The organism is Flavobacterium hydrocarbonoxydans (assembly GCF_009789235.1).
GTDB lineage: Bacteria > Bacteroidota > Bacteroidia > Flavobacteriales > Flavobacteriaceae > Flavobacterium > Flavobacterium hydrocarbonoxydans.
In genome coordinates this window covers 1-57,671 of record NZ_WSTB01000009.1, presented here as the reverse complement: position 1 = coordinate 57,671, position 57,671 = coordinate 1, and the positions used below count along the sequence as shown (strand labels likewise).

Annotated in this window: 48 protein-coding genes (1 of these 48 running past the window's edge); 18 read left to right on the top strand and 30 right to left on the bottom strand. The window is 33.5% G+C overall.

Going from position 1 to position 57,671, the window contains the following annotated elements; genetic code table 11:
* On the top strand, positions 1 to 299 hold the 3' portion of the coding sequence (locus tag GON26_RS15575; protein ID WP_230407950.1) for a hypothetical protein. It extends 160 nt beyond the left edge of the window; the window shows 299 of its 459 coding nt (coding positions 161-459); its start codon lies off the left edge, out of view; it ends in the stop codon at positions 297 to 299.
* Positions 300 to 340: 41 nt separating this feature from the next.
* Here GON26_RS15575 and GON26_RS15570 read toward each other — a convergent pair whose 3' ends face one another.
* Positions 341 to 1,261, bottom strand: coding sequence for a GYDIA family GHMP kinase (locus GON26_RS15570; protein WP_160375702.1), 921 nt, complete (start codon positions 1,259 to 1,261; stop codon positions 341 to 343).
* Positions 1,262 to 1,448: 187 nt separating this feature from the next.
* A complete protein-coding gene (locus tag GON26_RS15565) occupies positions 1,449 to 2,750 on the bottom strand; it encodes a hydroxymethylglutaryl-CoA reductase, degradative (RefSeq protein WP_160375701.1) in 1,302 nt (433 codons plus the stop codon).
* Positions 2,751 to 2,932: 182 nt separating this feature from the next.
* Between GON26_RS15565 and GON26_RS15560 the strand changes: the two genes are divergently transcribed.
* The 5 genes from GON26_RS15560 to GON26_RS15540 all read left to right on the top strand — a co-directional run bounded on the left by GON26_RS15560 (position 2,933) and on the right by GON26_RS15540 (position 9,589).
* On the top strand, positions 2,933 to 5,104 hold the full coding sequence (locus tag GON26_RS15560; RefSeq protein ID WP_160375700.1) for a S9 family peptidase: 2,172 nt from the start codon (positions 2,933 to 2,935) through the stop codon (positions 5,102 to 5,104).
* 38 nt (positions 5,105 to 5,142) lie between these two features.
* Entirely contained in the window at positions 5,143 to 6,819 is a 1,677-nt protein-coding gene (locus tag GON26_RS15555; protein WP_160375699.1) for a peptide MFS transporter, read from the top strand.
* An 86-nt stretch (positions 6,820 to 6,905) separates the two neighbouring features.
* The gene (locus GON26_RS15550; protein ID WP_160375698.1) at positions 6,906 to 8,390 is read left to right on the top strand and encodes a peptide MFS transporter; all 1,485 of its coding nucleotides are present in this window, start codon (positions 6,906 to 6,908) and stop codon (positions 8,388 to 8,390) included.
* Between the two features lie 52 nt (positions 8,391 to 8,442).
* Entirely contained in the window at positions 8,443 to 8,910 is a 468-nt protein-coding gene (locus GON26_RS15545) for a thioredoxin family protein (protein ID WP_160375697.1), read from the top strand.
* Positions 8,911 to 9,133: 223 nt separating this feature from the next.
* A complete protein-coding gene (locus GON26_RS15540) occupies positions 9,134 to 9,589 on the top strand; it encodes a thioredoxin domain-containing protein (RefSeq protein WP_160375696.1) in 456 nt (151 codons plus the stop codon).
* A 20-nt stretch (positions 9,590 to 9,609) separates the two neighbouring features.
* On the opposite strand, the gene GON26_RS15535 is transcribed toward GON26_RS15540, so the two are convergent.
* The 5 genes from GON26_RS15535 to surE all read right to left on the bottom strand — a co-directional run bounded on the left by GON26_RS15535 (position 9,610) and on the right by surE (position 14,422).
* Positions 9,610 to 11,643 (bottom strand): ComEC/Rec2 family competence protein, encoded by a 2,034-nt coding sequence (locus GON26_RS15535; RefSeq protein ID WP_160375695.1) that lies wholly within the window; start codon positions 11,641 to 11,643, stop codon positions 9,610 to 9,612.
* 51 nt (positions 11,644 to 11,694) lie between these two features.
* The gene (locus GON26_RS15530; RefSeq protein ID WP_160375694.1) at positions 11,695 to 12,180 is read right to left on the bottom strand and encodes a C40 family peptidase; all 486 of its coding nucleotides are present in this window, start codon (positions 12,178 to 12,180) and stop codon (positions 11,695 to 11,697) included.
* Between the two features lie 12 nt (positions 12,181 to 12,192).
* Complete coding sequence (lpxB, locus tag GON26_RS15525; RefSeq protein ID WP_160375693.1) at positions 12,193 to 13,311, bottom strand: lipid-A-disaccharide synthase; 1,119 nt, start codon at positions 13,309 to 13,311, stop codon at positions 12,193 to 12,195.
* 66 nt (positions 13,312 to 13,377) lie between these two features.
* Positions 13,378 to 13,650, bottom strand: coding sequence for a hypothetical protein (locus GON26_RS15520; RefSeq protein WP_160375692.1), 273 nt, complete (start codon positions 13,648 to 13,650; stop codon positions 13,378 to 13,380).
* Positions 13,643 to 14,422 carry a 5'/3'-nucleotidase SurE gene (gene surE, locus GON26_RS15515; protein WP_160375691.1) on the bottom strand — a complete coding sequence of 260 codons (780 nt, stop codon included), beginning with the start codon at positions 14,420 to 14,422 and terminating at the stop codon, positions 13,643 to 13,645. The genes GON26_RS15520 and surE overlap by 8 nt, the downstream gene beginning before the upstream one ends.
* Before the next feature lie 211 nt (positions 14,423 to 14,633).
* Here surE and GON26_RS15510 point away from each other — a divergent pair, with 211 nt between their 5' ends.
* Together GON26_RS15510 and GON26_RS15505 are read left to right on the top strand one after the other, a co-directional pair.
* On the top strand, positions 14,634 to 16,817 hold the full coding sequence (locus tag GON26_RS15510; RefSeq protein WP_160375837.1) for a carboxy terminal-processing peptidase: 2,184 nt from the start codon (positions 14,634 to 14,636) through the stop codon (positions 16,815 to 16,817).
* Between the two features lie 90 nt (positions 16,818 to 16,907).
* Positions 16,908 to 17,687 carry a DNA/RNA non-specific endonuclease gene (locus GON26_RS15505; RefSeq protein WP_160375690.1) on the top strand — a complete coding sequence of 260 codons (780 nt, stop codon included), beginning with the start codon at positions 16,908 to 16,910 and terminating at the stop codon, positions 17,685 to 17,687.
* On the opposite strand, the gene rpe is transcribed toward GON26_RS15505, so the two are convergent.
* The 9 genes from rpe to GON26_RS15460 all read right to left on the bottom strand — a co-directional run bounded on the left by rpe (position 17,664) and on the right by GON26_RS15460 (position 29,599).
* Positions 17,664 to 18,326, bottom strand: coding sequence for a ribulose-phosphate 3-epimerase (rpe, locus tag GON26_RS15500; RefSeq protein WP_160375689.1), 663 nt, complete (start codon positions 18,324 to 18,326; stop codon positions 17,664 to 17,666). The genes GON26_RS15505 and rpe overlap by 24 nt on opposite strands.
* A 343-nt stretch (positions 18,327 to 18,669) precedes the next feature.
* Positions 18,670 to 19,533, bottom strand: coding sequence for a sigma-70 family RNA polymerase sigma factor (locus GON26_RS15495; protein WP_007804760.1), 864 nt, complete (start codon positions 19,531 to 19,533; stop codon positions 18,670 to 18,672).
* Between the two features lie 139 nt (positions 19,534 to 19,672).
* The gene (locus GON26_RS15490) at positions 19,673 to 21,415 is read right to left on the bottom strand and encodes a hypothetical protein (RefSeq protein WP_160375688.1); all 1,743 of its coding nucleotides are present in this window, start codon (positions 21,413 to 21,415) and stop codon (positions 19,673 to 19,675) included.
* A complete protein-coding gene (locus GON26_RS15485; protein ID WP_230407949.1) occupies positions 21,403 to 22,542 on the bottom strand; it encodes a DUF4249 domain-containing protein in 1,140 nt (379 codons plus the stop codon). The genes GON26_RS15490 and GON26_RS15485 overlap by 13 nt, the downstream gene beginning before the upstream one ends.
* A 74-nt stretch (positions 22,543 to 22,616) precedes the next feature.
* A complete protein-coding gene (locus GON26_RS15480) occupies positions 22,617 to 25,406 on the bottom strand; it encodes a TonB-dependent receptor (RefSeq protein ID WP_160375686.1) in 2,790 nt (929 codons plus the stop codon).
* 5 nt (positions 25,407 to 25,411) lie between these two features.
* Positions 25,412 to 26,161 (bottom strand): hypothetical protein, encoded by a 750-nt coding sequence (locus tag GON26_RS15475; protein WP_160375685.1) that lies wholly within the window; start codon positions 26,159 to 26,161, stop codon positions 25,412 to 25,414.
* Positions 26,162 to 26,342: 181 nt separating this feature from the next.
* A complete protein-coding gene (locus tag GON26_RS15470) occupies positions 26,343 to 28,478 on the bottom strand; it encodes a polyribonucleotide nucleotidyltransferase (RefSeq protein WP_160375684.1) in 2,136 nt (711 codons plus the stop codon).
* 221 nt (positions 28,479 to 28,699) lie between these two features.
* A complete protein-coding gene (gene rpsO, locus GON26_RS15465; protein ID WP_007804772.1) occupies positions 28,700 to 28,966 on the bottom strand; it encodes a 30S ribosomal protein S15 in 267 nt (88 codons plus the stop codon).
* 177 nt (positions 28,967 to 29,143) lie between these two features.
* Positions 29,144 to 29,599 (bottom strand): GAF domain-containing protein, encoded by a 456-nt coding sequence (locus GON26_RS15460; protein WP_160375683.1) that lies wholly within the window; start codon positions 29,597 to 29,599, stop codon positions 29,144 to 29,146.
* A 70-nt stretch (positions 29,600 to 29,669) separates the two neighbouring features.
* Here GON26_RS15460 and xrtF point away from each other — a divergent pair, with 70 nt between their 5' ends.
* The 6 genes from xrtF to GON26_RS15430 all read left to right on the top strand — a co-directional run bounded on the left by xrtF (position 29,670) and on the right by GON26_RS15430 (position 34,405).
* Positions 29,670 to 30,206, top strand: coding sequence for an exosortase family protein XrtF (xrtF, locus tag GON26_RS15455; protein WP_160375682.1), 537 nt, complete (start codon positions 29,670 to 29,672; stop codon positions 30,204 to 30,206).
* The gene (locus GON26_RS15450) at positions 30,196 to 30,642 is read left to right on the top strand and encodes an exosortase F system-associated membrane protein (protein ID WP_160375681.1); all 447 of its coding nucleotides are present in this window, start codon (positions 30,196 to 30,198) and stop codon (positions 30,640 to 30,642) included. The genes xrtF and GON26_RS15450 overlap by 11 nt, the downstream gene beginning before the upstream one ends.
* Positions 30,643 to 30,687: 45 nt before the next feature.
* The gene (locus GON26_RS15445; RefSeq protein WP_160375680.1) at positions 30,688 to 31,086 is read left to right on the top strand and encodes an HYC_CC_PP family protein; all 399 of its coding nucleotides are present in this window, start codon (positions 30,688 to 30,690) and stop codon (positions 31,084 to 31,086) included.
* Positions 31,087 to 31,156: 70 nt separating this feature from the next.
* On the top strand, positions 31,157 to 33,163 hold the full coding sequence (locus GON26_RS15440; RefSeq protein ID WP_160375679.1) for a TonB-dependent receptor plug domain-containing protein: 2,007 nt from the start codon (positions 31,157 to 31,159) through the stop codon (positions 33,161 to 33,163).
* Between the two features lie 79 nt (positions 33,164 to 33,242).
* Complete coding sequence (locus tag GON26_RS15435) at positions 33,243 to 33,584, top strand: heavy-metal-associated domain-containing protein (RefSeq protein WP_160375678.1); 342 nt, start codon at positions 33,243 to 33,245, stop codon at positions 33,582 to 33,584.
* A gap of 140 nt (positions 33,585 to 33,724) precedes the next feature.
* On the top strand, positions 33,725 to 34,405 hold the full coding sequence (locus GON26_RS15430; RefSeq protein ID WP_160375677.1) for a DedA family protein: 681 nt from the start codon (positions 33,725 to 33,727) through the stop codon (positions 34,403 to 34,405).
* Positions 34,406 to 34,763: 358 nt separating this feature from the next.
* On the opposite strand, the gene rodA is transcribed toward GON26_RS15430, so the two are convergent.
* From rodA to purH, 6 genes are all read right to left on the bottom strand, one after another.
* Positions 34,764 to 35,999 carry a rod shape-determining protein RodA gene (gene rodA / locus GON26_RS15425; protein WP_160375676.1) on the bottom strand — a complete coding sequence of 412 codons (1,236 nt, stop codon included), beginning with the start codon at positions 35,997 to 35,999 and terminating at the stop codon, positions 34,764 to 34,766.
* Between the two features lie 15 nt (positions 36,000 to 36,014).
* The gene (mrdA, locus tag GON26_RS15420; RefSeq protein WP_160375675.1) at positions 36,015 to 37,982 is read right to left on the bottom strand and encodes a penicillin-binding protein 2; all 1,968 of its coding nucleotides are present in this window, start codon (positions 37,980 to 37,982) and stop codon (positions 36,015 to 36,017) included.
* Entirely contained in the window at positions 37,979 to 38,485 is a 507-nt protein-coding gene (locus tag GON26_RS15415; protein WP_160375674.1) for a rod shape-determining protein MreD, read from the bottom strand. The genes mrdA and GON26_RS15415 overlap by 4 nt, the downstream gene beginning before the upstream one ends.
* Positions 38,478 to 39,305: a rod shape-determining protein MreC gene (mreC, locus tag GON26_RS15410; RefSeq protein ID WP_160375673.1), complete on the bottom strand. Its 828-nt coding sequence runs from the start codon at positions 39,303 to 39,305 to the stop codon at positions 38,478 to 38,480. The genes GON26_RS15415 and mreC overlap by 8 nt, the downstream gene beginning before the upstream one ends.
* A 111-nt stretch (positions 39,306 to 39,416) precedes the next feature.
* Positions 39,417 to 40,445: a rod shape-determining protein gene (locus tag GON26_RS15405; protein WP_007804822.1), complete on the bottom strand. Its 1,029-nt coding sequence runs from the start codon at positions 40,443 to 40,445 to the stop codon at positions 39,417 to 39,419.
* A gap of 55 nt (positions 40,446 to 40,500) precedes the next feature.
* On the bottom strand, positions 40,501 to 42,027 hold the full coding sequence (purH, locus tag GON26_RS15400; RefSeq protein WP_160375672.1) for a bifunctional phosphoribosylaminoimidazolecarboxamide formyltransferase/IMP cyclohydrolase: 1,527 nt from the start codon (positions 42,025 to 42,027) through the stop codon (positions 40,501 to 40,503).
* A gap of 165 nt (positions 42,028 to 42,192) precedes the next feature.
* Between purH and GON26_RS15395 the strand changes: the two genes are divergently transcribed.
* Positions 42,193 to 43,440 (top strand): ABC transporter permease, encoded by a 1,248-nt coding sequence (locus tag GON26_RS15395; RefSeq protein WP_160375671.1) that lies wholly within the window; start codon positions 42,193 to 42,195, stop codon positions 43,438 to 43,440.
* A gap of 302 nt (positions 43,441 to 43,742) precedes the next feature.
* Here the strand turns inward: GON26_RS15395 and GON26_RS15390 are convergent, their stop codons facing one another.
* The 4 genes from GON26_RS15390 to tamL all read right to left on the bottom strand — a co-directional run bounded on the left by GON26_RS15390 (position 43,743) and on the right by tamL (position 49,202).
* Positions 43,743 to 44,366: a hypothetical protein gene (locus tag GON26_RS15390; protein WP_160375670.1), complete on the bottom strand. Its 624-nt coding sequence runs from the start codon at positions 44,364 to 44,366 to the stop codon at positions 43,743 to 43,745.
* 217 nt (positions 44,367 to 44,583) lie between these two features.
* Positions 44,584 to 45,438 carry an acetyl-CoA carboxylase, carboxyltransferase subunit beta gene (gene accD / locus GON26_RS15385; RefSeq protein ID WP_160375669.1) on the bottom strand — a complete coding sequence of 285 codons (855 nt, stop codon included), beginning with the start codon at positions 45,436 to 45,438 and terminating at the stop codon, positions 44,584 to 44,586.
* A gap of 83 nt (positions 45,439 to 45,521) precedes the next feature.
* Positions 45,522 to 46,589, bottom strand: coding sequence for a class II fructose-bisphosphate aldolase (fbaA, locus tag GON26_RS15380; RefSeq protein ID WP_160375668.1), 1,068 nt, complete (start codon positions 46,587 to 46,589; stop codon positions 45,522 to 45,524).
* A gap of 57 nt (positions 46,590 to 46,646) precedes the next feature.
* Entirely contained in the window at positions 46,647 to 49,202 is a 2,556-nt protein-coding gene (gene tamL / locus GON26_RS15375; RefSeq protein ID WP_160375667.1) for a translocation and assembly module lipoprotein TamL, read from the bottom strand.
* Positions 49,203 to 49,239: 37 nt separating this feature from the next.
* On the opposite strand from tamL, the gene GON26_RS15370 reads away from it, so the two are divergent.
* Positions 49,240 to 49,968: an RNA methyltransferase gene (locus tag GON26_RS15370; RefSeq protein ID WP_160375666.1), complete on the top strand. Its 729-nt coding sequence runs from the start codon at positions 49,240 to 49,242 to the stop codon at positions 49,966 to 49,968.
* 9 nt (positions 49,969 to 49,977) lie between these two features.
* On the opposite strand, the gene porT is transcribed toward GON26_RS15370, so the two are convergent.
* The 4 genes from porT to GON26_RS15350 form a co-directional block, all read right to left on the bottom strand.
* Positions 49,978 to 50,694 (bottom strand): type IX secretion/gliding motility protein PorT/SprT, encoded by a 717-nt coding sequence (gene porT, locus GON26_RS15365; RefSeq protein ID WP_160375665.1) that lies wholly within the window; start codon positions 50,692 to 50,694, stop codon positions 49,978 to 49,980.
* Position 50,695: 1 nt separating this feature from the next.
* Positions 50,696 to 51,427: a bifunctional demethylmenaquinone methyltransferase/2-methoxy-6-polyprenyl-1,4-benzoquinol methylase UbiE gene (gene ubiE, locus GON26_RS15360; RefSeq protein WP_160375664.1), complete on the bottom strand. Its 732-nt coding sequence runs from the start codon at positions 51,425 to 51,427 to the stop codon at positions 50,696 to 50,698.
* Between the two features lie 571 nt (positions 51,428 to 51,998).
* Positions 51,999 to 52,481: a dihydrofolate reductase gene (locus GON26_RS15355; protein WP_160375663.1), complete on the bottom strand. Its 483-nt coding sequence runs from the start codon at positions 52,479 to 52,481 to the stop codon at positions 51,999 to 52,001.
* Positions 52,482 to 52,493: 12 nt separating this feature from the next.
* Positions 52,494 to 52,838: a 2TM domain-containing protein gene (locus tag GON26_RS15350; RefSeq protein ID WP_160375662.1), complete on the bottom strand. Its 345-nt coding sequence runs from the start codon at positions 52,836 to 52,838 to the stop codon at positions 52,494 to 52,496.
* 241 nt (positions 52,839 to 53,079) lie between these two features.
* On the opposite strand from GON26_RS15350, the gene GON26_RS15345 reads away from it, so the two are divergent.
* Both GON26_RS15345 and GON26_RS15340 read left to right on the top strand, forming a co-directional pair.
* Entirely contained in the window at positions 53,080 to 53,376 is a 297-nt protein-coding gene (locus GON26_RS15345) for an isoamylase early set domain-containing protein (protein ID WP_160375661.1), read from the top strand.
* A 704-nt stretch (positions 53,377 to 54,080) separates the two neighbouring features.
* Positions 54,081 to 57,671 (top strand): hypothetical protein (locus GON26_RS15340; protein ID WP_160375660.1); only part of this gene is annotated, 3,591 nt, incomplete at its 3' end.

Below are 57,671 nucleotides of genomic sequence, written 5' to 3'. Positions count from 1 at the left end.
ACGAAGAACAGCATTTTAAGGTAACCATATTGAGTAATGATTATGTGATTAGACTTACTAATACCCGTGATTCTGTTGCTGAAAAATACGATAAGATTTTTGTTGAGCACGTTTTGAAAGCGGTAAAGGAAGAAAAGCACCGCAGAATGGAGCTGGTATATGATTCTATAACAAACAGTATAGAAAAAATGGCTGAACGTTTGCATAATACTCTAATCGAATCGAATGAACAAGAGAGTCAAAAGGTTCGTCATCTGGAAACAAAACATGTAAAGAATAATAAAAAAGTGAGCTTTTAGTTCACTTTTTTTATTTTTAGGCTGGCTTGTATTCGAGGATATTATTGCTGCAAGATCATTTCATCGTAAGAAAGAATGGTTTCGTATCCTTTTGCTTCGAAATAAGCTGTTGGATTTTCTTTAGAAACTGCCATAACAAAATCGCCGCCCCAGGCGCCAAGACTTTTTATGACTCCATTGAATTCTGGGAAAATCATTTCTTTAATAGTTTGAATTTCCAGAATGTTGCTAAGATGAATTTCATGTTTTTCTAACGCTATAGCAAATTCTTTTAGAGATTTAGCATTTAGAATTTCCGCTGTGATTTTATTATTGACGGTTATACTTTTAGCTAATTGAGTGTTTTTGTTATTGTAATACGCATTTATGGCTGCTTTACTGCTTTGTTTTTTATTGAGATATACAAAGTAAAGGTTTTTTGTAAAATCAGGATTGAAGCTGATTTGCTCTACTACAGGGAAATTATTTTCTAAGTTATAAATAATAGGAGTATCGTTTTGTGCACAGGCAATATCATAACCGCTTCCGCCAAAACTATTTTTAAGCAAAGTGAAAGCATCAATTTGTGCCCATTGTGCAATATTATTTAATAATGTCGAAGAAGTTCCTAATCCCCAGTTTTTAGGAAAAGTAAGTTCGGTTGTGATTTTGTATCCTTCAGAATTATCAATAAAATTAGGGTTCAAAAGATAGGCTTCGTGTAGAATATTGATCAAAGTTGTTTTTACAGTTTCGTTTTTAGCTTCTGGATTATTGATTACTTCAGAAAATAAAATAGTGTCTTCGAACCAGATTTTTCCATCTACATTAAAACTTTTCCATTGAATTTCCTGATCAGAGCCGTTTTCAACTATTAAATTTTGACCAAATTTTGTAGGTAATGCAAAAGCTCTCGCGCCATCAAGTACTAAATATTCGCCTGTAATAAGGAGTTTTCCGTTACTGTAAAATGTTCTCTTCATATTTTATTTTTTAGCCCCGATAGCAGTGGAAATCCTTTTGCTTTTTTCTTTAAAAAGCAAAAGATTGTAACGGATAGCGGGAATAGCTCCTTATTTTTTAAATTCCAATATTTTTAAATTCCAAATTCCAATTGTTGGGATTTGGAATTTTATTTAAAAGCTATATTAGCTATATTATTTTGGAATTTTATTTTTTTCTTAAATTTTCAATAAAATCAACAACAGCACTATGCGAAACAGCGTTTTTCTTGAAATGTGCTTTTATTTGATGACGTTCTTCGTCGTTAGCTTCAAATTGGTTGATGATGTTATTCAGGTGCATTTTCATGTGTCCTTCCTGAATTCCGGTGGTGGTTAGCGAGCGTAAAGCAGCAAAATTTTGCGCCAAACCAGCAACGGCAACGATCTCCATTAATTCTTTCGCAGAAGGTTTTTGAAGAATTTCCAACGATAATTTTACTAAAGGATGTAGTGAAGTCAATCCGCCCACGGTTCCTAAAGCCAGTGGAATTTCGAGCCAGAAAGTAAAAATTCCGTTTTCGATTTTGGCGTGTGATAAACTGGAATATTGTCCGTTGCGGGAAGCGTAGGCGTGAACTCCGGCTTCAACCGCTCTAAAATCATTTCCTGTTGCCAAAATTACGGCATCGACACCATTCATAATACCTTTGTTGTGTGTTACAGCACGAAATGGCTCCACTTCAGCAATTTGAACAGCCTGTACAAAACGTTCTGCAAATTCTTGAGGATTCGGGATGTGTTTTTCGGTTAAATCTTCAATTGGGCACGAAACTTCAGCTCTTACGATACAATTCGGAACATAATTCGATAAGATACTCATGACAACTTCTACTTCTAAATCAGTATTTTGAGCTTCTTCTTTTAAAGTTGTGGCAAATTGCTCCAGGCAAGAGTTGATAAAATTAGCGCCCATACTGTCTTTGGTTTCGAAAGTAGCATGCAGCTGAAAATAATTATCCAATAAATCGCGTTTGTCACGAAGTTCGATATTTAGAATTCCTCCGCCACGTTGCTGCATATTTTTGGTAATGCTTTGTGTGTCTGAAAAGAATTTTGGTTTTATTTGATTAAAGAAAGCTTCTAATTTTTGTGCATCGCCTTTGAAGGTAAAATGTACCTGGCCAATTTTTTCGGTATTGATTACAGTTGCTTTAAAACCGCCACGGGTTGCCCAATACTTAGCTGATTTTGATGCAGCAGCCACTACAGAGCTTTCTTCGATTGCCATTGGTATGGTTTTGTAGTTCCCGTTTATTAAAAAATTGGGAGCTACACCAAGTGGAATATACAAATTGGTGATGGTGTTTTCGATGAATTCATCATGCAATTGTTGAAGCTTTTCGTCTGAATTCCAGTAATTTCTTATAATGTTTAGTGCTTCTTCAGGGTTTGAAAAGTACTCATTGGCAATCCAGTTTATTTTTTCTTTTTTGGATAATTTAGAAAATCCGGCAACAGCGTTGTTCATTCTCAGTATTTTAAATAATAATGTGGTGGCAAAGATACCATTTTAAGAGTTTTGTTTGCAAACTATATAAAAATTGAAGACTACGCAATCGTTATTTTTTTTAACATTTAACACTTAAAATGTGTATTATGTTTATTTTTTTTAGTAAAATTGGGCTCTTTTTTATATTTAAAATAATTCTAATGAATACAAGTAAAATTACTGTAATACTTTTATTTTTAGTTGCTACTGTTTTTGGGCAACAAAAAATTACTGTTGAAAATATTTATGGCGGAACATTTCGTGCAAAAGGAATGGATGCGCTTCAATCGTTAAAAAACACCAACCAATATACGGTGTTAAACGTTGATCAGGCAACTAGAAGTATGCAAATTGACCTTTATGATTTTGCAACACTTAAAAAAACTGCAAATTTAGTTGATTCTAAAAATCATAGCGAATTAGCAAACGGAATCGATAGTTACACTTTTGATGCTTCGGAAAAGCAAATTTTAATAGCTTGTAACTCCAATAAAATTTTCCGTCATTCGTTTACAGCAGATTATTTTTTATACGATATCGCTTCCAAAAAAATAACCAAGCTTTTTGATTTTCAGGTTCAGGAACCAACTTTTTCTCCTGATGGAACAAAAATCGCTTATGCTAAAGAAAATAATCTTTATGTGTACGATGTAGCTTCAAAGAAATCTACAGCAGTTACGACAGACGGAAAGAAAAATGCGGTCATCAACGGAATCACGGATTGGGTTTATGAAGAAGAGTTTGCTTTTGTTCGTGCGTTCGACTGGAGTAAAGACAGTAAAAAACTAGCTTACATTCGTTTTGACGAAAGCCAGGTTCCGGAATTTTCGATGTCAATCTTCAAAAAAGATTTATATCCAACAATCGAAACCTTCAAATATCCTAAAGCAGGAGAAAAAAACTCAGTAGTTTCTTTACATATATATGATGCGGCTGCAAATGCTACAAAAAAAGTAGGTTTAGATAATTATAATGATTTCTATATTGCAAGACTACAATGGACAAACGACAGCAATGTTTTGTCGGCTCAGGTTTTAAACCGCCATCAGGATAATCTTGATTTGTTGTTTATTGACGGGACAACTGCTGCTGCAAAAGTAGTTTTGAACGAAAAAGACAAAGCATACGTTGATGTTACTGATAACTTAACATTCTTAAAAGATAATAGTTTTATCTGGACTAGCGAAAAAGACGGTTTCAATCATATTTATGTGTATGACAAAACTGGAAAACTAAAAAATCAGGTTACAAAAGGAAACTGGGAAGTAACTTCTTACTACGGTTTTGATGAAAAATCTAAAACTATTTTCTTTCAGTCAACAGAAAATGGTTCTATCAACAGAGCGATCTATAGTATTGCTTTAGACGGAAAAAATAAAACAAGTTTGTCTAAAAATACAGGAACAAATGCGGCAACTTTCAGCCCTAATTTCCAATACTTCATTAACACTTATTCTAGCGCTACTCAGCCAACAACTTATACTTTAAACGAAGCAAAGTCTGGAAAAGAAGTAAAAGTTATCGAAAACAATCAGGCTTTAGCTGAAAAATTAAAAGCTTATAATTTACCTTCAAAAGAATTTTTTGTTTTAAAAACGGCTAAAGGAAATGAATTGAATGCCTGGATTTTAAAACCAAAAGATTTTGATCCTTCTAAAAAATATCCTGTTTTTATGTATCAGTATTCAGGGCCGGGATCACAGCAAGTAGCTAATCAGTGGATTAGTGCTAATGATTATTGGTTTCTTTCGCTTACACAACAAGGTTACATTGTAGCTTGTGTTGATGGTAGAGGAACAGGTTTTAAAGGTGCTGATTTCAAAAAAGTAACTCAAAAAGAATTAGGAAAATACGAAGTTGAAGATCAGATTGATGCTGCAAAAGTAATTGGTCAATATCCGTATGTTGATGCTTCAAGAATTGGAATCTTCGGTTGGAGTTATGGTGGTTTTATGGCTTCAAACTGTATTTTTCAGGGGAACGATGTTTTCAAAATGGCGATTGCGGTTGCTCCGGTAACGAACTGGCGTTTTTATGACAGTGTTTATACTGAAAGATATATGCAGACTCCACAGGAAAATGCTAGCGGATACGATCAAAACTCTCCAATAAATCACGTTGAAAAACTAAAAGGAAAGTTTTTATTGATTCACGGCTCGGCTGATGACAACGTACATGTGCAAAACTCTATGCAGATGATGGAAGCTTTAATTCAGGCTAATAAACAATTTGATTCTCAGATATATCCAGATAAAGATCACGGAATTTACGGCGGTAAAACGAGAATTCAGCTTTATAATAAAATGACTAACTTTATCAAAGAAAATCTATAAAACAACTTTAAATTAACCTTAATTAAATAACATATAATATGGAAGAAACTCAGGTAAAAACGGCGCATCCAAAAGGATTGTGGGTATTGTTTGGAACGGAGATGTGGGAGCGATTCAATTTTTATGGAATGCGAGCTTTGTTGACTTTATTTCTTGTGAATTCATTATTGATGAAAGAAGAAGAAGCTTCATTGATTTACGGAGGTTTTTTGGGTCTTTGTTATTTGACTCCAATGTTAGGAGGTTTTGTAGCCGATCGTTTTTTAGGTAACAGAAACTGTATCCTGCTGGGAGGATTATTAATGGCTATTGGGCAATTATTATTGTTTACCAGTGGAAGTATTTTTGAAGGAAATCAGGATTTAGCCAGAATTATTATGTATTGCGGTTTGGGAGTTATTGTTTTTGGTAATGGATTCTTCAAGCCAAATATTTCTAGTATGGTAGGAAGTTTGTATCCGAAACAAGAAAAAACAAAACTAGATTCTGCTTTTACTATTTTTTACATGGGTATTAATATCGGAGCTTTTCTGGGGCAGTCTATTTGTCCGCTTTTAGGAGATGTTAAGGATGCTACTGGTTTTAGAGATGTACATGCTTTTAAATGGGGATTTTTAGCAGCGTCTATCGCAATGCTTTTAGGAACAATTCTTTTTTACTTCTTGAAAAATAAATATGTGGTTACGCCAGAAGGAAGACCATTAGGAGGTTTGCCGTCTAAAAACGTAGCCGAAGATTTTGAAGAAGGTGAAGCACAAAAAGCAAACTTTTCTCAAAAAGCTTTAATTGGGGCTGGAATTGCGTTTTTAGGATTAGGAGCTATTATTCACTTTGTTTTCGGTCAAAACTTAATTTATACTTTAATCTATGCAAGTGGTTTGGCTTTAGCCGGATTAATCATTTCTGATTCTTCTTTGACAAAAGTAGAAAGAGATAGAATTATTGTGATTTATATTGTTTCGTTCTTTATTATTTTCTTCTGGGCGGCTTTTGAGCAAGCAGGTTCATCGTTGACTTTTATTGCCGATAACCAAACGGATAGAAATTTCTTTGGTTTCCTGATGCCAGCTTCGATGGTTCAGATTTTCAACGGAATGTTTGTGGTAATTTTAGCGGTTCCTTTTAGTATTCTTTGGGATACGTTAAGAGCAAAAGGAAAAGAACCAATTTCGCCAGTAAAATTAGCAGTAGGGTTGGTTGTGATTTCTATAAGTTTCTTCATGATTGCAACGCAGGTTTCTTACATTGGAACTTCAGGATTGTTGTTAGTAAAATGGCTTATTTTATTATATTTCTTAAATACTTGTGCTGAATTGTGTTTGTCGCCAATTGGTTTATCATTGGTAGGAAAATTATCTCCAAAACGTTTTGCTTCTTTATTATACGGTGTATTCTTTTTATCAAATGCTTCAGGTTACGCTTTAGGTGGAACTCTAGGTTCTATCTTGCCTGCAACGGGGGATAAATTTGTAAAAGCAAAAGAATTAGGTATCGACTTACAAGCTGTTTTAGATAAAACGATCACACCATCTGCAGCACAATTAGAGCTGTTGGCCAAAAATCAAATTACGGATCATTATCCGGTTTTCGCAGGATTCACAATTCACAATCTATACGAATTCTTTATGGTTTTTGTGGTGCTAACGGGTCTTGCGGCAGTTGTGTTGTTTGCATTAACTCCATTCTTGAAAAAAATGATGCACGGTGTTAGATAATTATTAAAATAAAAATTACTTAAAACATCATCTTTTGGATTTAGCTAAAAGATGATGTTTTTTATTTATACTTAAACAAGTTTATAATGGAACATACTATAAGTTTAGAACAAATACAAAATTTCAAAGGCAAGTACCCAAAGCAATTGTGGCATTTGTTTTTTGTTGAAATGTGGGAACGTTTTTGCTTCTACGGAATGCGCGGTGTGCTTACTTTTTTTATGGTAGATCAGCTTTTTTTAAAAGATGAACAGGCCAATCTGCAATATGGAGCCATTCAGGCTTTTGTATATGCCTTTACTTTTATCGGAGGGATTTTTGCCGATAAGGTTCTGGGTTTCAGGAAATCTTTGTTCTTTGGTGGAATCGTTATGATTCTCGGGAATCTTCTGATTGCTTTTTCGCCACAGGAAATGTTTTATTACGGAATCGCTTTTTCAATCATCGGAACAGGTTTTTTTAAGCCAAATGTTTCTTCGATGGTGGGAGAATTATACCATGAAAGCGACGGACGCCGCGATGCAGGTTACGGAATGTTTTATGCCGGAATCAATGTTGGTGGGCTTTTAGGAGGTGCTTTGTGTATTTATTTAGGTAAATATTATTCCTGGCAGCTTTGTTTTCTATCAGCTGCGGTGGTAATGTTTTTGGGTTTAATTACCTTTTTATATACTAAAAAACATTTGGGTCCAATTGGTGATTCTCCATTATTGAATTTAGATACCAAAAAGAGAACTATCAGGGAAATTGCGGTGTATGTAATCTCGTTATTGAGTATTCCGTTTATTTTTATAATGGTAAAAAACACGGATTATACCGATTATTTCATGTACACAATTGGAATAATTGCAGTATTGTATTTTACTTACGAATTGATAAAATTGGGTGATACAGGTTTGCAGAAGAAGCTTTTTGCAGCATTTCTTTTTGTCTTTTTCTATCTTTTATTCAATGCTATTTATGAACAGAGTGGCGGTTCGTTATCGCTTTTTGCAAAAGATAACCTGAGTAATCAATTATTGTCTTTTACAATTGATCCTAATATCGTTAACAATAGTTCGAATACCTTTTTCGTAGTGGTTTTCAGTCCGCTTGTTGGGTTATTGTGGCTTTGGCTGGCAAAACGAAAATTAGAGCCTAATACCCTGATTAAATTCGGAATAGGATTTTTGTTCTTAGGAGCTTCATTTTATGTTTTTTATCTAACGAAATTCTTTGCTAACTCTGAAGGAATTGCTTCTTTGAATGTTTTTACCTTTGCTTACTTGGTAACAACGCTTGGAGAACTTTGTCTGGGACCAATCGGAATGTCTATTATTACCAAATTATCTCCAAAAAGATTATTCGGAATGATGATGGGATTGTGGTTTCTGGCTAGTGCTTTCGGGCAGTTATTTGCAGGTAAGTTAGGAGCTGAAATTTCAAGATCTAATACTGGAGATAGCCTGCTTTCGAAGCTGCAGTCTTATACAGAAGGATATTATCAACTGGCAATATATTCGCTTGTTGCGGGAGTAATTTTGATTGCTATTTCTCCTATTATTAAAAAATTAATGCAAGAAGTAAAATAGACGACATATTTGAATTATGTTTTTGTTTAAATTTGTTAAAAAATTAAAGACCATGAAAAAAACATTTTTGATTTTGCTATTATTAGTTGGTGCTTTTACAGCGCAGTCTCAGGAACTAAAATGGTACACCGATGTAAAAGAGGCAATCACTATAAGTAATAAAGAAAAAAAACCATTACTGATGTTTTTTACCGGAAGCGACTGGTGTGGCTGGTGTATTCGTTTACAAAATGAAGTTTTAAAAACTCCGGAATTTACAAAATGGGCAGCTGATAATGTGGTTTTGGTAGAATTAGATTATCCAAGAAGGGTAGCTCAGACTCCGGAAATTAAAAATCAAAATGCTGAATTGCAGCAGGCTTTTGGAATTCAGGGTTTTCCGACTATCTTCTTTACAAGTGCTGAAACTGTTGAAGGAAGGGTAAATTTTAAAGGCTTAGGTCAGACAGGATATGTGGCCGGAGGGCCAAATGCCTGGCTTGCAGTGGCTAATGGTATTGTGAAGCAAAGCAAAATATAAAAGAGTATAAAATATAAATTGAGGTCTCCTTATGCGAAAGTATAAGGAGATTTTTTTTGGTTCATTAGTAAGAAAATTTTTCAGGTGTATTTTGTGTAATTATTATTTTATCAGTTTTTTATGTTTAAAAAAACACATAATATATTTTTTATATTAAATAAAGTTGCACAATTAAAATATAATGTTAATTTAGTCGTGCTAATCTAACCAAAACCAATTTAATATGACTAAAAAATTACTTATCCTACTGTTTTTTTTAGGCTCTTTTTTCATGCATTCACAAAACTTAGTTTGGAGAACAAATATGACGGATGCTATTGCTATAAGCAATGAGCTAAGAAAGCCTATGTTGATTTTTTTCACTGCCTCAGGTGTACCGGAAAATTTACAAAACGAAGTATTTAAAACACCCGACTTTGCTGTCTGGTCAAGAGATAATGTCGTTTTGGTTAAACTTGATCTTTCTGACATTAATGCTTCAGAGAGTGATAAAGAACAAAATGTAAGGCTTAAGAACGCTTTTGGTGTAGAAGAATTGCCAGAAGTTTGTTTTGCCAGCGCTTCTATCAGAAAAAACAAAACCACATTTAGCGCGCTAGGAAAACTAGGCTATAAATCCGGAGGAGCTAAGTCCTGGATAGCACAATCAAATTCAATTTTGCACCCAAGCGAAGAATAAGTTTTTAAAACAATCACAGTTTAGTTACATTTATAATATCCCTTTTCACTTGTTGCGTGAAAAGGGATATTCTTTTTCAGGCAGGTCGTTTTCCAATATTTTAGACAGGAATAATTATTAGAAGCATCCGCAATAATTATTTTGGGATGAAGATTTTGTAATGCCCGTTCTAAATTTATTTTTGGAGATTGTGTAAGAAGCAAAATATCAGGCTCAATTTGTTTTGGATAAATACCTGAACTATCCATGATATATATTTTTTTGCCATTGAAGAATAATAAGTTTTTAAGCTTTTTTATTGAATTTACGGTTGCTGAGTTGGCTGTCAGGTAAGGATTTATGGTATAGTTTTGTAAGCGTTCGTCTAGTTTTTCATTTGTAATAAAGATAACTTTGTGTCCCGTTCTTTCAGCGAGTATTGTTTTCTTTTTTTGGTTAAAAACAATAAATTCATGTTTTTGGTTGATTTCTTTTTGATTAAAAATAAAAGCAATTTGCAGGAGTATGATCGACACAAAAAAGGCTGTTAGTTTGTTGTAATCTGGTTTTTTGAGCGAAATAATGGTTGAAATAATCAGGAGGTAAAAAGCAATTAAATAATAAAAATGAAAGCTAATGTTTCGAATTACAAAGGATTCAAAAGAGGCTACAAAATGAATGGTTTGGTTTAAAAAATAAATACTTTTTTCGAAAAGCCAAATTAAAAATGCTGGATTAGCATCAAAAACAGCCAATAGCACTACTACAATTCCTGTAAACATTATAAAGGATAAGAGCGGCAGAATGATAATATTGGTTACAAAAAATAAACCTGGAAACTGATGAAAATAATAGAGGCAAAGAGGCAAAGTCCCTATTTGAGCTGCAAAAGACACTGTTAGAGCATTCCATAGATTGGTTAAGACCCAATTTTTAGGAGTCCAGATTTTTTTTAATAAAGGCTGTAGCCAAAGAATAAAAAATAAGGCTAAATAACTTAGCTGAAAACCAACATCGAATAAAAAATACGGTTCAAAAAGCAGAATAAGAAACATGGAAACAAATAACGTATGAAAACTATTTTTGCTTCTAAGAAGATGATTTCCGATGGCAAGAAAGGAAAACATTACAACTGATCGTAAAACGGATGGTGATAAACCGGACAGAATTGCAAAAGTGATTAGAGAACTTAGAATGGTAATTAATTTTAGTAAAGACCCCTTTCTATTATTCGGAACAGGCTTTAAAACAAACATAATAAATGCCATTATAAAACCCACATGCAGCCCGGAAACAGAGAGAATATGGGTTGCTCCTGAATATTGATAATCTCTAATTATTTCATTTGAAATTTCTTGTCTTTGACCTAAAATCAACGCCAGGGCAACATTCATTTCAGTTGGACTAAAATGTTTTTTTTCAAGATTCTGAATAATTCTATTATGTAAAAGCGCAGTGTAATACCAAATATCTTTCTGGATAGTTTTGTTAATTTCTATTTCAGCTTTTTCAGCGTAGATTTGGGCGTAAATTTGCTTGTCTGTCAGGTATTTGCCATAGTCAAACTGGTTTGGATTTTTCGGAGAATTGTGAGGAATCAATATGGTTTTTAAACGAATGGTATTTCCTATAATTACCTTTTTTTGAGTGCTGTCTTTTTGAATGTTCAATATGATTTTCCCGGAATAAACGTTGTTATTGACTTTTTTTACTAACGCCGTATAACGTTCGTTGTACTCATTGCTTTTAAGTTTTTCGCGTAAAGTAAGCGTTATAAATTGTGGCTTCTGAAAAGCTGTTTTACAATGAATATAATTTGATTCCTGCATAGAATCTGTGTGAAAAAGCAAGGTGGTTGCCCCAATAAAAAATGCAGTTGAGTATGTAGAAATGCAGAAATAAAGGTTGATGTGTTTATTTTTTTTAATAGAAAAATATAAAAAAGCCAAAGCAAATATCGAAACAAGTAGCGCAGTTGTTGCAACAGGAATGGACGGTTTTAGATAATAAGAACCTATAACGCCTAAGACGAAAAAAAGGTTGATTTTGATCAAAGGGAAATCTAATACTTTCATGAATTTAAAAGTATTAAAAAAATTGTAAGAAATAATTTATTTTATTGAAAATTATTCCAGAATTCGATTAATTTGTACAAAAGAGTTTTGATAATATTTTTCTTTGGTCGAAGAAATAATAACCCCTTTTGAAGTAGAGGAATGTACAAATTTTATTTCATCAGATTTGACTTCGGTAATAAGGCCAACATGATTGATTTGCTTACTTTTATTGGTTTTAAAAAAAATTAAATCTCCTTTTTGGGCATCATCATAAGCAATAATTTTTCCAATTTTTGATTGCTCAAAAGAACTTCGGGGTAGTTGTATGTTTTCAGATTCGAAAGTAGTGAATACCAGTCCGGAACAATCGTACCCGCTTTTGGTGGTTCCTCCGGCTTTGTACCGAATGCCAATTTTATCTGTTGCGGTTTCAATTAAATTATTTACAATGTATTTGTTTTCGCGTTTTGATTCTTTTTTGCTTACTACAGAAGAACTTGATTTACAGGATGTAAATGCAATAATAATTAGCAGACAAAAGAGTGTTTTTTTCAAAACGATACAGGTTTAATTTGTTTTTAAATCGGCTACAATAAGCTTGGCTGTTTTTTTACTGGCACCAGAACCACCCAGTTTTTGCTCTAAAATATCATAATTCTGCAAAAGTGTTTCACGATAGGTTGGTTCCAGTAATTTTTGCAATTCTTCTTTGATACGTTTGGTATTGCAATCATCCTGAATCAATTCGGTAACGACTTCCTGATCCATTATCAAATTTACCAGCGAAATATATTTTAATGTTATAATGCGTTTCGCAATTTGGTAAGAAGCCCAGCTTCCTTTGTAGCAAACGACTTCGGGAACTTTAAAAAGGGCTGTTTCCAGTGTTGCTGTTCCGGAAGTGACCAATGCCGCTTTTGCTGAACGAAGCAAATCATACGTTTTATTCGAAATAAATTGGATGTTTTTATTAGTTATAAACTGTTGATAAAACTCGAAATCCTGACTTGGCGCACCGGCAATTACAAATTGATATTCCTTAAAATCATCTACAACACTTAGCATTACACTTAACATTTTAGTGATTTCTTGTTTGCGGCTTCCCGGTAAAACAGCAATTATAGGTTTGTCGCTCAGTTGATTTTCTTTTCTAAAAATGGCTTCATCAAACGCAGGTTGATTTTGAATCGCATCAATCAAAGGATGCCCCACAAAGTCAACAGGGTAGTGGTGTTTGTCTTCGTAAAAACTTTTTTCAAAAGGCAAAATCACAAACATTTTATCAATATCCTGTTTGATGGCTGTGATTCTGTTTTCTTTCCAGGCCCAGATTTGTGGCGAAATGTAATAATGTGTTTTATAATGCAACTCTTTGGCCCATTTGGCAATACGCATATTAAAACCTGGATAATCTATAAAAATTAATACATCAGGATTGAAGGCGGTGATGTCTTTTTTGCAAAATGTAATATTATTGAGAATGGTTTTTAGATTAAAAATCACTTCAACAAATCCCATAAAAGCCAATTCACGATAGTGTTTTACTAAAGTGCCTCCGGTTTTTTGCATCAAATCTCCTCCCCAAAAACGAATTTCGGCATCAGGATCTTCCTTGTAAAGTTCCTTCATTAAATTAGATCCGTGTAAATCACCAGATGCTTCGCCAGCTATGATATAATATTTCATATTGATTTTTTTGATGGTATCTCTCAATTGTTGACTTCGATTGAAAAGATAAGGCAAAGATAAGATTTAAATAAATAAAGTTGAAATAGCTAAAATTATCACGGCCAAAATAACCCCGCGTGCCATAAATTCCTTATTTCTGTTTAATAAAATTGTAAAAACCACAAGATCCAGAATTGTGCCCAGCGTGATTACCTTTCCTAAATAACCGTTGGCTTTTATGGTTTTTATTCCGGTAAAAAAATCAAAATCGGTAAAAAAGGTTATAAATAGATAACTTCCTAAAAATGAAGTCAAAATCCCAATAATAAAACCAATAAGAATGTCTTTTTTATTCATTTAAATTCCAGGTGTTAAGTTGTTGTATGGTATGATGTGCTGTTAAGTCATACTGAACGGGAACGACTGATATATAGCCATTTTCCAAAGCCCACTCGTCGGTATCTTCGCCTTTATCCTGATTAACAAAATCACCTGTAAGCCAGTAATAATCTCTTCCGGACGGAGTTTGTCTTTTATCAAATTTTTGTGAATAATAAGCTTTCGCCTGACGACAAATTTTGATTCCTTTAATGTCTTTTTCTTTTAGTTTTGGAAAATTAACGTTTAAAATAACACCTTCCGGGAGTTTGTTTTCTAATGTTTCTAAAGCAATTTTTTTTACAAAAGATTTAATAGGTTCAAAATCAGCATTCCAGTCGAAATCTAATAAAGAAAATCCGATAGCAGGAATTCCTTCGATTCCGGCTTCGACAGCTGCACTCATAGTACCGGAATAAATCACGTTTATAGAAGAGTTTGATCCGTGGTTAATGCCTGAAACGCATAAGTCTGGTTTTCTTTTTAAGATTTCATTTACGGCCAGTTTTACACAATCAACGGGAGTTCCGGAACAGGTATATTCAATAATGGTATCGTTTTCTTTAGAAATTTTATCCAGATACAAGGTATTATTAATGGTTATGGCGTGCCCCATCGCACTTTGAGGTTTGTCAGGAGCCACTACTATAATATCGCCAATTGTTGCCATAACACTTATTAAAGCTCTTATTCCCGGTGCTGTAATACCGTCGTCATTGGTAACTAAAATCAGTGGTTTTTTATTTTTCATAGGAGATAATAAAGGTTTTTTTGTAAAAAATAAATTAAAAAGAACAAATGTAGTGACAGATTTTATTAGAATAGTAACAATTAAAACAAAATTTGTAAACTTAGCATTCGAAGATTTTTATGCGTCAAACATTTTCATATCTTTAACAAAAAATTATGGCAAACTTGTCTTTGATGGCACAGTTTTTACCGTAACTTACACACAAAAATTGATGAATGCTATTATTGAATTTATGAAAAGAAATTATAAAATACTCATAGCCGTATTATGCTTATCAGTCACCCTTTTTGCATTTAAACTAAATGCAGACCGAACTGTTGATCCGGACCCGAATAAAGATAAAATGCTTTTAGAATTGCTGGCTTTTGTTATTGAAAAAGGACATTACAGCCCGGCAGATGTAAACGATGAATTTTCAAAAGGTGTTTTTAAAGATTATATTGAAGCATTAGATCCTTCAAAACGATTCTTTCTTCAGTCGGATATTGATGAGTTTAAACAGTACGAATTGATGCTTGACGATCAGTTCGTAAATAAAGATTTAACGTTCTTTAATCTTACGTATGCAAGGTTAATGAAGCGTATGGAAGAAAGCAAAAAACGCTATAAAGTTATTTTGGCTCAACCATTCAACTATGATGTTGATGAAACTTTTAATGCTGATTATGAGCATATCCCGTATGCAAAAACACCAGCTGAACAGAACGAAAAGTGGAGAAAACAAATTAAATTATCGACACTTTCATCACTTGTTACCAAACAAAAAGTAGAAGAAGATAAAAAGAAAGCAGATCCTGCCTACACTATGAAATCTTTTGAAACGCTTGAAAAAGAAACACGTGAAAGCTCTCTGAAATCATTAGATGATAATTTTGGAATTGTTAAGGATTTGAATAAAAGTGATTGGTTTTCTGTTTATGTAAACTCAATTATGTCAAGATTTGATCCGCATACAAGTTATTTTGCACCGGAAGAAAAAGATCGTTTTGATGTGAATATCAGCGGAAAACTAGAAGGTATTGGAGCACGATTGGTGAAGAAAAATGATTTTACACAAATTGACGAATTGATTTCAGGAGGGCCAGCCTGGAAAGGAAAGCAGCTGGAAGCTGGAGATTTGATTTTGAAAGTAGGTCAGGGAAATACAGAGCCGGTTGATGTTGTAGGAATGCGATTGGATGATGTTGTTAAAAAAATCAAAGGGCATAAAGGAACCGAGGTTAAACTGACGGTTAAAAAAGTTGATGGAAGTATCAAAGTTATTTCGATTATCAGAGACGTTGTTGAAATCGAAGAAACCTATGCTAAATCAAGTATTGTAGAGAAAAACGGATTGAAATACGGGGTGATTTATTTGCCTAAATTTTATATCGATTTTGAAAACAAAGATTCCAGAGATGCCGGAAAAGATATTGCCCTTGAAGTTGAAAGACTGAAAAAAGAAGGGATCAACGGAATTATTCTGGATGTAAGAGATGATGGTGGAGGTTCTTTGTCAACTGTAGTTGATATTGCAGGGTTATTTATCGAAGAAGGTCCAATCGTGCAAATTAAATCTGCAGGAAAAAAGAAAGAAGTTTTATACGATAAAGATAAAAAAATCGAGTGGGACGGACCATTAGTAATTATGGTGAACAGTTTCTCAGCTTCGGCTTCAGAGATTTTGGCGGCCGCTATTCAGGATTATAAACGAGGAATTATTATTGGTAGTAAACAAACGTATGGTAAAGGAACGGTGCAAAATGTAATCGACCTTAATCAATTTGTTCGAAATACCGAATTTGGAGATTTAGGAGCTTTAAAAACGACTACTCAAAAGTTTTACAGAATTAACGGAGGATCAACTCAGTTAGAAGGAGTTCGTAGCGATATCGTGATGCCGGATCGTTATGCTTACTTAAAAATGGGTGAGCGTGATATTGATAATGCTATGCCGTGGGATAAAATTGATCAGGCGGATTACAGTACATGGAATAGTAATACTAAATTCAATCAGGCGATTGCCAATAGTAAAATGAGAATTGCACAAAATCAACAATTTAAATTAATTGAAGAGAATGCAAGATGGATTGATGTAAAAAGCAAAGAAAACACCTATAGCTTGAATATTAAAAGCTTTAAAGCTACTCAGACTGAAGTTGAGAACGAAGGAAAAAAATACAAACCAATTACAGATTACAAAAATAATTTGGTTTTTAAATCATTGCCTTATGAACAAACAGAAATGGTAAACGATCCTGTTCTAAAAGAAAAAAGAGAAATGTGGCATGAAGCTTTATCTAAAGATATTTATGTTGAAGAAGCTTTAAATGTTTTAGATGATTTGCAGGCTAAAGAATTAGTGAGAAAGCCTATTTCAACAAAAATGAAAAAAGACAAGTTGGCTAAATCATAGTTTTCAAAAAAACATATTTGGTATTTAATACAAAAACGCTCCATAATTTTTATATTTATGGAGCGTTTTAATTTTAGGTAAATTGAGGTTATGAAGTATAAATGGATTTTATTGTTGGTAGGTTTAAGCTTAATTTCCTGTAAAAAAGAGGAGAGTAGCAAAGCAGAAATTTCAGAAACAAAGAGCACTTTTTTTGTTGAGAAAAATGACGTTCTGGTTTCGTATTCTGGAAATTACTTGCCAACTTCCACCACAAGTCAAATTGTAAAACATGATTATTACACGCTTTCCTATAACGAAAAATTTGAACAGGCAGAATGGGTTGCTTATGAATTAAAAACTGCATATTTAAAAAACAACGATTTTAAAAGACCTTATTTTATTGAAGACCCAAAAGTAACTACGGGCTCTGCTGATTGGCGTAATTACAAAAAATCAGGTTATGATAAAGGGCATCTTTGTCCTGCCGGAGACATGGAGTTTAGTAAAAAGGCTTATGATGATACTTTTTATACTTCTAATATTTCGCCTCAGGAACATCGGTTTAATAGCGGTATCTGGAATAGAATTGAAGGGAAAGTGCGTTATTGGGCAGGAAAATACAATGGTGTTTATGTTGTAACGGGTGGAGTTCTGAAAGATTCGGATAAAAAAATAGGAACAGAAGAAGTTGCTGTTCCTAAATATTTTTATAAAATTGTTTTGTCTAAATCAGGAAAGGAGCACAAAGCAATTGCTTTTTTAGTCCCTCACAAAGAAAGTGATAAATCAATTTACGATTACGTAGTACCTATTGAAACTATCGAAAAAATGACCGGTATCGATTTTTTTCCTATTTTGAAAAACTTAAAAAGCAGTAAGGATTTTTAAATCTGAAATAGTTTGACTTGGGTTTTCTGCTTTGAAAACAAAGCTTCCTGCAACCAATACATCTGCGCCTGCTTCTACTAGTTGTTTTGCGTTTTTATTGGTAACGCCACCATCAATTTCTATAAGTGTTGAAGCATTTTTACGAGTGATTAATGCTTTTAGTTTTTTTACTTTACCATAAGTGTTTTCGATAAACGACTGACCTCCAAAACCAGGATTGACACTCATAATACAAACCAGGTCAATATCATTGATTACATCTTCTAGTAAATCAATATTCGTGTGTGGATTAATGGCAACTCCTGCTTTCATTCCTTCAGCTTTTATGGCCTGTAAAGTTCTGTGCAAATGATTACATGCTTCATAGTGTACAGTTAAATTATTTGCTCCTAAATCTGCAAAGGTTTTAATGTAGCGATCCGGATCAATAATCATCAAATGAACATCGATTGTTTTGTTGGCATGTTTTGAAATAGCTTCTAAAACGGGCATTCCAAAAGAAATATTTGGAACAAAAACACCGTCCATAATATCGATATGAAACCAATCGGCCTGACTGTTATTAATCATTTCGATGTCGCGTTGTAAATTCGCAAAATCAGCTGCAAGTACAGAAGGAGCTATAAGTGTATTCTTCATTGTGTAGTTAGTGTGTTGTTTTTACAAAGGTAATTTTTAGTTAGTTTAAAATGAAATTTTATTTTCTAACCATTAAGAGATTAAGAAAATAAAGCTCAAAGTATGATTTTTTTTGTTTTTTTATAAGCTGAATTATTCTTTCTTAATTTAACTTAATATCTTAATGGTTTAAAACAAATAAAAAACTCCGGTAATCAGCCGGAGTTTCAATCATCAATCAAAAAACGAACAGTCAATCAAACTGTTGTTTGCTATAAAATCCAATATTATAGAAAATTATATAAAATTCCAAATTCCAACAATTAAATTGGAATTTGGGTTCTAAGATATTGGAATTTGGGTTTTACCCAAGATATGTTTTTAAGATTTTACTTCTAGAAGTATGTTTTAATCTGCGGATTGCTTTTTCTTTAATCTGACGTACACGCTCACGAGTCAGGTCGAAAGTTTCTCCTATTTCTTCAAGAGTCATTGGGTGCTGATCACCAAGCCCAAAATACAAACGAACAACATCTGCCTCTCTTGGAGTTAATGTTTCTAAAGAACGCTCTATTTCAGTACGTAAAGATTCGTGAATTAATTCTCTGTCAGGATTTGGAGACTCACCAGAACGTAATACGTCATAAAGGTTAGAATCTTCTCCTTCTACAAGAGGTGCATCCATTGATAAGTGACGACCAGAGTTTTTCATAGACTCTTTTACATCATTTACGGTCATGTCAAGTTCTTTTGCAATTTCCTCAGCAGATGGCGGACGCTCGTTAGATTGCTCTAATAATGCGTACATCTTGTTGATTTTATTGATAGAACCAATTTTGTTTAATGGTAAACGAACGATACGTGATTGCTCTGCCAAAGCCTGAAGAATCGATTGACGAATCCACCAAACTGCATAAGAGATAAATTTGAAACCACGAGTTTCATCAAAACGTTGAGCCGCTTTAATCAATCCTAAGTTTCCTTCGTTAATTAAATCAGGAAGTGTTAATCCTTGATTTTGATATTGTTTTGCCACAGATACTACGAAACGCAGGTTGGCTTTTGTTAATTTTTCTAAAGCTCTTTGATCACCGGCTTTTATTCTTTGTGCTAACTCTACCTCTTCATCAGCGGTAATCAGGTCAACTTTTCCAATTTCTTGAAGGTATTTGTCTAGCGATGCAGTTTCACGATTCGTTACCTGCTTGGTGATTTTAAGTTGTCTCATGTTGTTGTCTCCTCATTTTTTAAAGTGTACAAATGGTTATACGTAATGAGTCTGGAAAAAGTTACAAAAGTTTTGAAAAAAAATAAAAATTCCCGTTTCACAATAAAATGAAACGGGAATTTTTATAGGAATAAAGATTTTAATTTGCTGATGAATCTTTTACTTCGAAAGTTTCTTTTAATGAAATTGGAGTACCATTTTTTGCAAAACCTTCCAGTTTTATTTCAAATGTACCTGAAACATCGGAGGTATAAAAAGTATTGTTACTATCGTTATTTAGTTTAACATCCGGATTCCAGAATAACTGATTTCTAAAATCTGGAATACTTTCATAATCAATTGGATTGGTATAGTCGATTCTATTGTATATTTTTTTAGGCTGTGGTCTTAAAATTGTCGTTTTTATGATTGAACTGCCATTTTGTGTACTTTTAAAATCTTTATCAAATGTGGTAAAACTTACTAATCCGTTAAATGATTTTGGGCCCAAAGTGTATCGGCCTACAATGATTTCTATCTTGTAAATATTTTTCATGCTGTAGTTAAACAGTTCATTTTGGTTTTCTAAATATAAACCATCAACTAATACCAAAGCGGGCTCAGGTAATTGAGGAAAAACATTTGGATCAGTTACATGTAAGTAATATTTACCGTTATTTTGTTTGGAATAGGCTTCTGTAGCTACCTCAGTTATGGTTTCTCTTAACGTTTTAAATCTAGTAAAATCATCTAAAATGTATTCTTTTGCAACTGGATAATAAAAAGATTCCAAAGTAGCAGGCTTAGTAATGTTGTCTGCTTTTTTGTGGTAGTAAGCATTTTCAATCTGACTTGAAACAGATCGGTCTAAAATATTTTCTTTAATAGAAAAAGGTAAATTATAATTTGGGTTGAAGGATAATTTCGAATAATCTATTTCAGATAAATTGTTTAAGGTAAGAGTGTAATTGTTAGATTGATTTTCAATTATCTGAACGGTAATTTCTGAATTATAATACGCTTTGTCAATATTGAAAATGAAATTTCCACCAGCATCTGTTTTTACAACTTTGAAAGCAAATGATTTTCCAGGTAATGAAAAAGCAATCAATAAATTATCGACTTTGTCAGTATTGTTTTTTGCTGTTACTTTTCCGGATATAATTTCACCACGAAGTTCCGGAAGCTGTGTTTTCTGACTTTGTAAATCAAGAATAGTATTATATGATTTTGAAGTAAAATCAGTTGCCGAAATTTGATTTTTAACAGTTAATCCATCTACTTTTCTAACGGATAAGGAATAATTACCATCTTCAAAAATTTTATCTAAAGCTTCAATTTTTAAATCGACAAACTCACGATTTGTGAATGCCTTTTTGTTAAGCTTAAGGCTTAAATTTCCTGATGAAATATTATTTAACGTGCTGTTTGTGCTATTATTTACAGATTGAAAATTGATATTAGTATTTGAACTTCCGGCAGAAGCTAATTCGTTGGCTTTGTAAGGATTGATTATAGTAATGTCTATTTCAAAAAAACCAGACTCAGTATTGTTTAACATCCAGTTCGTAAAACCAACTAGTTTGTAATTTCCTGTTTTTAAGGTTGTAGGTATAAAATAATCCCCTTGCCCTTTACTGTTTTCAAGGAATATTTTGTTTTTGAAAACTGATTTTCTATCACTGTCCACGAGTTCTACGTAAGCGACTTTGCTAATATGGCTTGGTGTTTTGTCAGACGATTTTAGGCAATAAATTTTATACAATAAAGTTTCTCCGGATACAATCGTTGTTGTATTGGTGTGAATGAATACCGTTTCGTCCAAAGCAACGGTTTGTTGTGCACTGATTATTTGTATATTGATAAATACAAATACTATTATAAAGTGTTTTAGTCTATCCAAAATGAAGGTTTTATGTTAGATGAAAATGATGTACAGTCTCCGCATTCTACAGGTACAGTGTAATAGTAAGAACTTTCTATATTATAAGAATAGGTTACGGTATTTGCACTTATATTGTCAATTAATGCTTTACCACGACACGGAATAGGCATACTAAATCCAAAACAATATTTATATTCTTCGTCAGTACAATCTGTATAATATGGAGGAATAGGTTCACCAGGAAATAGGTCTTTATAATTAAAAAATATTCGTTTTGATGAAAATGATGATACCTCGAAAAAGCCTATTGCTTTTTCACTGGAATTAGAAATGCATTTTATATTTCCATCTAAAAAACCAGGCTGTTTAGGTGATAATACACTAGCAGAGCTTGATATTTCTTTCATAGTCTTGCGAAATGTATAGGATTCCAGGTTTTGAACATATTGTTTTACTAAAATACTATAACGATGAGTAATGATATAGTTTTGATCACTAATAAAACGTACCTGATAATTTACTCGGTCTTCTTGCAGGTTTGTAGTATTTGTTAATAGGATCTCATTAGAAGTTTTTGTGGCATAACATATTCTGGTATCAGTTGAATTTGGCTCTAGAGCAACTGATTGTGGTCCGGTTACGACAAGTTTTTCTCCACGCCATTTAGGAGCAATAATTTTATAAGTTTCGTCGTATTCATATCGGTAATATTTTGAAGTGTTAGTAGGGTCATAGCTATTCACTTTAATTTGCACACCTCTTCCTTCTTTACTGTCAGTTACAACAGTTGGTACTATACTTTCTATTTCGTTTGGGGTTGTTAAAGTCTGCTCATTAGACTGATATACTTTACCATCTTTTGTTTTTATTTCTAATGAGTAAATTTTGTTTGGTTCGGCTCTAAACGCTGATTCAGCAATATAAATTCCGTCTTTTTCTTCAAAAGAAAATATTTCACCTGCATTTGATTTTACAACTACACTCGCTCCGATTTCTATCGCTATTCCGTCATCTTCTAATCTTGCTGTTTTAGAAAGTTTAATTTCGTGTTTTTTCAGTTCGTTTGTTATGGTGGCTTCAACTACAAGGGCTTCTTCATAGGTATTGGATTGTAATACATATGTTTCGGTACAACTATTAAGCATAAATACCAATAGTAGCAGAAGGGTTATTTTATTTAGGATTAATGTTTTCATGATTTTTGAATCCATTTAAGGTATTAAAATTTAAAATTGTAAGTAATACTAGGAACAGGAATAGAAAAGATAGAGGTTTTTTGGCCTTTAATTTTTCCGCTTTGATCGGTTACAAAGAATATTGAATAAGGGTTGTTTCGGCCTAAAACATTATAAACAGAAATGTTCCAGAAACTGTGCGCTAATTTTTTTATTTTATGATTTCCTTCAATATTGATTCCGATGTCTAAACGAACATAATCCGGAATTCGGTACTTGTTGCGATCGCTGTAAAGTGTATATTCGGCTCCACCATAATTGTATGTTCCAATAGGGAAGGTGATAGGTCTTCCTGTCTGATACAAAAAGTTAGTTGACAAGCTGTAACGTTTTGTAAATTTATAATTTAAAACGGCACTTAAATCATGAGGCTTGTCAAAATTTGAAGCGAAATATTTTCCCTCGTTTACTTTTTCTTCGCTAAACTCTCCGTTTAATTTTATAAGCGAGCGTGAATAGGTATAGCCAATCCAGCCGTTTAATTTTCCAATTTGTTTTTTTAATAACAATTCGATTCCGTAAGCTTTTCCTTCACCTTGCAAAAGTTCGGTTTCAACATTTTCGTTTAATAATAATTGAGCACCCACTTTGTAGTCAAGGATATTTTTAGACTTTTTATAATACCCCTCCAGACTAATTTCATATTCATCATCGTTTAAGTTTTTATAAAGTCCTAAAGAAATTTGCTGAGCACTTTGAGGTCTTACATTAGTGTCGGAAAGTTTCCAGGTATCTGTAGGCGATTGGGTAACATTATTAGATAAAAGATGTATGTATTGTCTTGTCATGTCATAGCCCGCTTTTATCGAGAAATCTTCGGCAAAAAAGTAACGGGCTGCAAGACGGGGTTCGATTCCTCCGTATGTTTTTACAACTTCATTATTTTTATACTGTTTGGTATCGATAATGGTTGCATCGTTTAGCGGAAGACCGTCTTCATAAATATTGACATTGGCTTCGCCTAATGAAGCAAAATAAGAGTATCGCAAACCTAAGTCAATCAGTAATTTATCGCTTAATTTGTAGCTGTCTGAAAGGTATAAAGCAGATTCTAAGGCTTTTTCCTTTGCGATATCGGTAGCTACTAAAGTGGCTTCTGGATTCGTGGGGTGTTGATAGCCTGGAGAGATGTTGTATAATTTGCTGGCTATTCCGTAAGAAATAGTATGTTTTTTATTAAGCAAATAATTCATTTTTAATTGTAATTGTGATTCATCTATTTTGTATCCAAAATCAAAAGAATTGATGTCATCCGAATCATAATCAATATTAAATTTGTATTCGCTGTTAGTAAAAATCAAAGCACCTTTATTTTTTTCATTGAAAGTATGATCCCATTTTACAGATGCAAGTCGATTACTGTACTTGTATAAGGAGTCAGAGCTAATACTAAAACGGTCATGGCTATAATATAAAGTTGCCTCTAAATTGTTATTTTTATTAATGGCATTGTTGTATTTCAGGATCCCATCATAAAATCCTGCTTCACTATTTTTTAGATTTTCATCATCTAATGATTTTAAAATCCAGTCAGAGTAGGTGGCTCTTGCTCCAAAAAGAACACTGGATTTACCTTTTTGAATCGGAAGTCCAAAACTTAAATTTGATGTTACAGGGCCTACAGCGCCTTCTCCTGAAAATTTTTCAGGATTACCGTTTTTGGTTGTAATGTCAAACACAGATGATAATCTTCCTCCAAAATCTGCCGGAATACTTCCTTTATAAATATCGGCTTTTTTTGCTGTATATGGATTGATTGCAGAGAAAAAGCCTAAAAAGTGTTGCGGATTATAAAGAACAGCATTGTCTAAAAGTATCAGGTTTTGATCTTCCTTACCGCCTCTGACATTAAATCCTGCAGATCCTTCACCGGTTGTTTTTATTCCCGGAAAAGTTGTTGCCACTTTTAGGATATCTCTTTCACCAAGTATTAAAGGAATGTTTTTGATACCTTCAATATCAATAGAAACCAATCCTGAAATAACCGTTTCGGTAGTTCTTTGACCTTTCTTTTTAATTACGACTTCGTCTAGTTGATTTGATTTTTCGTTGATATTTACGTCAAAACTTCCATCATCATAAACCATTAAAGTTTTGGTAACGTCTTTATGACTTAATGATTTTATTTCAATCACATTTATTCCTCTCGGAAGCTGTAGTGTGTAAAGCCCGTCTGGATCCGTTGAAGTGCTGATATTTTTGTTTTTTACTTTAATAAAAATATTTGCTTCAGGTTTTCCTGTTTCCTCATTTTTGATGTACCCGGAAACCGTATAATTTTTCTTAACAGCCTCCTTGTTTTCTTTTCCAATAAAGATTACAGAAGCTTTTTTGGTTACGCTGTAGCTGTTTAAAGAGTCGTATTGCTGATAAAAAACGGGATTTTCTGATGAATTTTGCGACCCATTATTTTGAGTCTCAGGTGGTGCGTCTGCAAAATAATTTGCTGGCAAATCAGTATGTATGGTACTGTTAAGGGTTAAAACCACTTTTTTATTAAGAATGATAAAATTCAAATCCGTTTTGTTTAAAACTTTATCCAATAATTCATCAAGTGTTATGTTGCTGTAATTTCCTGATATTAAATTTTTATGGGCATTAATCCAGGTTGGATCAAAATAAAATTTATGAGAAGATTTAGTTTCAATATCTTTAATAACACTCAGTAAGGTAGCATTTTTAAATTCAATAGATATTTTTTCTTTTGAATCCTGGGCAAATGTAAAATGACTTGAAAGTAATAATAGGATTAGGGCTAGTATAATTTTTTTCATTAATCTTATTTGGTTTGATTTGAAAGAGAGTTGCTAATGTATGTCATTAAATTTTTGGTAAATTGGTCAAAATCAGCTTTTTTAATTACTTTGTTCATTACATAAAACTCATTGATTTGTTTTTTTTGCTCAGGGAATATTTTTATGACATCTGATTTATTACTAATGGGATATAGCTTTTTTTGATAGTCTATATAATAACTATTGTGTTCTTTATACTGATAAAATATACCGTCCTCCTTAATTTTCTTTTGAATATTTTTTTGATGTTTGATATATAAGAACAGATTGTCTTTGTATTCATTGATTTCATAATAACCCGTAGAAAATTCAGGTAATGTGTACTGTTCTTTTTCTATTTTAATAAAATTTTTATTGTAAATAGAGAAGGATGTAACTTTTCTTTTAGTTAGATTAATCCCTATTACTTCTGAAGCTCCTTCGGGATTTAAGATTATTTCATCTCTGTAGATATCATATTTAAGATTGGTGTTATGATAGATTTGTCCATCATATACAACACTACCTTTGGAAAATTCATCCTCAACAAGATACATATTAGTGTTGCTGTCTATCGTTTTATAAGGATTGATATGGGGAACACCGTTGTTGATGTCTAGGTTTTCTTTACCTACACTATTGTCATACCAGTTATAAATTGTTTTTTCTTGGGAAGTTTGTGCTTCGGAAGTGTAAATGTTTACATAAAATCCAAATAAGAAAAGAATTATGTATTTTTTTTGATAATTTTTCAAAGGAATCGTGGTTTTGATGGTTTTTTGTCTTGGTGATTCAAAAGTATTAAAAAAAAGTTACAAATATCACTCGAAATTGTTAAAGTGTGGGATAAATTTGAAGGTTTAAAACGAAAAACCCCAATTCTCCTTAAAGAATTGGGGTTTTCTATGAATAAACCTTTAGTAAACTAAGATCTGATTACTCTTTTTTCTCCTCACGTGGAGGTCTTTGCAAAAGTGCTTTTCTTGACACTTTTTCTTTTTTAGTTTTTGGGTCAACTCCTAAGTATTTCACTTCAAAAACATCTCCCATATTTACAACATCAGTCACGTTTTCAGTACGTTCCCAGGCTAATTCAGATACGTGTAATAAAACTTCGTTTCCAGGTGCAGCAGTATATTCTACTACAGCTCCAAAATCTAACATTTTGATTACTTTCACTTCGTAAGCTTCACCCATTTGAGGTTTGAAAGTGATCGATTTAATTTTAGCCAATACTGCCTCAATTCCAGCAGGATCAGTTCCAAGAATTTCAATAACTCCTTCTTCGTTTACTTCGTTGATAACGATTGTTGTTCCGGTAGCTTTTTGTAATTCCTGAATTACTTTTCCACCAGGTCCAATCAATGCTCCAATAAAGTTTCCAGGAATAGTTCTGGTGATGATTTTTGGAGAATGTGCTTTAACATCTGCTCTTGGAGCAGCAATAGTTTCAGTTAATTTTCCTAAAATGTGTAAACGTCCTTCACGAGCTTGCCCTAAAGCCTGCTCCATAATGTCATAACGTAAACCATCAATTTTGATATCCATTTGACAAGCAGTAATTCCGTCAGCAGTTCCTGTTACTTTAAAGTCCATATCTCCTAAGTGATCTTCGTCACCTAAAATATCAGACAATACAGCAAATTTCTCACCGTCAGTAATCAATCCCATAGCAATACCAGAAACTGGTTTTACCATTTGAACTCCAGCATCCATCAAAGCCATTGTTCCGGCACACACTGTTGCCATAGAAGAAGAACCATTAGATTCTAAAACTTCAGAAACAATACGAATTGTATAAGGACAATCTGCAGGAATCATGTTTTTTAAAGCTCTTTGAGCCAAGTTTCCGTGACCAACTTCTCTTCTTGAAGTTCCTCTTAGAGGTTTTGCTTCACCAGTTGAGAAAGGAGGGAAGTTATAATGTAAATAGAATTTCTCTTCACCTTGTTCTGATGGAGAATCTATTTGGTTTGCTTCTCTTGAAGTTCCCAGAGTTACAGTTGCCAAAGCCTGAGTTTCTCCACGTGTAAACAATGAAGATCCGTGAACTCTTGGTAAATAATCAATTTCACACCAGATTGGTCTGATGTCTGTAGTTTTTCTACCATCCAAACGAACACCTAATTCTAACACTACGTTACGAACAGCTTCTTTGTTTGTTTTGTAAAAATATTTAGAAACCAAATCTCCGTCAGCAGCTAATTCTTCTTCAGTAAATAAAGCTTTTACTTCTTCTTTTACTTCAGCAAATGCAGCAGTTCTTTCGTGTTTAGCCGATCCAACTTTTGCAATAGCATAAATTTTATCGTAAGCTGCAGCTTTTACTTTTTTGTAAATTTCTTCGTTTTCTTTCTCACCTTCGTAAGTACGGATTTCTTTTTTACCAAAAGCAGCTTGTAAACGCAATTGCGCCTGAATTTGTACTTTAATAGCTTCGTGAGCAAATTTGATAGCTTCTACCATTTCTGCTTCCGAGATTTCTTTCATCTCACCTTCAACCATCGCTACAGAATCCATAGAAGCTCCAATCATCATGTCGATGTCTGATTTTTCTAATTCGGTTCTGCTTGGGTTGATTACAAATTTTCCGTCGATACGTGCAACACGTACTTCAGAAATTAAGTTGTAAAAAGGAATATCTGAAACAGCCAATGCTGCAGAGGCAGCTAAACCAGCTAATGCATCAGGCATAACTTCTTCGTCATGAGACATTAACTGAATCATAACTTGTGTTTCAGCATGGTAATCGTCTGGGAAAAGCGGACGTAAAACACGGTCAACTAATCTCATAGTTAATACTTCGCTATCGCTAGGACGAGCTTCTCTCTTGAAGAAACCTCCAGGGAAACGACCTGCTGCTGCAAATTTTTCGCGGTAATCTACCGTTAATGGTAAAAAATCCACCGCTGGGTTAGCGCTACGTGCAGATACTGCTGTTGCCAATATCATCGTGTCGCCCATTCTTACTACTACAGAACCATCAGCTTGTTTAGCTAAACGTCCTGTCTCGATTGTGATGCTTCTGCCATCACCTAAATCGATACTTTCTACAAATAATTGTGGAATCATAAATTTTTTCCTTATTGGTTATACAATGGGTTTTAGTTGTGTTGTAGTTGTTGTGTGTGTAGTTGTTGTTTCTAAAACCCAATGAAAAACCAAACTTTTTTTAATGTAAATATCAATTTCAAAAATCAATATTAATGCGTTTGTAAAATTAAAAATCCAAAACCAGATTTTAAAATTTAAAATAAAAAAAGAGGCACTCTCGCACCTCTTTCCTATATTGATTATTTTCTGATATTCAATACTTTGATAATCTCACGATATCTGTTGATCTCTTTCTTTTTCAAGTAATCCAACAAAGCTCTTCTTTTACCTACTAAAAGTACAAGTGAACGCTCAGTGTTGTAATCGTGACGATTTTTTTTCAAGTGTTCAGTTAAGTGTGAAATTCTGTAAGTGAACAATGCAATCTGACCTTCTGCGCTTCCAGTGTTTGTAGCACCACCGTGTTGTGCGAAAATCTCTTCTTTCTTTTCTTTAGTTAAATACATTCCAATATTTATTTAATGATTTTTATGTATGTCGTACATCTTTTGTAAGACGGGTGCAAAATTAGATTAAAAAAACAAAAAAATCAAGCAAAAATAAAAGAATCTGAAAAAATGACTATAGAAAATAAGTTTTTTGCTTTTCTATACCATTTAAGTGCGATGTTCAAAAGTTTTCTGTTAGAACAATTTCGCAACCTCTTGATTTACAAACTCCAAAAATCGTTCGTCAGCTTCTGTAAAAGGGTCAATCACATGGCTGTCAATGTCAATTTGACCAATGTTTACTCCGTTTACGAATAATGGCACTACGATTTCAGATTTTACAGTAAAACTGCAGGCGATATAATTGTCCTGAGCAGCTACATCCGGCACTACAAAATTGGCATTGCTTTCTGCTACTTGTCCGCAAATTCCTTTACCAAACGGAATTACAGTATGGTCGGTTTCTGCACCTACATAAGGTCCTAAATGAAGGGTTTTGTTTTCATGATTGGCAAAATAAAAACCAACCCAGTTGTAATATTCTATATTTGCATTTAATAATTGGCAGATTGCCAGTAACTTCTCGTCTCTGGTATTGCCTGAGTCGGCCACAATAGCACTTATTTTTGGTTCTAATTCCTGAAATGTCATGATTCTGAATTTTTATACAAAAGTATCTAAAGCTCTTGTGAAAAATATATAAATTTGAAAAAAAATTCTGTTGAAAAAATATTTCTCACAATTTAAGCCTTTCTTTGTTTTTATAAGCACCTTTTTCGTTGCTTATATACTGTTGATGCTTATTTATAAATTTTATCTAAATCAATTTCAATCAACGGAATTAGATGGAATGACACAAATTGTAGGCAGACATGTCGAATATTTGATGCAGTTATGCGGTTCAGATATAAAAATTCAAAAAAATCTAGGAGGTTCTTTTCTGGAAGTATGGTACAAACAATCATTTTTTATTAGAATTGTTGAAGGTTGTAATGCGGTAAGCGTCATGATTTTATTTGTTTCTTTCATAGTTTCCTTTTCGGGAAAACTCAAAACGACTATTCTTTTTTTGTTATTTGGAATTGTCTTTATTCATGTTTTAAATGTTATCAGGATTGCATTATTAACCGTTTTATTGTTTCGTTTTCATAAATACGAACAAATACTGCATGGTGTATTTTTTCCACTGGTTATTTATGGAACCGTTTTTATTTTGTGGGTAGTGTGGGTCAATAAATTCTCAAAGTATGCTAAATAAATTAGTCGAAAACAAATTCAAAATCTTAGCTGCGATTGGGATCATTTTTTGTTTTGCAATTATTCGTGCTTTAGAAAAGCAACTTTTTTACGATCCCTTTTTAGCTTATTTTGATAGAGATTTTATACACAATCCTTTGCCGGAATATGATGCTTTTAAACTTTTTTCTGGAGTTTTTATACGCTATTTTTTAAATACTGTTTTGTCTCTGGCTTTGATTTATGTGCTTTTTCGGGATTTAGAAATTTTAAAATTTAGCGTGATTTTATATCTGTTTTTTTTAGTGATACTTCTTGGGCTGTTTTTTTTGATTCTGATGTCTTTTCCTGAAAAAACCTGGCTGCTTTTTTATGTCCGAAGATTTCTTATTCAGCCGATATTTATCATGTTGTTTATTCCTGCATTTTATTATCAGCAGCAAAATCTCAAAAAATAACATTTTATTTAAACTTTTTTAATTGCTTTTAGATAATTTTGCAATATGAATTTAAAGAAATGCACCGTATTGTTTTTAGCGTTCCTAATGTTGGTATCCAATGTTGGGTTTGCTTTTGATGTGCATTATTGTGGTGGAAAAATCGCTTCGGTTTCTTTAAATACTAAAGCAGAAGTTACCCCTCAAAAAAGTTGTTGTGCTAAAAAAGAAAAAAAATCATCTTGTTGCAAAGACAAAGTGGTTCATTTGGAAAAAAAATCAGATGATGCGACTTTCAAGGTTTTCTTTTTCCAATTAGCATTTCCAGCGGTTATTCAGGAATTCAATCCAATTGCTTTTTTAGCTGTTCCGAATTTCAAAAAAAGCCAAATCATTTCGTATTTTTCAGATGCGAATGCACCTCCTTTATTCAAATTATACCATCAATATATTTTTTACGCCTGATTTTAATGTTTTAAAAGTCAAATCATTTCTTGTGGTTTGTAATTTTTATTAAACATTAAAATCATTTTTTATGCAAAAATATATAACGCTTTTTGTTATGGTTTTGCTTGCTGTTCCTGCGTTTTCTCAGGAAGATTTACAGGAAGTAAAAATCACCAAAAAGCAAAAAGGAATTAAAAAATCCTATACAGTAACCGCCAATACATCAGTCATTACAAGCAAAGAATTACTAAAAGCGGCTTGTTGTAATCTGGCAGAAAGTTTCGAAACAAACCCGTCTATTGATGTTAATTTTTCGGATGCTTTAACAGGAACCAAACAAATCAAAATGTTAGGTCTGACCAGTCCGTACCTGATGATTACCGAAGAAAATATTCCTTCGGTTCGCGGTGCGTCACAGGCTTACGGATTATCTTTTACGCCCGGAACCTGGATCGAAAGTGTGCAAATCACCAAAGGAGCGGGAAGTGTTATCAACGGTTACGAAAGTATTTCGGGACAAATCAATACAGAACTTTTAAAACCTTTAAATGACATTCCGTTTTTCCTGAATGCTTATGGTTCGACGGATTCCCGTTTTGAACTCAATACCCATTTCAATAAAAAAATATCTGATAAATGGGCAACAAGTTTGTTTGTTCACGGGAATGCTCGTGTAGCAAAAAACGATATGAATGACGATGGTTTTCTGGATAATCCGTTAGGGAAACAAATTAATATTCTAAATCGTTATCAATATTATGATGCCGAAAAAGGCTTGGTAGGTTTTGTCAATTTCAGATATATGAATGATAAAAAACAAACAGGTGAACTAAATTTTGATAAAGACAGAGACCGCGGAACTACCAATTCCTGGGGATCAGAAATCAATACCGAACGTTTTGAAGTTTCTACCAAAATTGGTTACGTTTTTAAAGATATGCCGTATCAAAGTATTGGTTTTCAAAATGCTTTTAATAGTCATAATCAAGACTCTTATTTTGGTTTAAACCAATATAACATCAAACAAAACAGTTATTATTCAAACCTGATTTTCAATTCGATTATCAGCAATACAATGCACAAATTTTCAACGGGTTTAAATTTTAGCTATGATGAATATCGTGAATTTGTGAATATCAATGATTATAGCAGAATCGATAATTCGGTAGGTGCTTTTTTTGAATACACTTATGATAATACGGATGATTTTAGTTTGATATTAGGCGGAAGAGTCGATAATCATAACCGATTAGGCTTTTTTGTAACGCCTCGTTTACACGCACGATACAATCCCTGGAAAGATGGTGTAATTCGTTTTTCGGCAGGAAGAGGAAAACGTTCGGCTAATATTTTTGCTGAAAATCAACAGCTTTTTGCCAGTTCGAGAACTTTTGAAATTTTGGATACTAACGGAAAAATTTATGGATTAAATCCTGAAATTGCATGGAATTACGGTTTGAGTTTTTCGCAAAAGTTTAAAATTTTTAATCAAAATGCCGAAGCAGGAATTGATTTCTACCGAACAGATTTTCAGAATCAGGCCGTTGTCGATTTAATGCAAAGTCCACAGCAGGTTTCATTCTATAATTTAAAAGGAAATTCGTTTGCCAATAGTTTGCAATTGGAATTCAACTACGAATTAATTCATAATCTGAATTTGCGTACCGCATACAAATATTACGACATTCAGACTGATTATTTAACGGGAACTTTTCAGCGTCCGCTACAGGCTAAACATCGTTTTTTAGGGAATTTAGAATACGAAACAAATCTAAATAATGATAAACAATGGAAGTTTGACTTTACTTATAATTGGTCTGGAAAGCAACAGTTGCCCTATACGGCTTCAAATCCTACAGCAGATCAATTTCCGGATTTTTCACCTGCTTATGCTGTGATAAATGCTCAGGTTACCAGAGTTTTTTCTCCGGTTTTTGAAGTGTATGTTGGCGGAGAAAACATTGGGAATTATAAACAGGAAAAAGCAATTTTAGGAGCAAATGATCCTTTTGGCCCTAACTTTGATGCTTCAGTAGCTTATGCACCAATTTTTGGGCAAATGTATTACGCAGGATTACGATTTAAAATAAAATAAGAAGACAATGTCAAAAATCAATGACAAGTACAATATCAAATTCAAAAATCAAATTCAATAACAATAAATATTTAATAAAATGAGAAATTTAATTTTAATAGCACTAGTAACTTTTTTAGGATTTTCGGCTCAGGCTCAAACTAAAAAGAATAAAAATCTAAAATATACCACAGAAGTAAACGGTAATTGTGAGCAATGTAAAAAGCGTATCGAAAAAGCTGCTTTTAGTGTGCCAGGAGTAAAAACAGCAACTTGGGATGTAGGTACACATCAATTAACGGTGATTATGAACGAAGAAAAATGCTCACCAACAGATTTGAAGAAAGCAATTGCTAAAGTAGGTCATGACACAGAAGATGTGAAAGCCACAGAAAGTGATTATCAGAATTTGCATTCATGCTGTAAGTATGATAGAAAATAATAATTGAAATATGGAAAGTCCAAGTTTATTCTTGGGCTTTTTTATTCGTTAATTAATCTTTAAAATCCCATATTTTATTGTACCTGAATTAAATTATTCATACTTTCACGCACTTATATGTTTAACAATAAACCATTTTTATGAATAATTTTGATTGGACTCAATTAATCAACCCTGAATTTTATATTACTTTAAGTATTGGAGGGGTACAAATTGGTTTATATATTGTTTTATTTATTGTATTTGCTGAAACAGGTTTGTTTGCCGGGTTCTTTCTTCCAGGTGATAGCTTGTTGTTTTTATCCGGAATTTATAGCCGTGATTTAGTTCAGAATTTAGTTTATATTCCGAGTGATTTTCTAAATGTTCTTTTACTTTCTCTTGCAGTTGCTGTTATGGGAGTTTTAGGAAACATGACAGGATATTGGTTTGGTGCAAAAAGTGGTTATTACTTATTCAAAAAAGAAGATACATTCTGGTTCAAAAAGAAATACTTATTACAATCAAAAGATTTTTTCGAAAAGTATGGAGGGAAAGCTATAATTTATGCACGTTTCTTACCAATTCTCAGAACATTTGCGCCTATAATAGCCGGAATCGTTTCGATGGATAAAAAGAAATTTATGTTTTATAATATTCTAAGTTCTTTTTTATGGTCATTCATCCTAATTTTTGCTGGACATTACTTATATGGTGTGTTTCTGGCACAAGGAATAGATCTAAAAAAACATATAGAGTTTATAATCATTATAATTGTTTTGATTTCAACTTTTCCTGTTTTAATGAAGCTTTTAAAAAAGAGACCCGTTGAAAAACTATAAAAATACAATCCGAAGTTAGTAAGCTTCGGATTTTTTTTGGTTTAAATTTAGGAGTTTATTTCACCGCAAAGCTTTGTGATTGTATAAGTTTAAAGAGTCTGCAGAATGAAGTCTTTGTGATCTTTGCGTAAAAACCTTGCGAACTCTGCGGTTAAAAAAGGAAACAGTAATACAAAGATTGTATTCTTATTCAATCCGTCATCATCTGTGTTGTCTGTGGTCCAAAAATTATCTCAAAGAATAATGTCTGGATAAAAAAAATCCCAGCTCATAGCGAACCAGGATGATTATATGTTTTCCAATTAAAATTAAAAGCTAAAATTGGAATTTAAAATTTTAAAAATTGTGATTTAAAGAACTACCATTCATTTACTTTATTGGCATCCATTTTCAAGAAGATGAATAACAAAATGGTAAAGCCCCAAAGACCAGATCCTCCATAAGAAAAGAAGGGTAGCGGAACACCAATAGTTGGAAAAATACCAACAACCATAGCAATATTCACAAAAAAGTGAATGAATAGAATTCCTGCTACACAATAGCCGTAAACCCTGCTAAATTTTGTTTTTTGCCTTTCGGCTAAATAGATTACACGTAAAAACAAACAGGCAAAAAGAGCAATAACGATGAATGAGCCCACAAAACCCCATTCTTCACCAACTGTTGTAAAAATATAATCGGTATGCTGTTCGGGTACAAATCCGCCTTTTGTTTGAGTTCCTTCTAAAAAACCTTTTCCCAGCCAGCCACCAGATCCAATTGCAATCTCAGATTGATTTGTATTGTATCCGATACCTTTCATATCAACCGTCTTACCTAATAAGATGTTGAAACGGTCCCTGTGGTGTTGTTTGAATACATTTTCGAAAACATAATTAACAGAAAGAACAAATACCGAAATCGCGGCTAAAATCATTCCACTTAAAATAATGTTTCGGTCAACTACCCTGCCTTTAAAATAGACGATAGCCAATATTATAAATGAAATAAGTATAACATACTGAGGCTCTAAAATGAGCGAAAAGACAAACAATACAATGGTAATAAACCCTGTCCATACATACCAGGCAGGTAATCCTTCGCGATGTAGTACCAAAATAAAAATACTATAAATCAAAGCACTTCCCGGGTCAGGCTGTGGTAAAATTAAAATAACGGGTAAGAAAATAATAGCTAACGCCTGTATTTGTCTGTTGGTTTCCTTCAAATTGATTTGCGTATCACTCAGATATTTGGCTAATGCCAATGAGGTAGCCGCTTTTGCAAACTCAGAAGGCTGTAAAGTAAAGCTTCCTATGGCGTACCAACAGCGCTGTCCTGCGATTGTTTTTCCAAAAAGAAACAAACCGGCTAATGATAACAGGGAAACGCCAAAAATAATACTGGCATATTTCTCATAGAATTTACCATCTACAAAAAGCACAACAAATATCAACGGAATTGTACAGGCAATAAATATCAATTGTTTTTGATAAGTACCATCTGTAGATAACAGCGAGGAGGAGTATATATTAAGCCACCCTAATATAACTAGTGCACTATAGATAAAGACACTTATCCAGTCAATATTATTTTTTACGCTTTGATTTTTCATCTGAAATAATCGTTGTTAGTTCTTTTTAGTGGTGTCTATTATTGTTTTTTTAACAACTGCTTGTGGAGTTGTTACTTTTGGAGTTATAATTTTTGCCTTCAATGCTGAATCTTTTGGTGTTGACTCGATAGCTTCAGCTTCTGGCATTCCGCCTAACTTAGCGTATTCAGATCTCAAACTAATATTTAGAACCCTCGTTTCTAAATCTTTTCGAGTAATTTTCTTTTTCAAATATTTCTCAATCATCAAACTGGCAATCGGACCAGCAATTGTTGCTCCAAAACCACCATTTTCAATCATAATAGCTATTGCAATTTTAGGATTGTCTTTTGGTGCGAAAGCTACAAATATAGAGTGGTCTTTAAGCTGTACTCTTTTGCCGCCAATTTTAGCAAAGTTTTCTGCCGTACCGGTTTTTCCACAAATATCAATTCCTTCTACTTTTAGCCTGCTTGCCGTTCCCATGTTATAAACATCAAACAGACCACTTATTATTGGGGGAAAAAATTTCTGATCTATAGTTGTAGTATGCTTTGTTGTAAACTTGCTATCGATTTTTTTACCTTCAATTTTTTTTATGATATGAGGCGTGTAATAATAACCCTGATTGGCAATCGTTGCCATCATATTGGCTAACTGAATAGGAGTCATTACCACTTCACCCTGACCAATTGCATTCGAAACAATTGCGGTACTTCTCCATCCGCCGTTAGGATACATGCGTTTATAGGTTTTAGAAGTTGGAATTTTTCCTCTTTTACCCGTAGGTAAATCATAACCCATAAATTGTCCTAAACCAAAACTTTTAAGATGGTTACTCCATACATCAACAGCTGCTGCAGGTTTGGTGTATTTGTTGATGGTTTTCATGTAAGCGGTAGCAAAGTAAGAGTTACACGATTGGTAAATTCCTCTATGCAATTGTAATTGGCCTCCAGAACAGTGACATCTCATGAAACGCCCTCTGGCATAGCTAAATCCGTGGTGACAGGAAACCGAAAAATTTTCGTCAATAACACCTTCTTGCAAAGCAACTAAACCCGTTAAAAGCTTGAACGGAGATCCAGGAGGATATTCAGCCAAAAGACCTCTGTCGTATAATGGTTTTGCAATAGAATCGTGATATAAAAGCGTATAATTTTTAGAACGTTGTCTTCCTACCAGAATTCCGGGATCATAAGAAGGGGCTGTAATTAATGCTAAAATTTCACCGGTTTTAGGTTCTAAAGCAACAATTCCTCCTCTTTTATTGATCATTAATTCTTCACCGTATTTTTGAAGTTCTGCATCAATTGTTAGATTAATGTCTTCTCCCTGAACAGCAATAGTATCGTATTTTCCGTTTTTATAGGAGCCAATTTCGCGGTTGTATTTGTCTTTCTGAATGTATTTTACGCCTTTTATTCCGCGCAAAATTTCTTCGTAGCTTTGTTCTACACCTTGTTTTCCAATAAGATCCCCACTATTGTAGTAAGGGTTTTTAGCGATCAGTTTTTCATTCACTTGAGTGATAAATCCAAAAATATTAGCGCCATAATCTACTTCGTAATCACGAAGAGAACGTTTTTGAAAATAAAAACCATCGTATTTCCTGATTTTTTCCTGAAATGCAGCAAACTCGCTTTTGTTTAATTGCGATAAGAATACTGAAGGTAAGCGTGGGCTGTAAACTCTGGCTTTTGCAATTCTTTTTTGGTAATCTTCTTTTGTGATGTTTAGTAATTCACAAAATTCACTAATATTTAAGTCTTCTTTTACTTCTCTTGGAATCACCATGATGTCATACGATGCCTGATTGGCAACTAAAAGCTTGCCATATCGGTCATAGATATAACCTCTTTCCGGGTAATCGTATTGCTTTTTAATTGCATTATTTTCTGATTTTAGTTTGAATGAATCGTCAATAATTTGCAAATAAAATACTCGGATTACTAGCAAAGATGCTGCAATAATAATTAAAGAGGGCAGCAGAACTTTTCTCATCGTTTACTTGGCTTAATAAGGTAAATGATTATAATGGAGGTGATTATTGTAAATATAGAACTAAATAAAGTTCTTAGCAAAATATCCCATATAAATCGGAACTCGAATGCTTCCAGAACAAACAGCACGATATGATGCAATACAACCGAAACGAGAATGAAAGAAAAACGTTCAGGTGTTAAAGATTCATTAAGTTTAATAGTCTGATATTCATAACTTAAACCAAAAGAAAATTTAAAAATATAAGGTCTGTAATAAGCAAGTATAACACAGGCTGTTGCATGAATCCCTCCTGAATTACAAAACATGTCCATCATTAATCCTAACAGAAAACTGGAGATAATTAATCCTGATTTATTACTGTTTACGGGATAAAGTATGATGTACAGAAGATACGGAAAAGGACTTATGTATCCTAAAAAATTCATATTATTGAAAATAACAACCTGAATTGCCAGTAACATAATAAAACGAAAGATATTGACTAACAATGCGCTATTCATCTTCTTTTTCCTTTTTTTCTAAATTAATAACTTCGTCTCTGTCTTTACTTTTGATGATATAAACATGCCCTAGATTTGTCATATCGTTGAATAATTTTACATCAATAACATAGAAACTTGTTTTTTCTTGAATGTAAATTTTATCAACTGTACCAATATTAATTCCTTCAGGGAAAATTACGGATTGTCCTCCAGTTACAATGGTGTCTCCTTTTCTGATAGAAGCAAGACGAGGAACATCAATCAGCTGAACAAATCCGGTACTTTTACCATTCCATGTTAAAGAACCAAAGTGATTTGATTTTTTAATTTTAGCATTGATCTGAGATTTCATGTTCAGGATGCTTATCACAGTAGAATAGTTGGGCGAAGTATTATCAATAATTCCAACAATTCCTAAACTGTTAATTACACCCATATCCGTTTTCACGCCTTCTTTGGTACCTGAGTTCAAAGTTAGGTAGTTTTCGTGTGTGCTGTATTCGTTGCGAATTACTTTAGAAACAATTATATCAGCAGGTTTTACACCTTTTAAGCTGTCCATTGCTGGCGCTTTAGTTGAGTCTTTTAAGTTGAATAAAATACTTTTTAATCGTGCGTTTTCAAGTACCAGCTCGTCATTTTCGGTTCTTAAATTCAAATACTCATTTACATTGTTGATTTTTTCGTAAACACCACCGCTTAAAAAATTAGCTGAACTGATTACTCTGCTTTTGTGATAGGAGTGTGATTGAATTGTGAGTGCCAACGAAATACCTAAAAGCAGCAAAAACAGCAATCTATTACTGTTTTTTATAATAAAATTAAAAATTTGCTGCATTTCTTGTTTGGTTATTTTGTTTCAGGATATGCTTTTGGTTTCAGATTTTATTAGAGTCAAAATGATTAGCATTCTGACTCTAACAAAATATATGGATTGTTATTCCGAATCTTATTTGATTAAGATACTTTTAAATTTAGCAATGTTTTTAAGGGCCATTCCTGTACCTCTAACAACAGCTCTTAATGGATCTTCGGCAATGTAAACAGGTAAATCTGTTTTTTGCGAAATTCTTTTATCAAGACCTCTTAGCATCGATCCTCCACCAGCAAGATAAATACCAGTGTTGTAAATATCGGCAGCTAATTCAGGAGGTGTTTGAGATAAAGTTTCCATTACAGCATCTTCGATACGTTGAATAGACTTGTCTAAAGCTTTTGCAATTTCACGGTAAGAAACATCTACTTGTTTTGGTTTCCCGGTAAGTAAATCTCTACCCTGAACTGACATATCCTCAGGAGGACCATCAAGATCTTCGATAGCGGCTCCAATCTGGATTTTTATTTTTTCAGCAGTACTTTCTCCCACAAAAAGATTGTGTTGTGTACGCATGTAATAAACGATGTCGTTTGTAAAAACGTCACCTGCAATTTTTACAGATTTATCGCAAACAATTCCGCCTAAAGCGATAACTGCAATTTCAGTTGTTCCACCACCAATATCTACAATCATGTTTCCTTTTGGCTGCATGATATCGATACCAATACCAATTGCAGCTGCCATTGGTTCGTGAATCAAATATACTTCTTTACCGTTTACTCTTTCACAAGATTCTTTAACGGCTCTCATCTCAACTTCAGTAATTCCCGAAGGAATACAAACCACCATACGCAAAGCCGGAGTAAACATTCTTTTCTTTAATGCAGGAATGCTTTTAATGAACATATTGATCATTTTTTCCGAAGCATCAAAGTCAGCAATTACACCATCTTTCAAAGGCCTTATGGTCTTTATATTTTCATGTGTCTTACCTTGCATCATGTTGGCTTCCTTACCAACAGCAATGATTTTGCCTGATATTCTATCACGTGCAACGATAGACGGACTATCAATAACGACTTTATCATTATGTATGATTAAAGTGTTCGCGGTACCAAGGTCTATCGCAATATCCTCGGTCATGAAATCAAAGAATCCCATAAGTTTTTTAGGGGTTTAAAATGTTATAAATAATTATCGAACAAAGTTAAACAAATTAATGTTTAAAATGACGTGTTCCTGTAAATACCATTGCAAGATTATTTTCGTTGCAATAATTTATGCTTAATTCATCTTTTATTGATCCTCCAGGCTGGATAACTGCTGTTATTCCTGCTTTTTTGGCTAATTCTACACAATCCGGAAAAGGAAAAAATGCATCGCTCGCCATTGAGGCTCCTGTTAAATCAAATCCAAATGCTTTTGCTTTATCAACAGCTTGCATTAAAGCATCTACTCTTGAGGTTTGCCCAGTTCCTGATGAAATCAAAGTTCCGTTTTTGGCAAATACAATTGTATTTGATTTTGTGTTTTTACAAATTTTTGAAGCAAACAACAAATCTTCTACTTCCTGAGCGGTTGGCTCTTTAGTTGTAACGGTTTTTAAATGCTCTTTAGTATCTGTAATATTGTTTCTGTCCTGAATTAACATTCCGTTAAGACAAGTTCGTACTTGTCTCGATGGTAACTCAACTTCATTTTGAACCAAAATGATTCTGTTTTTCTTTTCTTGTAAAACTGCAATTGCTTCGTTATCATAACTTGGCGCAATTACTACTTCGCAGAATAATTTATTGATTTCCTGCGCTGTAGCTAAATCTATTTTGGTATTTGCAATCAAAACTCCGCCAAATGCAGAAGTAGGATCACAAGCCAAAGCGGCCAGATAAGCTTCACTGATTGTATTTCTTGAAGCCAGACCACAAGCATTGTTGTGTTTTAAAATAGCAAACGTAGGTCCGTCAGTTTTAAACTCATTAATTAAGTTTACCGCAGCATCTACATCCAATAAATTATTGTAAGATAATTCTTTTCCGTGAACTTTCTTAAACATTGCGTCAAAATTTCCAAAAAAGAATCCTTTTTGGTGTGGATTTTCTCCATATCTTAAAACCTGACCGTCTGCAATACTTTCTTTATAGATCGTTTCGTCGGTATTAAAGTAATTAAAAATAGCTCCATCGTAGTGCGATGAAACATGAAATGCTTTAGTAGCAAGCAATCTTCTGTTCTCAAGAGTTGTAGCTCCGTTTTGAGTGGTTATCAAATCCAAAAGGTAGCTGTACTCATTTACAGAAGCAACAATTACAGTGTCTTTGAAGTTTTTTGCACCGGCACGGATCAATGAAATTCCACCAATGTCAATTTTTTCTATAATATCCTGCTCGCTGGCTCCTGAAGCAACAGTTTTTTCAAACGGATACAAATCAACAATTACCAGATCAATCTGAGGAATATCAAATTCCTTCATTTGCTGTACATCACTTTCGTTGTCCTGACGATTTAAAATACCGCCAAAAATTTTCGGGTGTAATGTTTTTACTCTTCCGCCAAGAATTTCAGGGAAAGAAGTAATATCTTCAACAGGAACTACAGGAATTCCTAGGTTTTTGATGAAATCTTCAGTTCCTCCAGTCGAGTAAAGTGTTACATTTTGTTCGTGTAATTTTTTAACGATTGGCTCTAGTCCATCTTTCGAAAAAACAGAGATTAACGCTGATTGTATTGTTTTAGTTGTGCTCATTGTGTAGTTATATTTTTCAGACTGCAAAAGTAGTTTTTTTTGATAATATATTTAAAGGAATTCTTGTAACATTATGCTAAAAAAATCTACTGATGAGTAAGTTAACTTTTATTAGGATTTTGACTTAAATTTATTGAATTTTACTTTTTCGAAAAAAATGAATATATGATTGTATATCTAAGGTTATTAAAAGAAAGTTTCAGCTTTGCCCTAAATGCTTTGCGTAATAACAAGTTGCGAACCCTATTGTCGTTATTGGGCGTGACTATTGGTATTTTTTCGATTATAGCTGTTTTAGCTGCCGTAGATTCTTTAGATAAAAAAATCTCTAAGGATTTGAGCAGCTTAGATAAAAATACAATTTATTTAATGAAATATTGCTTTGGGCCATCAGATATTCCGCAATGGAAAAGAGAACAATTCCCAAATGTGAAATACGATGAGTATATCAATTTAAAAAACTCACTTAATAATACGGATCAGGTAGGTTACCAGCTTTTTGTAAATAGAGAAAGTTTGAAATATGATTCTAAAACGGTTGCCGATGTAAACATTATTCCATCATCGTTTGAAATGGTTGATGTTGACGGATTGAGTTTTGATAAAGGAAGATTTTATAACGAATCTGAATCAAATTCAGGAACCGCAGTAATTGTTTTAGGATATGATATTGCCGAAGGTCTTTTTGAAAACGCAGATCCTATCGGAAAAAATATTCGATTGTACGGACAGCGTTTTACTGTAATTGGTGTCATCGAAAAACAAGGTGCCGGTTTCTTCGGAGACAGTAATGATACCTCCGTTTATTTGCCGGCCAATTTTTTACGCAGAATGTACGGTGACAGCGATTCTATGACGCCTGTTATTGTTTTGAAGCCCGTGAAAGGAGTCGATATGGATGCTTATAAGGCAGAAGTTGCCCAGAAACTAAGAGCTTTTCGCGGAATGAAAGCGGGTGAAATTGACAATTTTTTTGTAAATGTACTTTCCGGGTTTACTGATTTTATTGATGGCATTTTGGGTGGATTAAGAATGGGCGGAATTTTCATCAGTTTCTTTTCCTTTTTAGTAGGAGGTTTTGGTGTGGCCAATATTATGTTCGTTTCGGTAAAAGAGCGTACTAATCTTATTGGAATACAAAAATCATTAGGAGCAAAAAACAAATTTATTTTATTTCAGTTTTTATTCGAAGCTGTAGTGCTTTGTATAATAGGAGGGGCAGTAGGAATTTTGATGGTTTGGCTGCTATCATTATTATTAAGCAGTTTACTGGATTTTGATTTTGTTTTAAGTTTAGCAAACATCATAATTGGTGCTGGTTTATCTATTGTTGTAGGAGTAATTTCGGGTATTTTACCTGCTATTTCAGCTTCTAAATTAGATCCTGTTGAAGCTATCAGAACTGGGATGTAGGTTTTTTTTAAAGGTTCAAAGGTTCAGAGTTGCAAAGGTTCAAAGGTTTTGGATATTGTTGATTAGTAATTTTTAATGTTTTGATAAAGTTGCAACTGAATTCATTTCGTATAAAAATGTCTTAGAGTTATTTAGGAATTATAGAATTAAACCCGACAGGTTTCAAACCTGTCGGGTTTGTTTTTTCTAAAAAATTATGTTTTCACAAAGTTTGTTATTCCGTTAGGAATCTCAGCTAATAATTGATTTTTCGAGTTTAGAGATTCCTAACGGAATGACAAGATTGGGGTGATTTTTAGTTTTTAGTTGGGACGTTTTACGAATTTTAAATATTCAGGAAATTTGATTTTAGTTTTGTCCCATTTTATAGAATCTGAATCGTAATATTTATTGTTTTTCTTATAAAAGATAACTGTGTCTTCTTCTTGAGTAGTTCTTCTGATGTGATATGTTTGAATAATATTGCTTTTTAAGAATTTTAAAAAGTATTCATTTTTAATAGTATCATTTTGAGAAGCAATTATTAAAATTTGCCTATTTTTTTCTTTTGTTAAAATGTTTTCTGAAATAAAATTATTTAAACTTTCTTGAGGTATTCTAATAATGTCTTTTGGTTTTAAATCTCGAAAATAAGGGATACTGTCATTTTCCGAATCAGTACCACAGATATAACCAATATATTCTTGTTGATAAAAAAATAAATCTCCTTTTTGATCAATTATTAATTGACTCTCACCATAAAAACTTTTCCTTGGTGGAGGAGCATATTTATTGGTGTTTGTTTTTATGGAATCATAATATTTTTCAAGTTTCGTATCTTCATAAGAAATAATATAAGGCTTATTTTCTGCAACAATTTTCTCTTCCTTTTTACCACAATTCCAAAAAAGAAAACAAATTATAAAACCAACCAATATTCTTTTCATAATCTAAGATTTGAAATAAAGATATGAAAAGCTTTTAAGTTTTCACGTAAAAGCATTTTTCACAATCTTGTCATTCCGTTAGGAATCTCAGCTAATAAGTGATTTTGCAAGTTTAGAGATTCCTTCGGAATGACAAGATTGGGGATAATTTTGTAGTATAAAAAAAATCCCAAGAAAAATTTTCCTTGGGATTTTTATGTTTTCAAAATTTAAAAAATTATCTAATTTCGTTATTCTGAATCAAATCGATATACAAATTGATTTTGTCTTTTAAATCTTTTCTTGGCGTAATAAAATCTAAGAAACCATGCTCTAAAAGAAACTCAGCAGTCTGGAAACCTTCGGGTAAATCTTTACCAGTTGTGTCACGTACTACACGAGGACCAGCAAAACCAATCAAAGCACCTGGCTCAGATATGTTGATGTCTCCCAGCATAGCGTATGATGCAGTTGTTCCTCCAGTTGTTGGGTCTGTACATAAAGAGATATACGGTAATCCTGCTTCAGCAAGCTGAGCCAATTTTACCGATGTTTTTGCTAATTGCATAAGCGAATAAGCAGCTTCCATCATACGGGCTCCACCAGATTTTGAGATCATAACAAAAGGTAATTTGTTTTTGATCGCGTGATCAATGCCTCTTGCGATTTTTTCACCTACAACAGCTCCCATAGAACCACCAATAAAGGCAAAATCCATAGCGCAAACAACAAGTTCTTTTCCTTTAGATTTTCCCACCCCAGTACGCACAGCGTCTTTTAAGTGAGTTTTCTCCATTACGTCTTTCAAACGCTCTGCATATTTTTTTGTATCCACAAAATGCAAAGGATCTTTAGAGGTCATGTTTTTGTCTAATTCGATAAATTCATTGTTGTCGAATAAAATCTCAAAATAGATTGCACTTCCAATTCGAACATGAAAATCATCTTCTGGACTTACAAATAAGTTACGAGCCAATTCATCAGCATCAATAATTTTTCCAGTTGGAGATTTGTACCACAATCCTTTCGGAACGTCCATTTTGTCTTCTGTCGCGGTGGTAATCCCTTTTTCTTGTCTTTTAAACCAAGCCATTTTTTTAGATTTTAGATTTTAGACTTATGAATTTAGATTTTAGACTTCAGGAAATCTAAAATCTAAATTCGGAAATCTAAAATTTATAGTGTATTAACGTTATTCAGGTCAGCAAAAGCTTGTTCAAGTCTTGCATTGAATGTTACTTCGCTTTCACGAACCCATCTTCTTGGGTCGTAATATTTTTTGTTAGGAACATCAGCACCTTCTGGGTTACCAATTTGTGATTTTAAATACTCGATGTTTTTAGTCATATAATCACGGATACCTTCAGTAAAAGCAAATTGTAAATCAGTATCGATATTCATTTTGATAACTCCGTAGCTAATTCCTTCTCTGATTTCTTCAAGTGTAGAACCTGAACCTCCGTGGAAAACGAAATCTACAGGGTTATGACCCGTATTGAATTTTGCCTGTACGAAATCCTGAGAATTTTTTAAGATTTTTGGAGTCAGTTTTACGTTTCCTGGTTTGTAAACCCCGTGAACGTTTCCAAAAGCAGCAGCAATAGTAAATTTAGGACTTACTTTAGATAATTCTTCGTAAGCATACGCTACTTCTTCAGGCTGCGTATATAATTTTGAGCTATCAACATCAGAGTTGTCAACACCATCTTCTTCACCACCTGTAATACCAAGTTCGATTTCTAATGTCATTCCCATTTTGCTCATTCTAGCCAAATATTCTTTACAGATTTCGATGTTTTCTTCGATTGGCTCCTCAGACAAATCGATCATGTGAGAACTGAATAATGGTTTTCCTGTTTCTGCAAAATGTTTTTCAGAAGCATCTAGTAAACCATCAATCCAAGGCAATAATTTTTTTGCACAGTGGTCAGTATGTAAAATAACAGTTGCTCCGTAAGCTTCTGCTAAAGTATGAATGTGTTTTGCTCCGGCGATTCCTCCAGCGATTGCTGCTTTTTCGCCTGCATTTGATAATCCTTTTCCAGCGTTAAATTGTGCTCCTCCGTTTGAAAATTGAATGATAACTGGCGCATTAAGTTTTGCTGCAGTTTCAAGAACTCCATTGATAGTACTTGACCCCGTTACGTTTACCGCTGGAAGTGCAAATCCTTTTTCTTTTGCATAGTTAAAAATCTCTTGTACCTGATCGCCTGTAGCTACTCCTGGTTTAATGTTGTGTGCCATTTTAATTTTTTTTATAGTTTTTAGTTTTTAGGTTGCAAAAATAAGAATTAATTAGCATTAGAAAGGATAATTTATTCCAAAATTTAAAACCGAGTGTCCAAAATTGTATTCTTTGAACCAGCGATCGCCTGCTTCATGCGCCGGATTATAGGTCTTAAAGCCCATGTCTAAACGGATTACGAAGAAACTTAAATCATATCGTAATCCAAATCCTGTTCCCAAAGCAATTTCCTGTAAATCACTCAAACCGCTAAATCTTGCTTTCTCATCTGTAACATTATCCAGAACATTCCAGATATTTCCTGCATCTGCAAAGAGTGCTCCTTTTACATCTCCTGCAATTTTAAATCGAAACTCACCGCTTAACAGGATTTTCATATTAGCTTCATTAAAATCGTTTACAGATCCAGTGCTTCCTGGTCCCAAATCATAAGGTTGCCATGCTCTGATGTCATTCGAACCTCCGCCAAAATAACTTCGGGAAAACGGAATGTAATCAGAGTTTCCAAAAGGAATTGCAATTCCAAAAAGTGTTCGTACTGCCAGCACTTTTTCTTTTCCAAAATCCCAGTGTTTGATATAATCAAATTCGGTTTTTATGTATTCAGAATATTCCAGATTAAAAATTTCGTAGTTGCCATTAGCATTTTTAGGAAGACCTCCGGCAACAGAAATCAGGGATAATAATGATCCGGCAGTTTCTATTTTAGTTTTAAATAAATAAAAATTATTGTCGGCTAAGTCTTTTTTGGTGGTTTTTGTGAAGGTATAACTCGAAGCTAAAATAAAATCGTTTTCAGTGAGTCGCATTCTTCTTTCTTCGATGCTTTCTACCTCTTGATAATCATTGTCTGTAGGTACTAAGTCTGTCTGCCCGGTTAAAACATCATTTGTAAAACCAGTTGTTCCGTCTTCAATAATTAAATTACCAGCTGTATCTACATTAGTTGGAACTGTATTGTAAGTTTTAGCGATGTCATTTAAGGAGTTATAAGAAGAAGTATATACATTAAAATAATTGTCAGGATTAAGATTTCGAACGTATTGCGCATTCAATAAATCAAACTTTACCGAGTTCAGCCTTTTTGGGGTCCAGAGATAGGACAGTCCTCCTGTAAAGTTCTCTTTATCCAGACCTATATTTCTTTGTTTCGAAAAACCTACAGCCATAATGGTCGAAGGAATCATACTTTTTGGGATGATTTTTTCGGTTCCAAAAGGCAATAGTACCCTTGGAAAATTTAGTTTCATATCAAAACCATATTCCGAAACATTAAAAAAGTTATTATTAGGATTGGCCATGTCTTTTGAGGAACCAATATTTAAACGTGTTGAAATTTCTAAGGTTTCGGCTCTGTTAAATACATTCCGAATGGTTTCAGAAAGACTGTATTCAATACCAAAATCCTGAATATTTGAATGTGTAACGTCAAAACTGGCTCCAAAACTGTATTTTTTTCTTGGTGATAAATAAACGTTTGCAATTAATGACTCCCCGTTTGGGTCACGTTTATCTACTTCATATTGAATCGAAGGGTAATTAAAAATTTTAAGATTGCTCAAATATCTCGAAGAAAGCGTTGTTCTGAAATCGGCAAAACTACCTCCTTTAGTAATAAACACGGCGTCGGTTATGGCGCGTGGTTTGTATTTGAGTTTATTATAACTGTACAGATTAAAGTTGTTGTAAGTGGTGCTGTCTGTAATTTTGTTTTTTGCATTAGCTGGCGAATAATCAGTATAAATATTGACATCGCTTATGGTATATAATTTAAAAGGTTCTGTGCGGCTCGAATCTTTTTCCTGAATCGTATTGTTTTTCACAATCAAATCTACATCTGCTTTGTTTTTTTTGCCAATAGTATCAATGTCAAAAGTAACATATGTAGGCTGGAAAAAATAAGCGCCATGATTTCTAAAATAGGTGCTAATACGATTCTTTTCATCTTCAAAATCTGATTTTTTGTATTGATTTCCAGATTTTAAAAAGGATGGATCTTTACTGGTAAGATATAGTGAATCGAGAGCCGGAGTGGCTATTTTTCGTCTGATTGTATCTAAAATATAGCCTGGGCCGGTAGTGATGTTGTAATTTACACGAGCCCTTTTGAAACCAGTACTGTCAATACTATAATCGGTTTTTACATTGAAATAACCATTGTTGAAATAATAAAATTTTAAACGCAAAAGTGATTTTTTTACTTTCGAAGTGTCAACAATAACAGGTGCTTCTCCTGTGCTTTTTAAGAATTCATGCCAGCCTTTGTACCAAAATGACTGCCCAAGTCTGTCAACTTGTTTTGCCGAAAGTATCTTTGACATACGCTCGTACTTGCCAGGATTGTTTTTAAATTTGGCCTGATAAGAAGAATCCGGATTTAACTTGGCCATATTGTATAAATTCAGCCTTAATTTATATCCTAAAATGTGACTATTAGGTTTTTGATACATCTGGTTAGACGCTTCCTCATCGTTTGAAGACTTTCCATTTACAAGAATATCGTTTTCAGTAAGAAGGTTTTTTCCGTCGGGAACTCTTTTTACGGCATTACAGGCACAAATAAATATTGCTATTAGAATAAATGCTAGTATTTTTGTGGAATTCTTTTTCAAGTGTTCTTAAATATTTAATTCAAAAGTACATTATTTTATGGTTAGTAAAAACCAAATAAAGCTTATATCGGGTTTGCATCAAAAAAAGCAGCGTTTTGCAAATCAATTATTTTTTGCCGAAGGTGTAAAAGTAATTCAGGAATTGTTGCAATCCAATTTTGAATTAGAGCATTTGTACACCACACAAAATGATTTCGAAAAAGTTTCGCCTTCAAATCGTACCCTTATAAACGATCAGGAACTTAAAAAAATAAGTGCTTTGATAACACCTAATACTTGTTTAGCTGTATTCAAAATTCCTGCCGAAAACAAAATAAACAATTCAGGTTTAATTGTAGCGCTGGACGACATACGTGATCCGGGAAATTTAGGAACCATTTTACGTCTTTGCGATTGGTTCGGAATCAAACAAATCATCTGTTCAAAAGAAACCGTTGATATTTACAATCCAAAAGTAGTACAGGCTACAATGGGGTCTATTGCCAGGGTAAATGTAAATTACGTTGATTTGAAAGATTTTTTAAGCCAGACAAAATTACCCGTTTTTGGAACGTTTATGAATGGTGACAATATTTATCAGACAGCATTACCACAAGACGGAATCATTATTATGGGTAATGAAGCCAATGGAATTTCTGCTGAAATAGAAAAAATCATCACGAACCGACTGACCATTCCAAGATTTGGGGAACTGCAAAAAACCGAAAGTTTAAACGTAGCCACTGCAACTGCAATTATCCTGAGTGAGTTTAAACGAAATAGTTAGGTTTTTGTTTTAATGAAAAGTAAAATTTATTAAAATAGCTCTCGATTTCATCGAATCGATGTTGTCTGTCCAGGGGCTATTAGGGTGTTCTGCGGTTTTGTTGTCTCGGATAAGTTCATCTGATAGTCCAAAAACACCACGGATGGATGGGGAAAAGATAAAATATTCTGAAAAGAAATCTACTCCAAAACCTACCTCATAATTATAAGTCCAGGACTTCACTCTAAATTTTTGTTGAAAATTATCATCCTTAGATTTTGAATTGCTGGACAAATTCAGCGTGGTGGATAAACCGCCAAGTAAATAAGGACGCACATTTCCTGTACGTAAAGCGGAGAATTTCAACAATAAAGGAAAATTAATATAAGTACTGCTTACTTCTCGTAAATAATCATTTTCAGAAGTTAAATTCGGAAAGTATAAATCGCGCTTGGTATAATACAAACCAGGTTCAAAACGCAGGTTAATGTATTCCTGTAATCTTAAATCGGCAACAACACCCACATTAAAACCAGTTGTTTTTTTAACCTGAATATCTGCATCAGGCATTTTATAGTCAAATTTAAAATCAAAACTATTAAAGCCTAAATAATATCCGAAGTAAAGACGCTGCTTTTGCCAATTTTCAAGATTGATAATGGGGTCTTTGCTAAACATACTTTTAGCAAATTGTGAATATCCCTGTGTCGATAACACTAATAAAATTAAGACTACTGTTTTTTTCATACTATTTTTTAGAAGCAGAATAAATGGTTGCAACTCCAAAAGTTTGAGGCATGGCCACAACATCTATAAACCCAATTTTTCTTAAAATATTGTTCAAAGCTTCTCCATAAGGAAAAACCGCTGCAGATTCTGACAAATAACCGTAGGCTGAATTGTCTTTTGAGAACAGTTTTCCAATAATAGGAAGAATGTTTTTACTATAAAAACGATATCCTTGCTTGTAGGGAGTTTTATCAGGAACAGATGTTTCTAATATTACAAATACACCGTTAGGCTTTAGAACACGTAAAATTTCAGAAAAACCCTTCTCCAGATTCTCGAAATTACGAACGCCAAAACTAACCGTTATAGCATCAAAATAATTATCCTCAAACGGAATTTTTTCAGAATCTCCCAAAACCAATTCTATTCTATTGCTTAGGTTCTTTTCTTCGATTTTCTTTTTTCCTACTTCCAGCATTCCTGCCGAAATATCTAAACCAATAATTTTCTCAGCATTGGTTTGAGACATTAATATCGCCAGATCACCAGTTCCGGTAGCGATATCAAGAATAATTTTTGGTTCGGTATCTGAAACAATTTTCAAAACCTTTTTACGCCATTTGACGTCTATTCCAAATGATATCACGCGATTCAGGTTGTCATAGTTGCCGGAAATGGTGTCAAACATTTGAGCAACTTGTTCTTTTTTACCTAATGAAGAGTTTTTATATGGGGTTATTTTTTCAGACATTTTTTTTTATTTCAGCAAATATAATACAAACTAATTTAACAGTTAAAAGGTTTTTATAGAAGCTCTCTGAAATGTTTAGAATGTTGACTTGTAGAATTAGTTCTACATTTCGAAAAATGAAAAATCACTAAAAAACGGTATTGTGCGGTATGGATAGAATACTCACATTTGTAATGTAAAAATGTTGATGAAATTTTAATGATCAAAAGTAAAACAATGGCCCAAATCAAATGTCTGCTTCTTGCGTTGGTAATGACATTTGTTCTTGCAAACAGTTTTGAAAGTATTGTTTTTTTAGACGGTACTATGTTGCAAACGCGAAATACGTTCTTAGGATTAAATTTGTTTTTGGAAATTTTAATTTTCTTTTCCTTTAGTACCTTCGTGGTATTTGGTATTAAAGGATTTTTTGAGATGTATTCTCAAAAAACTTCAAATATTATTACCTTCATTTCTGGAGGACATTTAATGTTTGTTATATTTATTTTATGTTATCAAATACTGTTTCAAGACTAGGCCATTGTTTTTTATTAAATGTTTTTAAAACATCCTCAAATAGAGGATGTTTTTTTTATCGTTTAATGTACGTTTCGTAAGTATAATCATAAAGATGTTTTTCATCTTTAAAGTTTGATTCGGATTCTACCAATAACCAGTCCTCCTCCTTAATTTCCGGAAAAAACGTATCGGCATCAAAAGTGTGGTGTACTCTTGTTATTTCGATAATATCAGTAAGTGGCATTCCTAATGCGTAAATTTCTCCTCCACCTATAATAAAAGAGTCTTCATTGTTGGGGCAAATTGCAATTGCTTTTTCTATCGTATCGACTATAATACAACCTTCTGGTTTATAATCCTCTTGTCTTGTGATTACAATATGAGTTCTGTTTGGGAGAGGTTTTGGGAAGCTTTCAAAAGTTTTTCTTCCCATAATAATATGATGATGACTTGTGAGTTCTTTAAAACGTTTGAAATCGTTGGGTAAATGCCAAACCAGTTCATTGTTTTTTCCCAGCGCGTTATTTTCGGCAACTGCCGCTATCATTATAATCATCTTATTATAAAACTAAAGTTTATTTTCGTTTTCGTCATTAATTTTAGATTCTAATTGAGCAAGTCTCTTTTGCTGTAAGCCTACAAGTCTGTCAATTTGTTCTTTTTCCCAATTTTTATTCATGAAACGATCTGTGATATACACTTTTATAAAATGCAGAATGAAAATAAAAAGCCAGATCGTAATGCCCCAAATACACCAGTTTTGATCAATGCCATTTCCGAAATCAAAAAACCGATTGGCAACAAATAAAAATAAACTTCCTAAAAGAAAAAGAACAAAGTGAAAGTAAAGTCCCTTTTTTTGTCTGATTCTTTTTCTGGCATATTCGTATAAATCGTATGTTCCTTTTTCCATATCTAAAAAATTGAGATGATAAAGTTAGAATTTATTTTGAAATCTCAATATATTAGATTGTGGAATATTTATTACGAAATGGGTTTCGAATTTTAATATTAAAATTTAATGCCTTGTAAATTAGTGATATAGTTAAAATCAGTATGCGTTTTTGATATTATCCTAAATCGTACTTTAAGGCATTGTTTTTTAGAAAGAATTTACGTACTTTGTATTGTAGTAAACTAAAAACTAAATAGTTATGTCAGTTAAAAAGCAATATGTAAAAACAAAACCAGTTTGCAAGGTTACATTTTCAGTTGAAGCGAAAGAAGCAAATTCTGCCGCTGTAGTTGGAGATTTTAATAATTGGAAAATTGAAGAAGGAGCTTTGAGTAAACTAAAAAACGGAACTTTTAAAGCTACTTTTGATTTAGAAAAAGATGCTTCGTACGAGTTTAAGTATGTCGTTGATGGAGAATTTATCAATGAGCCGGAATCAGATTCTTTTAGATGGAATGATTTTGCGGGTTCTGAAAATGGTGTTTTAGAAGTGTAATATACCGTTTGAATTGAATCATTTGAAAAGAATTTTCTTTTTGAAATTATAACCCTTTAAAATATTAATAAAAGCTTGTCTAAATCGTTTAATCAAAACGATTTAGACAAGCTTTTTTGTTTTATAAAAATCCACTTTTTTAATCATCTATAAGTTTCTTCCCTTGTATAAATAATTTGAAATCTTCAAATAATTTGTTTTAAATCCATATTTGGAAGAATAATTTAATCCCCAACAGCTTATTTTTTGATATTATTTTATGATGAAAATTATTATTTTTTGTAGAACAAGTTCTGCATGAATGAATGAAATATTCTACAAAATAGAATTTTTCATAAATGTAAATTTGGCAATTATTTATATTCTACTAAATAGGGATTATTACGGTATAGAGTATAATGTGCTAAAATACAGTTATTCACAAAGATATTTTGAAATAGTAAAAGTGCACACTTGTGTATCAATTTGCAAAAGATTAAAGTCTTAAATCTGTTGATGGTTTTTATGAAAGATTAAATGAGTGTAAATAGATGAACAAATTAATGAATAAACTCTTTTATATAAAGCCTGTAAAAGATTAAAAATAAATTAAACAGTAAGATAAAATAAAAATGAAGAAAACTTTACTATTAATTATGTTAGCTATATGCACATCTTTAGTATATGCAAAATATAAATCAATAAACGATTTTAATAAAAAGGGAGTGAAAAACTCTGCAGGTATTAATGAAAAGAAAAATGGCGGTTTAGTTATTAATAAAACCTTTTCGCATAAAAAGAAAGCAGCAATTGCTTCAAAAAAGGCGATAGCTGCTACTCCTTTTAAAGCCGCATTTGGAGATCTTTGTGTTAGAGGATCGGGGACTGCTTATGTGGTTAAAGATTGGGATTTTACAGTAAATGAGAGTGTAGTTGTAGCCACAGACCCTATTAAGGGGAAAAGTAATTTTAATGCTGTTGATGCTGCAGGTTATCCTACAAGAACTAATGCAGGTGCAGTAATTACTAAAGTGCAGGCTCCAGTTGTTTTTCCAAATCAAAATGCCATTTTTAGAGATTTTGTAGATCCAGGAAGAGAATTGATTATGTATCGATTTTTTATTTCAGGTGTATTGGCTAATTGCTCATTAAATCAGGACGTTATTGCGATCAGATTTGAAACTGAATCTAGAAGTAGAATGCAGTTTTACATTGATAAAAATGGAACTTTTGCAAATGCCTCAGATGATTGGAAAAGCACAGAAGTGTTTAATCCTGCGGGAGGAGCGAAAGGGACTTATACGGATGTGTTTACTGTAGATACGAGATCTACGGATTGGTTAGCGGTTACGGCTTATGTTGTAGATCCGGAATTTAATTCAGTATTTAGAGTTCAGTACAAAGATAATAATGGTAATTGGGTTTATATGTCAAATGTCTGGCTGTATGCTCAGAAAGAGGGAGGGGTATTTTGTTATGATAATCCTCCGAAAATAGCAAAAACACCATTATTAAATATGTGCCCTGCTACAACGGTAGATTTAGCAGATGCTGTGACAGAACCTTTACCTGAAGGTACCCAATTAAGATGGTTTACTTCGCCATCAAACACAACTTCGCCAATTGCTACACCAGGAGCTGTAAAAGCTGGAACTTATTATGCGAGATACTATAGTGTTAGCGGAGGTTGTTATACGCCTGCTTCTGCAGCGGTTACCGTTACAATTTCAAACTGTCCTCCAGCTACACCCGTAATTAGTAAAACGACATTAACAAATGTTTGTCCTTTAGTTACGGTAAATTTAGCAGATGCTATAACCGAAGATTTACCGGCAGGAACCCAGTTAAGATGGTTTACTTCATCCACAAGTACTACAACTCCATTGTCAGGAACGACAGCTGTTGGGGCAGGAAGTTATTATGCAAGATATTTTAATGGAACAACAGGATTGTATTCAGCGGCTTCTTTAGCGGTTACCGTTACAATTTCGAATTGTCCGCCAGGTACACCTGTACTTAGCAAAACGACATTGACAAATGTTTGCCCTTTAGTTACGGTAAATTTAGCAAATGCTATAACCGAAACTTTACCGGCAGGAACCCAGTTAAGATGGTTTACTTCATCCACAAGTACTGCAACTCCATTATCAGGAACGACAGCTGTTGGGGCAGGAAGTTATTATGCGAGATATTTTAATGGAACAACAGGATTGTACTCAGCGGCTTCTTTAGCTGTTACCGTTACAATTTCAAACTGTCCTCCAGGTACACCTGTACTTAGTAAAACGACATTGACAAATGTTTGTCCGCTGATTACAGTAAATTTAGCAGAAGCCATAACAGAAGCTTTGCCAGCAGGAACTCAGTTGAGATGGTTTGCCTCACCAACAAGTACGGCGACTCCATTATCAGGAACGACAGCTGTTGGAGCAGGAATTTATTATGCAAGATATTTTAATGGAACAACAGGATTGTACTCAGCGGCTTCTTTAGCTGTTACCGTTACAATTTCGAATTGTCCGCCAAGAACACCTTTACTTAGCAAAGCGACATTGACAAATGTTTGTCCTTTAGTTACGGTAAATTTAGCAGATGCTATAACCGAAGCTTTACCGGCAGGAACCCAGTTAAGATGGTTTACCTCATCCACAAATACTGCAACTCCATTGTCAGGAACGGCAGCTGTTGGGGCAGGAAGTTATTATGCGAGATATTTTAATGGAACAACAGGATTGTACTCAGCAGCTTCTGTAGCGGTTACCGTTACAATTTCAAACTGTCCTCCAGCTACACCCGTAATTAGTAAAACGACATTAACAAATATTTGTCCTTTAGTTACGGTAAATTTATCAGATGCCATAACCGAATCTTTACCGGCAGGAACCCAGTTAAGATGGTTTACTTCATCCACAAATACTACAACTCCATTGTCAGGAACGACAGCTGTTGGAGCAGGAAGTTATTATGCAAGATATTTTAATGGAACAACAGGATTGTACTCAGCGGCTTCTGTAGCGGTTACCGTTACAATTTCAAACTGTCCTCCAGGTACACCTGCACTTAGCAAAACGACATTAACAAATGTTTGTCCTTTAGTTACGGTAAATTTAGCAGAGGCTATAACCGAAGCTTTACCGGCAGGAACCCAGTTAAGATGGTTTACCTCATCCACAAATACTACAACTCCATTGTCAGGAACGACAGCTGTTGGGACAGGAAGTTATTATGCAAGATATTTTAATGGGACAACAGGATTGTACTCATCGGCTTCTGTAGCTGTTACCGTTACAATTTCAAACTGTCCTCCAGGCACACCCGTAATTAGCAAAACGACATTGACAAATATTTGTCCTTTAGTTACGGTAAATTTAGCAGATGCTATAACCGAAACTTTACCGGTGGGAACCCAGTTAAGATGGTTTACTTCATCCACAAGTACTGCAACTCCATTATCAGGAACGACAGCTGTTGGGGCTGGAAGTTATTATGCAAGATATTTTAATGGAACAACAGGATTGTACTCAGTAGCTTCTGCAGCTGTTACCGTTACAATTTCAAACTGTCCTCCAGGTACACCTGTACTTAGCAAAACGACATTGACAAATGTTTGTCCTTTAGTTACGGTAAATTTAGCAGATGCTATAACCGAAGCTTTACCGGCAGGAACCCAGTTAAGATGGTTTACTTCATCCACAAGTACTGCAACTCCATTATCAGGAACAACAGCTGTTGGAGCAGGAATTTATTATGCGAGATATTTTAATGGAACAACAGGATTGTACTCAGCAGCTTCTTTAGCGGTTACCGTTACAATTTCAAACTGTCCGCCAGGTACACCTGTACTTAGCAAAACGACATTAACAAATGTTTGTCCTTTAGTTACGGTAAATTTAGCAGATGCTATAACCGAAACTTTACCGGTGGGAACCCAGTTAAGATGGTTTACCTCATCCACAAATACTGCAACTCCATTATCAGGAACGACAGCTGTTGGGGCTGGAAGTTATTATGCAAGATATTTTAATGGAACAACAGGATTGTACTCAGCGGCTTCTTTAGCTGTTACCGTTACAATTTCAAACTGTCCTCCAGGCACACCCGTAATTAGCAAAACGACATTGACAAATGTTTGCCCTTTAGTTACGGTAAATTTAGCAGATGCTATAACCGAAACTTTACCGGCAGGAACCCAGTTAAGATGGTTTACTTCATCCACAAGTACTGCAACTCCATTATCAGGAACGACAGCTGTTGGGGCAGGAAGTTATTATGCGAGATATTTTAATGGAACAACAGGATTGTACTCAGCGGCTTCT

Bases quoted from the DNA above. Each gene is read 5' to 3' on its own strand.
- GON26_RS15570 (WP_160375702.1), bottom strand. From the start codon at position 1,261: ATGAAGAGAACATTTTACAGTAACGGAAAACTCCTTATTACAGGCGAA.
- GON26_RS15565 (WP_160375701.1), bottom strand. From the start codon at position 2,750: ATGAACAACGCTGTTGCCGGATTTTCTAAATTATCCAAAAAAGAAAAA.
- GON26_RS15560 (WP_160375700.1), top strand. From the start codon at position 2,933: ATGAATACAAGTAAAATTACTGTAATACTTTTATTTTTAGTTGCTACT.
- GON26_RS15555 (WP_160375699.1), top strand. From the start codon at position 5,143: ATGGAAGAAACTCAGGTAAAAACGGCGCATCCAAAAGGATTGTGGGTA.
- GON26_RS15550 (WP_160375698.1), top strand. From the start codon at position 6,906: ATGGAACATACTATAAGTTTAGAACAAATACAAAATTTCAAAGGCAAG.
- GON26_RS15545 (WP_160375697.1), top strand. From the start codon at position 8,443: ATGAAAAAAACATTTTTGATTTTGCTATTATTAGTTGGTGCTTTTACA.
- GON26_RS15540 (WP_160375696.1), top strand. From the start codon at position 9,134: ATGACTAAAAAATTACTTATCCTACTGTTTTTTTTAGGCTCTTTTTTC.
- GON26_RS15535 (WP_160375695.1), bottom strand. From the start codon at position 11,643: ATGAAAGTATTAGATTTCCCTTTGATCAAAATCAACCTTTTTTTCGTC.
- lpxB (WP_160375693.1), bottom strand. From the start codon at position 13,311: ATGAAATATTATATCATAGCTGGCGAAGCATCTGGTGATTTACACGGA.
- GON26_RS15520 (WP_160375692.1), bottom strand. From the start codon at position 13,650: ATGAATAAAAAAGACATTCTTATTGGTTTTATTATTGGGATTTTGACT.
- surE (WP_160375691.1), bottom strand. From the start codon at position 14,422: ATGAAAAATAAAAAACCACTGATTTTAGTTACCAATGACGACGGTATT.
- GON26_RS15510 (WP_160375837.1), top strand. From the start codon at position 14,634: ATGAATGCTATTATTGAATTTATGAAAAGAAATTATAAAATACTCATA.
- GON26_RS15505 (WP_160375690.1), top strand. From the start codon at position 16,908: ATGAAGTATAAATGGATTTTATTGTTGGTAGGTTTAAGCTTAATTTCC.
- rpe (WP_160375689.1), bottom strand. From the start codon at position 18,326: ATGAAGAATACACTTATAGCTCCTTCTGTACTTGCAGCTGATTTTGCG.
- GON26_RS15495 (WP_007804760.1), bottom strand. From the start codon at position 19,533: ATGAGACAACTTAAAATCACCAAGCAGGTAACGAATCGTGAAACTGCA.
- GON26_RS15485 (WP_230407949.1), bottom strand. From the start codon at position 22,542: ATGCTTAATAGTTGTACCGAAACATATGTATTACAATCCAATACCTAT.
- GON26_RS15480 (WP_160375686.1), bottom strand. From the start codon at position 25,406: ATGAAAAAAATTATACTAGCCCTAATCCTATTATTACTTTCAAGTCAT.
- GON26_RS15470 (WP_160375684.1), bottom strand. From the start codon at position 28,478: ATGATTCCACAATTATTTGTAGAAAGTATCGATTTAGGTGATGGCAGA.
- rpsO (WP_007804772.1), bottom strand. From the start codon at position 28,966: ATGTATTTAACTAAAGAAAAGAAAGAAGAGATTTTCGCACAACACGGT.
- GON26_RS15460 (WP_160375683.1), bottom strand. From the start codon at position 29,599: ATGACATTTCAGGAATTAGAACCAAAAATAAGTGCTATTGTGGCCGAC.
- GON26_RS15450 (WP_160375681.1), top strand. From the start codon at position 30,196: ATGCTAAATAAATTAGTCGAAAACAAATTCAAAATCTTAGCTGCGATT.
- GON26_RS15445 (WP_160375680.1), top strand. From the start codon at position 30,688: ATGAATTTAAAGAAATGCACCGTATTGTTTTTAGCGTTCCTAATGTTG.
- GON26_RS15440 (WP_160375679.1), top strand. From the start codon at position 31,157: ATGCAAAAATATATAACGCTTTTTGTTATGGTTTTGCTTGCTGTTCCT.
- GON26_RS15435 (WP_160375678.1), top strand. From the start codon at position 33,243: ATGAGAAATTTAATTTTAATAGCACTAGTAACTTTTTTAGGATTTTCG.
- GON26_RS15430 (WP_160375677.1), top strand. From the start codon at position 33,725: ATGAATAATTTTGATTGGACTCAATTAATCAACCCTGAATTTTATATT.
- rodA (WP_160375676.1), bottom strand. From the start codon at position 35,999: ATGAAAAATCAAAGCGTAAAAAATAATATTGACTGGATAAGTGTCTTT.
- mrdA (WP_160375675.1), bottom strand. From the start codon at position 37,982: ATGAGAAAAGTTCTGCTGCCCTCTTTAATTATTATTGCAGCATCTTTG.
- GON26_RS15415 (WP_160375674.1), bottom strand. From the start codon at position 38,485: ATGAATAGCGCATTGTTAGTCAATATCTTTCGTTTTATTATGTTACTG.
- mreC (WP_160375673.1), bottom strand. From the start codon at position 39,305: ATGCAGCAAATTTTTAATTTTATTATAAAAAACAGTAATAGATTGCTG.
- GON26_RS15405 (WP_007804822.1), bottom strand. From the start codon at position 40,445: ATGGGATTCTTTGATTTCATGACCGAGGATATTGCGATAGACCTTGGT.
- purH (WP_160375672.1), bottom strand. From the start codon at position 42,027: ATGAGCACAACTAAAACAATACAATCAGCGTTAATCTCTGTTTTTTCG.
- GON26_RS15395 (WP_160375671.1), top strand. From the start codon at position 42,193: ATGATTGTATATCTAAGGTTATTAAAAGAAAGTTTCAGCTTTGCCCTA.
- GON26_RS15390 (WP_160375670.1), bottom strand. From the start codon at position 44,366: ATGAAAAGAATATTGGTTGGTTTTATAATTTGTTTTCTTTTTTGGAAT.
- accD (WP_160375669.1), bottom strand. From the start codon at position 45,438: ATGGCTTGGTTTAAAAGACAAGAAAAAGGGATTACCACCGCGACAGAA.
- fbaA (WP_160375668.1), bottom strand. From the start codon at position 46,589: ATGGCACACAACATTAAACCAGGAGTAGCTACAGGCGATCAGGTACAA.
- GON26_RS15370 (WP_160375666.1), top strand. From the start codon at position 49,240: ATGGTTAGTAAAAACCAAATAAAGCTTATATCGGGTTTGCATCAAAAA.
- porT (WP_160375665.1), bottom strand. From the start codon at position 50,694: ATGAAAAAAACAGTAGTCTTAATTTTATTAGTGTTATCGACACAGGGA.
- ubiE (WP_160375664.1), bottom strand. From the start codon at position 51,427: ATGTCTGAAAAAATAACCCCATATAAAAACTCTTCATTAGGTAAAAAA.
- GON26_RS15355 (WP_160375663.1), bottom strand. From the start codon at position 52,481: ATGATTATAATGATAGCGGCAGTTGCCGAAAATAACGCGCTGGGAAAA.
- GON26_RS15350 (WP_160375662.1), bottom strand. From the start codon at position 52,838: ATGGAAAAAGGAACATACGATTTATACGAATATGCCAGAAAAAGAATC.
- GON26_RS15345 (WP_160375661.1), top strand. From the start codon at position 53,080: ATGTCAGTTAAAAAGCAATATGTAAAAACAAAACCAGTTTGCAAGGTT.